The sequence below is a fragment of the Phascolarctobacterium sp. Marseille-Q4147 genome (assembly GCF_017968825.1).
Classification (GTDB): Bacteria; Bacillota; Negativicutes; order Acidaminococcales; family Acidaminococcaceae; genus Phascolarctobacterium_A.
In genome coordinates this window covers 1,905,838-1,963,508 of the sequence record NZ_CP072874.1, presented here as the reverse complement: position 1 = coordinate 1,963,508, position 57,671 = coordinate 1,905,838, and the positions used below count along the sequence as shown (strand labels likewise).

Below are 57,671 nucleotides of genomic sequence, written 5' to 3'. Positions count from 1 at the left end.
TTAACATATAAGTAGTCGGCAGAATAGTTAGCACCGGTAGCGCTGTAGTTTTGGATAGCAACACCGGGAACAGCACGCAGTGCGTCACTTACCGTCTGATAATGCTTTTCTTCAATATCCTTGCGTGTAACGACATTTACGTTAGCATTCGCTTCAAAATTGCTTTCTTCCAATCTGCTGGCAGTAACAACCATTTGGTCAAGGTTAAATTCGCCTATTTTTTCTTCGGCAAATACACCTTGTGCGCTTCCGGCACAAATACCGGTTATCAGCATGCACATCAATAATCCTTTAGAACCTTTCTTCACAAATAACACCTCATCTTCAAATTCAACAGAGCAGCTCTTGACAAAAACTACGACAAGCATTTTAATTATATATAGAATTCAAAGTCTAATTGCTCTGTTTATCATTAAGAATTCTAAGGTATATACCCATAGTATAGTCAAGCGGTTTTCCAAGAATAGGTGAAGTTATGAATAAATTAGCAGAAAAATATTTCTCCATAGGAGAGTTTGCCTCTCTTTTCAAGCTTTCTAAGCAAACGTTGTTCTATTACGAACGTAATAATATCCTTAAGCCGTCTTATATTGACGAAAACGGCTATCGTTATTACTCATTAGAGCAATATTTTATTTTTGATATTATAATCAACATGCGTAAACTGGGAATCCCCCTGAAAGAAATTGCCGATTATATCCAAAACAGGGATGTTAATGCCTTGCAGCTTTTTTACAAACGCAAACAAACAGAATACCAGGTACAGATTGATATTATGCAACGCAACATTGCTAATCTGCAGACAAAAATCAATCACCTTGAAAAAATTAAAAATGTTACTACTGATAAGATTACTTTGGAAGAGCAAGCCGAAGAATATTATATAGCAACACCTTTCTCTATCCCGAAAAGCTCCCTTAAAGAAAAAATAAAGTTGGTTGCCAAACATAACTACCCTTTCGCCAGCAGCGAATTGTTAAACGAATATCTGATGGGATATATCCTGCCTAAGGACGCTCTGCAGCAAGGCAATTTTTTAGCAATGTCACATCTTTATACCCGTATATCCCATCCTGATGAATACACCGACGTGCAAATAAAAAAAGCAGGCCTATACGCCTCCATTTATACTCCCAACGGTTTCCATACACAATACGAATACTCTTTCAAAAAGCTTTTGGCATTCATTGAACGCAACGCTTTAACAATAGTCGACGATGTGTATATTGAACAATTAAGGAATTATTGGTCTACTGCTGATTATACAAAATATATTGTAAAAATAATGATACCTGTAGATTATCTCTAAAAAACAAGCCCCTAAAGTAATCATCGTATTACTTTAGGGGCTTATTCGTCATTATTTTGCTTCGCTTAACACTTTTTGAAACAGCTCGTGCACTTCTTTATCGGATTTTCCTTCCGCCATAGCAGCTTTGGCCTGTTCGACGGCATTTTTATAATTTTTGTGCGCTGCATCATCAGGAAGATTATCGATATCATAATTCATGACACTATTGAAAATCTCATGAATTTCTTCTACTGATTTGCCTGCAGCTTTTGCAGCCTCAACATGCTTCATGGCCATTTTATAGCGATAGCCTGCGTGGGGTGTATTAGGTAAAACATATTCCGGGTGTGACATATCTTATCCTCTCCTCTGTATTTATTTTTTGGACAAGTATATTCTACGGTATATACTCATAGTAGAGTAAAGCACTTTTTTCATAAAACTATTTTGGATAATATTGAGCCAAAATCGCGAAAAGCAAAGCCTCTCTTTTCTCCCCCAACTTCACTATCTGACTAATAAATGTTATAATAAACATAACTATTACGCAATATATTGCGTTAAATACCTAAGGTGATACATTATGAGTAAAAATCCTAAGCTTTACTATACAGCAGGCGAGCTAGCAGATCTTTTTGAGCTGCCTAAGCAGACCTTGCTATACTACGATAAAATGGGCGTTCTGTCCCCGGAATTCATTTCCGAAAATAACTACCGCCATTACTCTCTCAAACAGTATTTATTGTTAGAAATTATCTTAAATATGCGCAAGCTGGGAATACCTATTTCCAAAATTCGGGAATATCTGGAAGAACGCAGTATTCACAGTCTGCAGACTATTTTGCAGGCCAAGGACCGGGAATGCGAAGAAATTATTGCACGTAACGAAAAAATACGCAAAAACATCCACGTTGTTTTTCAGCAGCTGGATAAAATTCGTGAAAGCCGGCTTGACCAGATAACCGTCACCTTCCGCCGCACCAAGCGATTCCTGCTCAGTCCTGTGCCGCCGGAATGCAGCGGCGACGAAAGCATTAAAATTCTTGCCAGACATAACCTGAAGGTTTTTTCCAAGGAACACTTCAAGGAAAAAGCTGTCGGCTGGGTAGCAGACAAGGATTGCTTTTTGGCAGGTGAATACAGCCGACCGCTGGCTTACTTTTCCAGCGTTAATCCGGATTACCACGGCAAAATGGAATGCTACACCCGCCCTACCGGACTTTATATGACGCAACGTTTTAAGGGAACATTCCGTGAGCATGTACAGGAGCTGGCAGAGCTTTTTAAAGCTTATATGCAGCGTAATAAACTGCACGCCGTAGACAATCTTTATATTATGCCACTGAAAAATCATTGGTTAACACCTGAGCCTGAAGAATATATCTACCAGATTTCTCTGCGGGTAGAACCTGATGAAAATTAAAAACTGCACCAACCAGCATCGTATTTAATGCTGATTGGTGCAGTTTTTTTATCTTACGCTTGCTACTTCACCCTTAAATGCTGCACGCCCTGCATAGCGAAGGCTTCGCCGTAGGCAGCATGGGCGATTTCCTGTACGCCGAAGACTACGTCCTGCGAGCAGTTGTAGATATAACCTTCGTTGGGATAAAACAACTGCTTATTTTTAATGGCGCGCATAGTCTGCAGTGACGGATCATCCAAAAATTCCCGATTATATTTCTTGATATCAAAATTGCCATGGTCATTGTATACCGGCATTATCAGTAAATCAGGATTTATTTTCACCAGCATTTCCTTTGTAACCTGCTGCCCGTTTTTAAGTCCTGCAGCAGAAACGCCATTGATAACGCCTGCTTCCTTACACATGTCGTCAAAAATACATCCCTTGCCGCCATAGGAGCTCATCAGCGAAACAAGTACGATTTTCTTCGGTTGCTGTAGTTTGAGCGCTGCAACCTGTTGCTTCACCTGCGCCAGCCTGCTGTCCATCAGCTTCACCAGTTCTTCTCCCTTACTATCGGCGTGCATAGCTTTGGCAATAGTGCGCACGTTCTGCCTGATATCTTCAATAGTCGCCGGTCCTTTAAGGACGACAACGTTCATGCCCAGGTTGCGCAAATTTTCGACACGGTTCATGTCGCTCCAATCGTAGGCAAAGACTACGTCCGGCTTCAGCGCCAGCACCTCTTCTGCCGAAGGGTTTTTGATTTTATGCTGAATTTTTTTAGCCTGCTCTACAATATTGGAGCTTACCGGATCATCGGCAAGATAATTGACGGCAACCAATTTATCTTCCATGCCCAGGCCCATAATTATGCCATCGCTGCTGAGCGCCAACGTCAGCACCTTTTGCGGTGCCTGCTTGAACGTAGTCACTGTTCCATGCTCGTCAGTTACAGTGTAGCTGCCGCCTGCGGCAGCGTCTTTACCGCCGCTGCCTTGTCCGCAGCCTGTGACCAAAAGCAGCAGCAACAGCAGTAAACAAAAAATTTTCTTCATGCTTCAATGCCTCTATTCTCATCATTTTATTTCAACAGTATTGACTTATATGCAGTAATGCCGATAATACAGTAATTTATATTATAAAGTATATAGCGCTATGATAGTCAAGAACAAAGAAAAGGAAACGCTTGTTTTTATTTTAACTGTATGTTATAATTATTTTAGTTGCATGGGTAGCCGTTTTCCAACGGAGGTCATGCCTGGTTGTGAGAACCAGTGGCGTTTGTCGAGCTTTCGGCAAACGCCTTTTTTTATATCTCTTCCTATTGCAAATTAAGCCAGTCCTACCATCTTATATATTTTTCATTACTTGTGTGTTATAATTAAAGGAGGAAAGTATGAGTTCCAAACAATACCCGGAAAGCCTCATCCGCAATCGCGAAAGGCTTATTGAAAAGGCCAAACAACTGAACCTATTCAGTGATGCAATGGCTAAAATGGTCTTTACTGATTCAGGTGCCTGCGAACATGTTTTACGTATCCTTTCCGGCATCGATTCACTGGTCATTAAGGAAAATCGTACTCAAATGGTCATTAACAAATTTGCATCCAAGGATATTATTATGGATGTTCTTGTAGAAGATGCAAACAATAAGCTCTACGAAATGGAAATTCAAAAAAGCGATGGTAAAATTGACCATGCTAGACGCATGCTGTACTATTCTTCGAGCATCATTGGTAGCTATTTGCCAAAGGGCAAGGACAAAAAATATAAAAGCGTTCCCGATTTATATATGTTTTACATAACCGAGCCTGATATTTGGCATTTAGGTTGTACCTGTTACTGTGTAAACAAACGCCTTAACAATTTACCGATGAAATACGATGATGGTCTGCATATGTATTACATTAACGCAGAAGTTAATGATGGCTCTTCGATTGCCAAACTAATGCAGTATTTTAAGACTGCGGAAGCAGATGACTTGAGTCAAGGGAAATTATCTAAACATGTCAATTACCTAAAGTCTACGAAGGAGGGGAAAGCCGCCATGTGTGAATTTACTGAAAAAATTTATAGTGAAGGTAAAGCTGAAGGCGAAGCTATTGCCAACTACGCTGCAGCAAAACGTATGCTTTTAAAAGGAAATAATTCGCTTCAAGATATTGCGGAATTTACTAACCTGCCTATGAGCAAGATTTTGGAACTGCAAGCAGAGCTTAATAATGCTTAAACATTAAATATGCTTTTGCCTTTATTGCCGTGCGCTACGCGCACGGCTTTTTGTTTGCACTCTATGCTCCCCCACACGTCAAAAAGGCGGCGCAGTGCGCCGCCTTAAGGGTTAAACTGTTATGCTATTAGAATGTGTATTCTGCGCCGATGATGAAGGAACGTCCTGCCATAGGGTATCTTGCTTCGCCGTTTTTGTACAAGCCACCGAATTCGGCATAGCGTGCATTCGTAAGATTATAGCCATTAATAAACAGCTTAGCATTATCGTTAATCTTATACTGTGCACCAATATCTAAGGTGAAATAGCTGCTGTCTATAAAATTCTTTTCAGATTGTCCGGTAACAGCATTTGCGTTCAAAGTAAACAGCCAATCCGCATTCTTATACTTCAAGCCTGCACGATAAATATTCGGCTTAGTAGTCAAATCTTTGGTAAATCCTTTACCTTTATCCTGCTTAACCTGAACATAGGTATAAGAAGCATACGCAGATAAGTTATCATCAAAATCATGATTCAGGCTCAATTCCAAACCACGACGTTTTTCTTTGTTAACGTTAACTGCTAAAGTATAATTTTGTACCGATGTATAATCCCAATCTATAGCATCTGTTATCTTACTATAAAATACGTTAGCAGATAAACTTGTTTTTTCATTCAACTTGGTATTACCACCAAACGTCCAAACATAACCTTTTTCAGGTTTAAGATTAGGATCACCGTAAGTATAAAAAGTTCCCCACTGATTAGAATCTACCTGATGCCAGAACAGGTCATCTGTAGTAGGTGCATTAAACACACGTCCCCAAGATAAGTAAACATTGCTGTTCTCATCAAACTTTTTGTTTAAAGCAACCTTAGGAGTAACCTCACTGCCATACTTACTGTGATGATCATAACGCAAGCCTGTATTTAATTGCCAGGTCGGAGCAAACTCCCATCTGTTTTCTGCAAAAATTGCTTTGTTATTAATATCACGTTCACCGGTATACAATGCTGTATTATCTACCGTAGTCTTGTAATATTCCATACCAACAGTTAATTCATCTGTTTCACTGAACTTAAAATTCTGCTGTGCTTCGATACCCATTGTGGAATCGGTAAAGTTGGATTGTTTGCTTGCATCAGGAGATCTGAAATTTGCATGCTGGTAGTTTTTATATACTTGAATATAGCCTTTTTCATCGCTGCTTTCATTCCAATCATAACGCAAAGCAACGTTATTGCTGATACGTTTATGACTGTCGGTTGTTCCAAAGCCGTAATAACCGAACGGAGAACCGCCTTCGGCATTGATATGCTCAAAGTTAACACCAATACGGTTGTCCTCGCCGACCTTCTGATCCAGCTTAACGATTACGCCGGTATCATCATAACCGGAGTTCTTCAGCAATTGAGATTTGCCGTTAGCATTTTTAAATTTATATTCGCCTCTGCGTTCTTTGGTCGCAGAAACAATAAGACCTAAGCCACTGTCGTTACTACCGCTGGCAGAAATTGCGTACTGCTCGGCATTCCAGCTGCCGCCTGCAGCTTTAACAGTAACATGATTGCCAATCTCACTGCCTTTTTTCATAATGACGTTAATTACGCCGCCAACTGCATCAGTACCATACAGAGCAGAACCGCCGCCCTTAAGTACTTCGATACGCTCGATTGCATTGACAGGAGGCAACCAATCTGCACTGCTGTTACCACTGCTGCCAAGGTTCATTCTGCGTCCGTCAACCAATACCAAGACTCTGTCATCACCATTGAGCAGAATTTTATCCTGTCCCATGGAGGAGCCTTTAGCACCACTGCCTAATACATTAACGCCGGGAATTGCTCTTAATGCATCAGAAGCACTGGCATAATTTTGGTCAGCAATTTCTTCTCTAGTAATAACATTGATATTCGCAGGTGTATCAACCTTCTGTGTCGGCACACGGCTAGCCGTTACCACCATATCCTCCAGCGCGAACTCCTGCAAATCCTCCTGTGCAAACGCTGTGCCCCCCCATACTACAGTTGTACCTGCAAGCAAGGACACCAATACAGCATTACGTAAGCTTTGAACCTTTTTCATACTCTAAACCCACCTTAAAAAAATTTATAGCAAACCATCCGCCTCTATACTTCCAAGACAGGCGCACGGCAAAGCTACCTTTCTCTCATCTATCAGTTTATCTGGTCATTATTCACTCGTCAACGGCAAATACGTGGTATTATGCCACTACAAGTATTTATTTACTTACTTTATATAATGAACATCATACGCCAGCGACTGCACACGCTTGGCATCTGCATCATAATCAAAAAGCAGGACCGCCGGCTCACCGCTGTAGGCCAGCTTCAGCTCGCCCTGGTCGATAACCACGCTTTGCCCCACACTCATATCCATCCACTCCGGCGAACCTGTCTGGTTGCAGACAATCACCGCCACATCAGTTACCTTAGATGCATGCAGCCAGGCGGGCAGCGGATTGCCGCACACCTGCGTCGGTGGCCAGGCAGCTACATCGACAATTATTTCTGCACCCTGCGCCTTAGTGCCCTCGTAATATTCCGGGAACCACAAATCAGCGCACACCAACACGCCTGTCTGCAGGCCACTGCAGGGAAGCACGGTAAAGCTGTCACCCTTGCGCGCCCAGGCCTCTGCTCCCAAGCACTCGCCAAACAGCTTGCGGTGGCGGCCAATCAGCTCGCCATCCGGTCCGAAGACCAAGCAGCTATTAAAGTTTTTATCACAGGCAGCATCATATTCGCCACAACCTAAAAAGAGGGTGATGCCATATTCGCAACACAATTTACGCAACGGCTCCAGCTCAGGTGACGGTTGGGGTGCTACCACAGCATTTTCATCTATACGATAAAAATAATATCCCTGTACTGCCACCTCCGGCGTTAATACCCAGTCCGCTCCCTGCTCCGCAGCAATACGCACTGCCTGCTCCAATATCTGCAGATTGTGTTCCTGCGGGCCGCAGCTGAGCTCTAAATGACATAAAGCAATTTTCATTCTAATGCCTCCGAAAATTCTAAACAATCACTATTTTTATTGTATGGTATATACTAAGAATATAGTCAAGCAAAAGATACTCCAAACCTGCTTCATTCTGTAAAAAAGCAAGTAGAAACACATTATTCTATGTTAAAACAAGCATTAAACATGTTATTTATCAAAGAAGAAACGTCAGCAAATCGGAATACCTAGTTAAGCACCCGACGCTGACGTTTCTTTACTTATGTATACGTTTTATCGCTTCACGCTTCATGCTGCATTCCGCGCCATAGGCAGACTTATCCTCGAAGCCATACCAACGCGCGAAGCAACCGCCGCCGCACAATTTAAAATCATCGCATTGGCGGCAAAAATCCATTGATTCGGCAATCACCTGCTTAGTTTTTTCTACTAAGGCAGGCTCTAAACCGTTATAGACATTGCCAAGGTAAAAATCCGCATTGCCTACCAGTGAAGAGCAGGCGTAAATATCACCCTTGGCATCCACAAAGGCTGCTTCACCGTTCATGGCGTAGCAATGACCGAAGGTCAGACTGCAATCCTTGCACAAAAGCTGTGCACGCTCCTGCTGCGCAATCGCTATGCGCATTCCTGTGAGCTTCGCCATCTCATCGCAACGCGCAAAAACGCGCTGCATAGCCTGCTGCATCGCTGCAAGCGTCGGCGGCTGCAGATTGCGTCCGCGTCCCTGCCCGCGCAGGATGTCAAAGCCGATTTTACGGATGTTGCCCAAAAAGTAGGCAAAATCCACGATGCCTTCCAGCGTATCTACGTTTTCCGACGTCACTACGCAGGTTACGCCGCAGGCAATATTATTGCGGCGCAAAACATCGATGCCTTTCAAAATCTCGCCGGTCGCGCCGTAGCCATTCTTTTTCAGCCTCAGCTTATCGTTAACCGCAGGCCTGCCGTCAAGACTTACGCCGATAGCAACCTTTCTTTTGTAAAGATATTTCGCAATCTTATCGGTAAGTAAAGAACCGTTCGTCTGCAGCTGCAGGACGGCAGGCAGCTTTTCCTGATGCACATAATCTGCAACTGCCTGCAGGCAGGCAAAGTTCAGCAGCGGCTCACCGCCGCTGAACTGAATAACAAAGCGTTCACCGCCGGCTGCCGCCAGCTTGACTGCTGCCAACGCCGTTTCCGGTGACATCATACTGCGGTCATGCTCGGCAGCATAGCAGTAACGGCAGGCAAAGTTGCACTGGCCGGTCAGGCTCAGCACCAACATTTTAATGCTCATCTGCTCTGTCCTCCAGCTCGCCTTCCATATCCAGATAGAGCTTTTGCAGCTCCTCCTTGGTTTCCGGCTTAGCCTGCCACAGTCCGCGCTGCTCTGCCTCCAACAGAATTTCCGTCATGCGCTGCAGCGCCCAGGGGTTCACATCTCGCAGCCATTCCTGTACTGCTGGGTCAAAGGTATACTTTTCAGCATATTTTTCGTACATCCAGTCTTCCATAACGGCGCTCGTTGCGTCCCATTGGAAACTGTGCGCAATCATGTTGGCCATATCGGCAGCGCCCTTGTAACCATGCTGCATCATGCCCTTGATAAACTTGGGATTGATGGCCTCACTGCGGAACAGGCGCTTAGCCTCCTCCTGCACGCTGTGCATCGTTACTCGCGTCCTGTCGGTACTGTCACCGCAATAGGAGCGCGGCGCACTGCCCTTAATTGAACGTACTGCGGCAATCATGCCGCCATGGTATGCATTGTAGTCATCACTGCTGAGCATATTGGTTTCGTGATTATCCTCGTTTTTAATCGTAATATCCAAACTGCCCATGCGCTTGCGGAACTGCTGCGGCAAAAATTTGCCTTTAGTTTTGCCGCCGTAGGCGTGACCGCCCCAACGCACATAAACATCAGCAATATCATCAATGGTTTCCCAGTTCTTGCTTTCCAGCAGCGCCGCAACACCTGCGCCATAGGTTCCCTGCGCATCACCAAAGACACGGAAGGCTGCCTGACGCCATGCAGCAGCGTGCTCCATGCCCTCCTGCTGCTCCAGCTCCTTGCTGTCCTCCTGAATATGCTTACGTACAAAGTTCAAATCCTCAGGCTCATCCTGCTCCGCTGCCAACAGCACAGCTTTGTCCATTACCTGCATTACCGAAGGCATGGTGTCGCGGAAAAGGCCGCTGATACGCGCCGTAACGTCAATACGCGGACGCTTAAGCTCCATCAGCGGGATAACCTCCAGACCGTTGATACGCAGGCTGCCGCTCTGATACTTGGGACGGATGCCCATGAGATAGAGGAATTCGGCAATGCACTGTCCATGGCTGCGCATATTCGCGCCGGACCAGAAGACCATGCCGATATTTTCCGGATAATGGCCTTCTTCCGCAATAAAGCGTTCTACAACCTGGTCACCCAGCGTTTTGCCAATCTCCCAAGCCGCCGGTGTCGGCAGACAGCGCGGGTCTACACCGTAGAAGTTGCGTCCTGTCGGCAGCAAATCAGCACCGCCGCTGGAGGGCGCACCGCTCGGACCAGGCTCAATATATTCGCCTTCAAAGCCACGCAGCATATTGGTAATTTCCTGCTTCGTCAAAAGCAGATTGGGGTAAAGTGTATCTACAATATAGTCGCACACCAGCTCCAGCTTTTCTCTGCTTTCCGCCGGTGCCTGCTGCACCCAAGGCAGCTGCAAAGCATCAGCAACTGCTTCCTTCACAAAGTCACGCTGCTGCAGGCAGCGAATCAGCTCACGGCACTGGTCAGCAATGCGGTCAATCAGCATACCGTAGGTAATATTCAGCGGTTCATATATCAGGCTGCTGTTTTCCAGCAAATAGTAATAATCAAAGCCATACAGCGCAGCAATCGCCTGCGTCAGACTGGGGATGTTGCCGTTATCCAGACGCAGCAGCAGCCACAGATAATCCTCCAGCTGCTGCTTTTCCGGCGGCTGGCCCATAATATGCAGGCCTGTGTGTACCTCCATATTCTTCAAATCCGTAATGTAATTATGCAGATTCATCACGTATTCGTCGAAAGGTTTCTCCTCGTCATAAGCAACCTCGTCCTGCAGATTGGCCTCAGCAACTTTTTCCAACACTAAATCTTTCAGACGCGGCAGATTATCCGGTTGTGTGCTGCTGAAGTGTACGTATTCGTCCATGAGTTTTTCCAGCTCCTCCAGCTCGTCATACACTCCCGCCTGTGTCTGCGGTGCCGGCAGATGCTCAATCAGGCAGGCAGCACCACGGCGTTTCGCCTGAATACCTTCGCCCGTAATGGTGATGTTATAGGGATAAATATTCGGCAAATCACCCAGCGACAAATCAGGATAGCAGCTGCAGTCCAGGCCGGCATTCTTGCCCGGCAGCCATTCCAGGCTGCCATGTGTGCCGATATGCGCAACAGCGTCTGCCTGCCACACATCGCGTACCCAACGGTAGAAGGCCAGATATTGATGCCTCGGCGCAACGTAAGGATCGTGGTAAATCTTTTCCGGGTCCTCGCCAAAGCCACGCGGCGGCTGCACCGTTACGAAAACGTTACCGTTCATCGTTCCCGGCACCAGGATATCGCCATCGTATTCCATAACAGAACCCGGTGCTTCGCCCCAGTCCTTCACCAGCTGCTCCTGCACCTTTTTATCCATCAGCGCAAAGAATTCTTTATATTCCGCTCCCGTAATTTTAAAAGCAGCGTCAATCTGTTTTTCCGTCAGCATGCTGCGGTCGTTGGTAGCATTTGCTGTCAGCTGTTTGATAAATTCCTTCGTATCCTCCGGAATCCAATCAACCTTATAGCCACGCTCGCGCATAGCAGCCAGCACGCGGCGGATGCTTTCGATTGTATCTAAGCCGATAGCACTGCCGATATTGGAATTACGCGGCGGATAATTATGGAAGATAATGGCGATTTTCTTCTCGCTGTTGGCCTTATGGCGCAGCATCGCCCACTTCTTTGCCTTGGAAGCCATGCGCTTTACACGCTCCGCATTCGGCAGATAGCGCACATCGCCGTTTTCCAGAATTTTTTTATGTGCTACAGGCACACCATGGATAATACCATCAAATTCCGGTAAGGAAACGCTGATAGAAACCTCCATGGCGTTCATGCCTTCAAAGCTGTCCTTCCATTCCTCAAAGGGCGCAATTGTCGTATAAGCAGCCAAAACCGGCACGTTAAACTTTTTCAGATAATCAAGGTTAATCGAACCGCCGGTAGTCATGGAAAACTTCATCACGTTCAGCAGCACATCGATTGCAGGCACACCGTCTGCCGTACAGAAGAAGCTGTTGAAAACCTGCGTCAGACTAGGCATGCCCATTTCTTCAAGCGGCATACCATTGCTGAAAACGCAGACAGCGTTTACGCCCTGTGCTTCCAATTCCTCTATCATCGCAGTCTGGTAGGTCAAATCGCCCCACACCCATTCGTCGCGGTAAAAAAGAATGCCGGCTGTCGGACGGCCGCTGACGCAAAAATCGCGCTGATATTCCGCTAAATCGGTATAAACCTTTTTCGCCCGCGGGTGATAAATACCGCACCAGTGAATCGGGTTAGGCTCATCTACCGTTATTGCTTCACCCTGCAGCAGCTGCTGCAGGTATTGCCACAGATTGCTATAGTTTATTTCGCCGCCGAACATACAATATTTTTTGATAACAGCAAGCTGCTCAGGTGTCAGTCCCTGCGCCAGCTCGCCTTCCTTGCTACCGGCAGCATCAATATAAAAGGGCAGGCGCAGCTGCTTCAGCAGGCTGACGCAGCGCTGCAGAAACGGTGTATCCAGGCCTGTACCCATCCATTTCATAATGACCAGCTTAGAGCCGGCAAGCTCCTTGTGCCATTTATCATCCCAAACCGTCGCATCGGTAATCCAGCGGCAGGCGCAGGCATTATCCAGCTTGCCTTCCTGCTGCAGCTTTTCCATAGTCTGCTGCATCATACCCATGCGGCGAATAACATTCGTCAAGAAAATAACCTTCATAATTTCTACCTCATCTTAAAAGAACTGCTTCTGCATTCTGCGCAGCAGATACAGGAAATACGGCGTACCTAAGAACGCTGTCATAATACCTACACGCACCTCTGCCGGTGGCATAATAATGCGTCCCAGCGAGTCACAGAATACCAAAAAGGCTGCGCCGCCAAGTGCGCTGGCAGGCAAAAGCACGCGATGGTCAGGACCGATAAGCATACGCATCATATGCGGAATAACCAGGCCGACAAAGCCGATGTTGCCGCTGACGCAAACGGAGGTAGCAGTAGTCATAGCAGCTACGAAAAGCAGACCCATGCGGAAAGCAGTAACAGGCATACCAACGGCTTTGGCTTCTGTTTCGCCCAGCACCAGAATGTTCAGGTGACGCGCCAGCATGCACATAATTACAATGCCGCACAACACCGGTCCCACTGCCAGATATACGTGCTCCCAGCGACGGTAATCAAGACCGCCGACCATCCAGAACAGATATTGCTGCAGCTTCTGCTCGTTCATAAAGGTGAGCAGACCGGAGGTAATGGCACCCAAAAGCATACCTACGGCAACGCCTGCCAAAAGCAGCGTCATAACCGGTATTTTGCCGTTACGCATCGCCAAGAATACTGTAAGGCACACAGCGCAGATACTTCCGCAAAAGGCGAAGGCCGGCATAGCAAACATGCTGCCGGAGGCTGCACCTAAAGCAATAGAGAGCACGGCGCCGGTCGCAGCACCGGAAGAAATACCGATAAGGCCGGGGTCTGCCAGCGGGTTGCTGAAGATGCCCTGCATTACAGCACCGGAAATACCCAGCGCCGCACCTACAAGCACGCCTACCAGCATACGCGGCAGACGGATATACCAGATAACGGCAAGCTGCTCTCTGGTGTAATCAGCCTCGGTAAAGCCTGGCAGATTCAGCTGAGTGCCGATAACCGCCAACGCTTTGCCTACCGGCACATCTATCTGACCGAAGGTTAGAGATACACAGGCAATAACAACTAAGAGAACTGCTAAAAGAATAATAGCCAATGGACTCCGTTCACGTTTAATAATCATCTATAAACACACTTCCTCAAAAAATTTCCGGATATACAGCATGCGCAATATTTTCAATAGCATCGACAATATGCTGGCTGGCAACATAGCGGTATTTGTCCGAAACAAATTTAATCTGCTTGTTGCGTACAGCCTTGACATCGCGATAAGCAGGGTCATTCATTACGGCATAAGCATAACCCTGCACATCCTGTTTATTGTTATAATTCCAGGTCGGCAGCATAAAAATATCCGGATTTATGCGTACCACCTGTTCCTTGCTGATAGCAGGCATACCATGCTCGCTCTTGTTTTCATCGGCAACAATGGCCGCGCCGTTGATAACATGTGCCATCGTCAGCATACTGTCTAGCAAATCACCCTTCCGCCCCATGGCAGAGGTAAAATTAAAGGCCACCGCTACGCGCCTTTCGCTTGACGGAATCTGGCGCAAGCGTTTTTGCAGCTGCTGCAGGTGCGTGTCCATCTTCTGCACCATCAGCTCCCCCTGCTGCTTTTCGCCCACCGCTGCAGCTATGCCGCGGATTTTGTCGCACATCTCCTTGTAATTATGCGGACTGCGCGCTATATATACAGGTACGCCCAACCCCTCCAGACTGCGGACCAAATCGCTGGAGGTAGCCGTTGAAGCAACGACAAGGTCAGGCTGCAAGGCGTAAACCGCTTCCGTATTTTCCGGCACCTTGCGTCCCACAGTATAGGCCTGCTCCTTGGTAATAAAGCTTATCTCGCTGTCGCCTGCCCAACGGCTATAGGCCATAATGCGTTTGATATCAACCAAATCGGTAAGGATTTCATCCGTACCATAGGTGAGCGAAACAATCCGCTGCGGCTTATGCTCAAAATGCAGCATCCGTCCGGCATCATCCGTAACGCTGTAGGCCACATCCGCCGCCGGCGGAGCATGAACATCTGCAGCCTGCTGCTTACTGCATCCGGCAGTAAAAATCAAAAACAGCAGGCTGATAATCATCAATAGCTTTTTCATAAACCACCTACTTTACCTTGCTCTTTTGCCCGCGGATAAAGCAATTCCACAGGCGCTCCAGCATGTAGGCACTGCCGCGCAGGCCTGCCATCGGCTGCTTAGTAATAAACACCTCATCATTCGTAGGATAGCAGATATTGCAGGCCTCAAAGCTGCACTGATTTCTGCGGTAAAGAACCGAGCTTTCGCTGCTGCTGCTCAGCAGCAGTACATTGTCACAGGTTTTAAAATATTCGCTGATGGCAGCATCGTCCACGCCAACGGTGTAAATCGCCTCAGCGGTGTCGCAGGCAGGCGCATCTTTAAGCTGCTGTTGGCAGATGACCGTCAGCCTGCCGATATCGGTCCATTCCGTGCGCAGCGTCTGTGCGAGGCACAGCGCCTGTGTAGCAGGTGCGCTGACGAGCACGTTATCAAACCACATGCTGCCCCAAAGTGCGATGGCTTCATTATTACGGCTCAGCAGATAATTATCCTGCGCCTGTGCTTCTGCCATCACCTTGTCCAACGCGGGAGCAGGCAGCTGCGCGTTTATCTGTTGCAGCCAGCGCAACGTTCCCTGCACCCCGTAAGGCAGACCGGCAAAAATATACGGTGTGCCGTATTTTTTCTGCAGATATTCAGCCAGCGGCAAACCCAGCTCCGCATTGGTAACAATGTTTAGTGAAGCCTCCGGCAGCTTCTGCAGCTCCTCCAACGTGCATTCGCAGCCGGGAGTACAAAGCACCTCATAGCCTGCCAGCTGCAGTAAGCGTTTTAATTCCCGCGTATCGGCAGCACCCTGCAGATAAAATTCCGATTGTCCTAAAATATTGACAGCCAAGGGCTTTGCTGTCACAGTCTGCGGCAACAGCTGCGCAAACAGCTTCTTGGCAGCCTTGGCATAGCCTGCGGCAAAGCCGCCGACCATACCGCCGCTGTCCAATGTAACCACTGGGAACGGCAGCTCCAGCTTGCGCGCCATGCCTGCCAAATCATCACCGATTAAGCTCAGCGAGCAGCTGCTTTCCAAAAGCAGTACCGAAGGCTTGTGACCATCCTCCAGCATGCGCTGCAGCTCCTGCGTTACATATTCCTCGGAGCCGTAAATAACAGCGTTATTATCAGGCTGCGAGCCGTAAAAGCGCGTATACATATCGGGGCGCGCCTTTTCCAGATGGCGTAAAGCATAAAAATAACACCACAACGGTCCGTTAATCAAAACCTCACTCTTATCAATAGCAGCAAAAAAGGCTCCTGCACCTGTCAGCGCACAGGTATCCACACGCTCGCAGATATTGCCCCAACCTTGCTTTTCAGACATAGCGCACGCCTCCCTTCAGCCTGCTGCACAGGCTCTGATAGATTCCCTGCATCATCTTGACCTCACCGGCAACGGCAACCTGCGGCAGCATCGGCAGGAAAATCTGACGTGCCTCCTTATTCTGCAGCTCATGCGTTGTCAGCACAATGTCTGCATCTGCTACCAGCTTTTCACCCTCCGCCGTAGTATATACAGGCACATCGCTGTTTTCCTGCACAACCTTCAGCATCGCTTCGCGCTCATCACCGTCATAGGAATCCAAAAGAATAATGCCTGTAAGATTCAAGCGCAAAAGCCTGATAGTCTGCAGGATATTCCCCGGATGAAAATATCTCAGAATACGGCCGATGCACAGCACTGTTTTCATGCCTTCTGTTACCGGCAGAAAATGCTGCAGCTGCTCACTTAAGCGCTGCTGCTCCAGCCTCAGCACCTGCTGCGCCAACTGCTCACGCCCCAGCATACGTCCGATGCTGATAATCCAGTCCTGTGTTTCCTGCCAGCCGACAGGATAAATATCGGCCAGATAATGTGTGCCGTATTTTTCCTGCAGCTGCTCTGCAACCTTACGCAAGCCGATATGCGTCTGCCCGCGGCCGCCAAGCACAACCGCATATTCGGCGGCTGCCACCTTTTCCAGCTCATCCATAGCCATATAGCCGGGGAACTGACCGATGACCTCTACGCCGAATTCCTGCAGAATACGCGTAACCTCTTTTGCGTAATGCCCCCACGGGCCACCGTTATCACCTAAAAGCAATACACTGTCCTTTTGCTTGGCGCAAGGCTTGACGAAGCGCTCCAACAGCTTCTGCGTAATTTCAAAATAGCCGTCATAATATTCCGCACCCAAAAAGCCGCAGCATTCCACAGTAAGGATAGGAACATTGTATTCCTCCTCCACCTCGCGTGCCACCGATTCCACATCGTCACCTATAACACCGGCCACGCAGGAATTAGCAATCATCAGGCATTTTGGCTTATAGGTTTCAATGGCAAAGCGCAGGCATTTTTCCAAACGCGCCACACCGCCGAAAATTGCGTCCTTTTCCTGCAGCTGGCTGCTGAGCAGCGGCACGGAGCCCCACTGCTCGCGCTCATTTTCGGACAAAGTACGGTATTGCGAGTTAATATCCATCGTGCGTGCTACATGAGCACAGGCACGCGGGCTGTGAAAAACTACCACAGCGCCGTCCATGTAGGCAACAGCGCGCCATACGCCCGGCATACTGCAGCTGCAGCTTTTGCGTGCACTGTAAAAGCGTCTTGTTTTAATTGCCATATTCGGCCACCAGCTTTTCAAGCTCCTCAAAGCTCATCGGCGTAGGAATAGCCATGTTTTCATTATGCCAGATATCATGCGCCAGCTTGCGGTAAACCTCAGCCTGAGCGCTTTCCGGTGCATACTGCAGCACTGTCTGGCGATTGTTTTCCGCCTTATTGACGATTACGTCACGCGGAATAAAAGCAATCAGCTGAGTGTGCAGACGTTTGGCGAATTCCTGCAGCAGCTGCTGCTCGTTAGGTGTATTACGACCGTTGCCGATGATACCGCCCAAACGCACACCGCCACGCATAGCAAAGCGTTTAACGCCCTTGGCGATATTGTTGGCAGCATACAGGCTCATCAGCTCGCCGGAAGAAACAATATATATATCGGTTGCATAGCCCTCGCGGATAGGCACGGCGAAACCGCCGCATACTACGTCACCTAAAACGTCATACATAATCAGGTCCTCGTCCGTCAGCACTTCCAGCGAACGCAGCTTTTCCAGCGCCACGATGATGCCGCGGCCAGCACAGCCTACGCCCGGCTCAGGACCGCCGGCCTCTACGCATTTGATGCCGTTATAGCCAATATGGACAATATCCTCTGCTACAACCTCATCATTATCGCGTACCATATCCAGCACAGTCTGACTGCAGATGCGTCCCAGCAAAAGTCTGGTAGAATCATTTTTCGGATCGCAGCCGATTTGGCAAACCTTAAGACCTTCCTCGCTGAATGCAGCCGACAGATTTGATGTTGTTGTGGACTTGCCGATACCGCCCTTACCATAAATCGCAATTTTTTTCATTAGACATTGACCTCCATCCTATACTCAAAAACTTCTATTCAACTAGCAAGAAAAATATGATATAATTTACTAGATAAAAAGAAGTGATATTACTCCTTTTAATATTAAACTATATACTAGTATTATAGTCAAGCTTATGAGGAACAATTATGATTAATAAAGACAAGCGAAAGTACTTTACTGCCGGCGAGCTGGCAGCAATTTTTAATATATCCAAGCAGTCATTGCTCTACTATGACAAGGTTAACCTGCTTTCACCGGACTTTGTCAGTGAAAACGGCTACCGCAATTATTCTATCCAGCAGTTTCTTGATTTGGAGATAATCGTCAACCTGCGTGCGCTGGATATCAGCATCGCCAATATCAAAAAATATCTGGAGAACCGCAGCAAGGAGCATTTTCTGCAGCTGCTGGAGGATAAAACAGCGGAATGTCAGGCAATCATCCGCAGCAATCAGGAAATCTGCGACACCATCGAACGCATTAAGGAGGATATGCACGTTAAGGAACTTAACCCCTGCCGTCATCTGACGCTCAGCTGGCAAAATGACCGTCTGCTGCGCCTCACGCCGCTTGCAGAAAGTGATGACGGCAAAAGCCGTATTACCAAATTTGCCCGCCATGGTCAAAGGCGCGCGCATCACAAGGGAGCTCTGCCTAATCATGCCGGTTGGGTTTTGGATCAGGAGAGCTTTTTTAAAACGCATGATTTTCTGCATTCGCAGGCATATTTTTCCTGCGTCACCAGCGCCACCAAGCATCGGCAGTCCATCAAAATGACGCTTCCGGCAGGTCTGTATCTGGAAATTATTTTTTCCGGTACCTTCTGCGAAAACGCTGCCAAGCTGTCCAAGCGCATCGAACACTTTCTACAGGCCAACGATTTGAAGCCTATCGGCAATATTTATATCCTGCCTCTGGAAAATCATTGGTTCTCCTGCGACTGCGAGCAGTACGTCAACAAAATCTTTTTGAAGGTTGAAGATAAGGATACAACTTCTCTGACGTAAAAAGCCCCTGCGTTATGCTTCAAACGAAGCATTTTCGTAAAATATCCAAAACAGCCTTTACTCCGTCCGCTCCATGAGAGCGGACTTTTTGCATGCAAAAAAACGCTAAAGACTTCGCAAGCCTTTAGCGTTTTTGTTTACGTTTTACGTTCTTCAATTAAGCGCCTTTGCCACAGCTTCACAGCTGCAGCTGACTCAAAAAGTTTAAGCTGTTCAACGGCTTATCCGTCTGAAAGAAGATAAACTTGAAGAGAATTTTTTCCAGCTCCATGAGCGCGCCGCCTCGCACCCTAAAGGGCGCTGGCTGCTCGTAATCAAGCTGCGCCAGCCACTGCCACAGCTCGCGTGTTTCCGCACTGCACGGCTCCAGGCCGTCGCCGTTATAACTGCTTCTGCAGCTGCTGCAGATAAGCCCGCCCTGCAGCGGACTGAACCATGCATCCTCCTGCTCCGCAACAGCCTCACCGCAATGCACGCAATGCGTAAGCTGCGGTGCAAAGCCCGTAGCCGCCAGCAATTTTATAGCATAGGACAAAACAACCAGACGCGGATTGCGCTGCATCAGCGCATCCAGGGCAGCGCCCAGCATTTCATAAAGCTCCGGCTGAGGCACTCTGTCCTCCGTCAGCACGGCAGTCAGCTCCGACGCCACCGCCGCATAAGCCATCTGCTGCATATCCATCGACTTGGGCATCTGCAAAAGCTCACAGCTGCGCAACTTGTCTATCTTCTGCCCCTGCTGAACCTCAATATGCAGATTGGCAAAGGGCTGCAGCAATCTGCCATGTATATTTTTTTCATAGCGGGCACCATAAGCGATAAAGCGCAGCTTGCCATGCTCCTTCGTAAAGCAGACCGCATATTTATCAGCCGTCTGCCAGTTTTTCACATGCAAAACAAGCGCATCATCTGCCAAAAGCTCCCTTTGCGACTCACTCATCCTGCTGTTCTTCCTTCTGCTTTTGCTCCTGCGGCAGCTTCGCAGCCAACACGCGCACTACACGGAAGCCCTCCGTGCGCAACACCTTAAAGCTGTAGCCGGAAATTTCCACAGCATCGCCAATCTCAGGCTTGCGCCCCAGCAGACCGAACACATAACCGCCGATGGTATCCTCCTCCGGATCATCAAATGCAATCGGCAGCTGCTCTGCCACATCATCCAGCAACACCATGCCGTCAAATTCAATACTGCCATTGGGAAGCTGCAATACATCCGGCGGCTCCTGCGCTTCATGCTCGTCTTGAATATCACCGACAATTTCCTCCACGAGGTCCTCCATCGTAATCAGGCCTGCAGTACCACCGTACTCATCTGCTACAAGCACCATCTGCACATGACGCTGCTGCATCAGGCGCAAGGCCTTCGGCACCGGCATAGCCTCAGGAATAACAACAATCGGACGCATCAGGCGGCGCAGGTCAAAGGTAGTCTGCCCCGGCTTAATCTTCAGCAGGTCGCGCACATGCAGCGTTCCCACAACCTGATCCTTGTCCTCCATGCAGAGCGGATAGCGTGTATGATGACTGCTGCGCACAACAGCCATATTTTCTGCCAGCGTATCGTCCAAAAACAGGCATACCATATCCTGTCTTGGTACCATGACCTCGCGCGCCACACGGTCGGCAAAGTCAAAAACATTGCCGATCATGCTGCCCTCGACATGGTCAATCTGGCCATGTCGCTCACTGGCGCTCACCAGCCGGCGCAGTTCGTCCTCACTGCTGGCGCTGCCCTCCTTGTGCCAGGTACCGGTTTTCAGGTAATACCAGGCAAGCGGCAACCTGTGCCAGAAATCAATCAGTTTCCGAAAAAAGTTGATAAGTCCTCACTCCTTGTAGCCAAGCTGCTTCAAGGCTTTATCCTTGTTACGCCAGTCAGCCTTAACCTTAACCCATAAATCCAAAAAGACCTTGCAGTACAGCAGGTTCTCGATATCAGCACGCGCCTGTTGGCCAATTTTCTTCAGCAGGCTGCCCTTAGCACCGATAACAATGCCCTTTTGCGATTCACGCTCTACAAAAATTGTTGCTCTGATATATACGTTCTCTTCGTCGCGCTCCTTGAATTCGTCCACCTCAACCGCTACGGAATGGGGAATTTCATCACGCGTCAGGCGCAATACCTTTTCACGAATCATTTCAGCGGCAATCACGCGCTCCGGCTGGTCGGTAATCATATCCTCCGGGAAGTACGCCGGTCCCTCCGGCAGATGCTTGGTTATTTCCTGCACCAGGCCGGGGAATTCGCTGTCATTCAATGCGGAAACAGGTACAATCGCCGCAAATTTATACAGCTTACTATAGCCTTCCATAATTTGGAACAGCTTTTGCTTATCCGTCAGTTTGTCAATTTTATTTACTACCAGAATTACCGGTGTTTTTACCTTCTGCAGCAGGTTCAGGATATAATCCTCGCCTGCGCCGCGTTTTTCGGTTGCATCCACTACAAAGAGGACAACGTCAACCTCCTGCAGGGTGCTTTCAGCCGTGCGCACCATGTATTCGCCCAGCTTGTGCTGCGGCTTGTGGATGCCCGGTGTATCAAGAAACATAATCTGCGCATTATCCGTATTCATAATGCACATAATCTTGTTGCGGGTTGTCTGCGGTCTGTCGGACATGATGGCGATTTTCTCACCGATCAGACTGTTTGTCAGAGTGGATTTGCCTACGTTCGGGCGGCCCACCATAGCCACAAAGCCGGCATAATGTTTAGCTTCTTCGTTGTTTACCTTCTTTATCTTAATCAGCTCCTGTTATTATAATTCAAAACCATACGGCAGCAGTTCTTCTACCGTGGTAATTTTAAAGTCACCCTTCATATTTGCCAAAATCACGGTCTGGATACCAAACTCGCGCATTACCTGTCTGCAGGCACCGCAGGGAGAAACGGGGCCGGAGGTATCTGCAACTACGCACAGTTCTACCATTTCACGCTCACCGGCACAGGCAGCGTGGAAAATAGCGTTACGCTCGCCGCAGACACAAAGTCCGTAGGAAGCGTTTTCCACATTACAGCCACCGTAGATTTTTCCGTTGCCACAGCGTACTGCTGCACCTACAGCAAAGTTGGAATAAGGAATGTAAGCATTCTTACGGGCAGCAACCGCTGCATCGTACAATTCGCGCCAAGCCGGGGATAATTCATTCAATTTTACGTCTTTCATGGAAAGCACCTCCTATGATTTTTACAGGTTAGTTATTAATTATTGAGCATTAAGCATCAATGAATGCCTGTGGGATGGTCAAAATATTCTTCGGAAAGGTTAATCGCACGCAGAGCTTCCTCCTCTTTCGCACGCATTTCAGCCTTATCCTCCTCCGTCATATGGTCATAGCCCAACAGATGGAACATGCCGTGTACTGCCAGATACGTCATTTCACGCTCCAAGCCGTGGCCGTATTCCTCTGCCTGACGCAGAGCGGTTTCCGCCGAAATGATGATATCACCGAAAAGATGCTCCTCCGGTCCGCCAATCAGCTCCGGCTCGTCTTCATCCTCGCAGTCCTCATCCAGCGCAAAGCTCAAAACGTCGGTAGGCTTATCCATACCGCGATACTCACGGTTCAGCGCATGGATTTCTTCATCGTCGACAATCGTGATATCCACCTCAGACTCCTCCGGCAGCTCATTCAAGCGTGCTACTGCCTGCAAGCCCTCCTGAAGGCGCTCCAGCACCTGCGCGGAAAGCTCTAGCTTCTGCTGGTCGTTTTCCAAATTAATTATCATGCTTTTTTTCTCCGTTATATTTTTCTTTCTGTTTTTCAAAGCGTTCATAAGCCTTGATAATCGAACCGACGATTTCGTGGCGCACAACGTCCTGCTCACTGAACTTAATCACGCCGATTCCCGGTACGTTGCCCAGAATACGCGCTGCATCCTTCAGGCCGCTGTTTTTGCCGCCCGGCAAATCTATCTGCGTGATATCGCCGGTAATAACCATCTTGCTGCCAAAGCCAAAACGCGTCAGGAACATTTTCATCTGCTCCGGCGTAGTGTTCTGCGCCTCGTCCAAAATGATGAAGGCGTCATTCAGCGTGCGTCCGCGCATGTAGGCCAGCGGAGCAACCTCAATCGTACCCTTGGTAAGATACTTCTGGAAGGTTTCCGTGCCCAGCATATCATACAGGCCGTCATACAACGGTCGCAGATACGGATCTACCTTATCCTGCATATCCCCCGGCAAAAAGCCCAGCTTTTCGCCTGCTTCTACCGCAGGACGCGTCAGGATAATGCGCTCCACCTCTTTTTTCTTCAGTGCCGCTACTGCCAACGCTACTGCCAGGTAAGTTTTGCCTGTGCCTGCAGGTCCGATGCCCAAGGTTATATAGTTATGACGGATAGTTTCCACATACTGCCACTGTCCCAAGGTCTTAGCCTTTACCTGACGGCCGCGGTTATTGACGATAATCGTATCAGCGTACATACGGTGCAGACTTTCCAAATTTCCCGCCTTTACCATATACATGCTGTAACGCACATCATGCGTTGTCAGCGGCAGTCCCTGACGGTACAAAAACAAAAGCTCCTGCAACAGCTGTTCCAGCTGCGCGACCTCTTCAGCGCGTCCGCTCATGGTAATCTGATTGCCGCGCGCTACAATTGTACAGTCAAAAGCACCACGGATTAAACGCAGGAACTCATCGTTACGTCCGCAAATGCCAACCATTTCCTGCTGGTCAACAGTTTCGAGTATACCTTGTATTTTTTCTTCTTCACTAGCCAAGCAATTTCCTCCTACCTGTTTTAAAAGGGGTGTTAACGTTTTTCTATCGTAACCTTCTTAATGATTACAGGCTCCAACGGTTTATCATTGGAATCTGTTGCTGTTTTGCCGATTTTATAAACAACATCCATACCCTTGCTTACCTTGCCGAAAACAGCGTGCTTACCGTCAAGCCATTTGCATTCACGCAGGGTAATAAAGAACTGGCTGCCGCCGGTATTCGGTCCGCGGTTTGCCATGGAAATTACACCGGGGCCGTCATGCAGCAGCTTACTGCTGAACTCATCCTTAATAGTGTAGCCGGGACCACCGGTACCGTTGCCGGCAGGGTCACCGCCCTGAATCATAAAGTTATCGATTACACGGTGAAAAACAAGACCGTTATAAAAGCCCTTTTCTGCCAGCGTAATAAAATTCTTTGACGTTTCCGGTGCATAATCTGTTGCCAGCTTCACCTCAAAATCGCCCATGCTCGTGTTGAAAACCGCCGTCGCAGGCTCTGCCTTCGGCGCCTGCTCCTGCTTTTCCTGACCGCAGGCTGTAAGTCCCAACGCACACACCAGCATCAGGCAGATTATTAACAATTTCTTCATGCTCTTTCCTCCCATAGAAAAGGATATAATTCCTCAAGTATATTATACAACTAACAAGCGCCGCATTTCAAGCGTTTGCCCAGCCAATCGCTCAGCAGCGCGCCTGCTTCGTCACTGTATTCCGTAAAGCTGTGGTCACCGCCTGCAAAGATATGCAGCTCTGCTGCCTCACCGATGGCTGCAGCGTTGCGCTGCGCCTGCTCCGCCAGCACCACCTCATCCGCACTGCAGTGCAGCAAAAGTACAGGTAAGGGCTGTGCTTTTTGCAGCAACGCCGGCAAATCGTATTGATCAAAGTCCGTCAGGAAATCCGGTGTCAAATCACATTCGCCGCGTTCATCATTAAAGTGCAACGTTTCGCCGCTGTCCAGACGACGATATTCGTCCTCCGTCATCACATAGCGAAAGGTAAAGCGCAGATTATTCGGCGTTGCCCACAGAATCAGACCGGCAAGAGCGCCGTCCTGCGCTGCAGTGATGATAGAGGCGGCACCGCCAAGGCTGCGTCCCAAAAGGAACAGCTTGCAGCCGGGCTGTCTGCGGCGTACCTCCGCCAGTACGGCGCGCAGCTCCTCCACCTGACGCGAAATTATCTGCGTACCCGTAAAGTTGAAGCGCACTACGGAAGCATGCGCAGCAACCTGCTGCGCCACGCCCGCAGCACGTCCGCCGCTGTCGCGGCTGCCGCGGAAGCCGTGCGCCATAACCAGAACGGCATTATTATCACTGCGGTTAGGCTCAACAAGGCATTCAATCTCGCCTAAAGGTCCCTGAAAAGTAAATGTATCTTTAAGCATCTTCACTCACTCTTTTCATATTTTTTAGCGTTACAAAAAGCATTTTCTTAGCATACTTTCTGATCTTTCTAAGTTAACGTTAACCGTAAGTTCTTTGCACGCTCAGTACTTACGCATTTTTATCGGCAGACATTCTATACAAGCACACACCCATGCGCCCTGTTTTGCCCTGCTCTGCACGGTAGGAGCAGAACATTTCATGGTTATGCTCCGTGCAGACACCGGCAGTAAGGATATTTTCCGCCTTTAATCCTGCGTCCAGCAGCACCTGACGGTTATACCCCCACAAATCCAGCAGATACTTGCCGGGCTTTTCTGCTCTGGGCGCAAAGAACTGCTCGTAGCCTGCAGCCTTACTGCGCACAAAATCGTCTACCTCATAACAGCATTGGCCGATTGACGGACCAATCGCCGCAATGATATCTTCGGGACGGGAGCCAAAGGATTGCTGCATAGCTTCCACAGTTTTGCGCCCAATCTGTGCCACCGTACCACGCCAGCCTGCGTGCGCCACAGCGCACACGCCTTGGCGCTCGTCAGCGAAAAGCAGCGGCACGCAATCTGCGAAGAACAATAGCAGCGGTACATTTGCCAAATTCGTAACCAAAGCATCCGTATCCTTAATCGTATCAGCAAGCGTAGTAGCACCGGCGCCAACCAAGGCTTCATCTACCACCGCAACATTGCTGCCATGCACCTGCTCGCAGGTAGTAAATTTTAATGCGTCCAAGCCTAAAGCCTGTGCAAACAGGCGGCGGTTCTGCAGCACCAGTTCCACCTCATCACCTACATGCAAAGCCAGGTTCAAAGTACCCGGCACAAGGTCGCTTTCACCATGCAGCCGGCAGCTGCAGGCATTACCGAAGCCGGCCTGCGTCAAACGAGGGAACATTCCCCACCAGATATTATTTTTTTGCGTAATGATAAAATCCTGCATCGAAACCGCTCCTTTTATCTCTAATACCAAAAGAGACGGCTAATGCCGTCTCCCTTTGCAAGTGCCTGCGGCACCTTTTTGCTATTTACTTTTGATATGCTGCCACACCCTCGGGTATATCCAGCACTACAGTGATAATCACCGTGCTGTCGGTAGCCTTAGCCGCTGTGTCCATAAACACAACCTTGGCACCATTATCCAGATAATAATTAACTTCTTTCACAGCTCCGTTATTGTTATTGGAAAACGTAAAGAGTCTTTCCTTAGCCAGCGCAGAGCCGCTGAAGCCTGCAACCAGCATAAGAGCCGTTAAAGTAAGCAGTAAATACTTTTTCATATTCCGCACCTCTATTTTGCGTCTTTAGATTTTTGCATAATACGTTCCAGCTCCTGCATAAAATTGCGCACATCAGCGAACTGACGATATACGGAAGCAAAGCGTACATAGGCAATCTGATCTGTCTGCTCCAGATACTTCATAACCAGCTCACCGATCTGGGCGCTGGGAATTTCCGCATCCGCACTCATCCGCAGCTCACGCTCTATGCTGTCGGCAATCTCTTTAATCTTTTCATAAGGAACCGGGCGTTTCTCACAAGCCTTCAAAAGACCTGCCAGCAGCTTTTTACCGTCAAAAAGCTCGCGACGGCCATCCTTCTTGCTAACAACAAGCGGAGTTTCCTCATATTTTTCATATGTAGTAAAGCGTTTGCCGCAATTAGGGCATTCACGTCTGCGACGAATAGAACAGCCTTCCTCTACAGCACGGCTGTCGATAACACGACTGTCTCGGTGGGAGCAAAACGGGCACTTCATATTACTGCCTTCCTTTCAATCAGTGACGCAGCCATGGCGGAATTTCATTCGGATCGGAGAAATTCTTGATAACACCGCTATTGTTGCGGTTGATAGATGCCGGACCGCCAACTGTATTTTTGGTAACAGGAGATTTTTTCTCAAAGCCTGTTGCGATAACCGTAACACGGATTTCGTCATTGAGGCTTTCATCAATAACAGCGCCGAAAATAACCACTGCATTGGGATCAGCTGCTTCATTGACAATATTGGCAGCTTCGTTAACGTCAAACAGGGACAGCTCCTTGCCGCCGATAACGTTAATCAGTACGCCGCGGGCACCGTCGATAGATGCTTCCAACAGCGGGCTCTTGATAGCAGCTTCGGCTGCAGCCTTGCCGCCGCCTTCGCCCTTAGCGGTACCAACGCCCATCAGAGCGCTGCCTGCATTGGACATAACAGTCTTGACATCGGCGAAGTCAACGTTAATCAGACCGGGAACAGCAATCAGGTTGGAAATGCCCTGAACGCCCTGACGCAATACGTCATCGGCCTTTTTGAATGCTTCCAGCATGGAAGTACGTTTTTCGATAATCTGCAGCAAACGGTCGTTAGGAATAGTTACCAGGGTATCAACCTTTTCCTTCAGGTTGACAATACCTGCCTCAGCCTGCTTCATGCGGCGAGGACCCTCAAAGCCAAAGGGTTTGGTTACAACGCCGACAGTCAGCGCACCGATTTCTTTGGCACATTCCGCAACAACGTGCGCAGCACCGGTACCGGTACCACCGCCCATACCTGCGGTAACAAATACCATATCTGCACCCTTCAGGGACTCCAGAATCTGGTCACGGGATTCTTCGGCAGCTTTTTCGCCGATTTCGGGATTTGCGCCTGCACCCAGACCTTTAGTCAGCTTTTCGCCGATTTGGATGCGTTTTTCTGCTTTGGAAAGCATCAGGCACTGCTTATCGCAGTTCACTGCAATGAATTCTACGCCGCTTACGCCGGCGTCAATCATACGGTTTACGGCGTTATTGCCGCCACCGCCGACACCAATTACTTTAATATTGGCCAACGGTTCAAAGGTTGTCTCTACGTCATCAAACATATTCTACGTCCCCCTTAGCTTTGGGTAGCTTATTTATAAAATAATCATTTTTATATTGTTCAACATGAAAGTGCTATTTTCCTGCTTATTGATGAATTTTTTTCTTCATCTTCCTGCAGGACACTTATTTGCCCATATAAAGGCGACGGATAATTCCCAGATTCTGGAAAATACGCATACCGAAAATCAGTACCGCTACCAGATACAAATCGATACCGATCAGATTACCTGCATAGCACAAAAAGGCTGCCAAAATGCCGTTGATAAAGAATCCGGAAATGAAAACCTGAGTATCATAATTGCCTTCGAGCGAAGCACGTACACCGCCCAGCACTGCATCCATACCTGCCATAACAGCTACGGCAAGCAGACGTGCGTATTCGGGCGGCACTCTGAAAGGACAGTAAACACCGAGTATAAGACCAAGCAAAAGTCCGGCAAATGCAAATCCGATCATTTCGCAGCCTCCTTGCTTTCCACTATCTTAGCGTATTCAAAGCTGCGCGGTGCCTTCAGCGCCGGAATATGCAGCTTTTCAACAGTCTTGATTTTTACCTGAATGCCCCAGAACTCAAAAGTTTCTACAACACCGCCACGCAGACGCAGGGCACTGCTCAGAGTTTTAGGAGCGCCTATAGCCTTGATAACATAAGGCGGAGCGCTGCGGACATTGTTTACCGAAACAGTAGGTCCGGCACAACGAATCTCGCTCATAGCCACAATACGCTGATCGTTGACAGAAATTGCTTCCGCACCGGCAGCGCGCAGCTCGTTGAGCACACGCAGCAAATCTTCATCATGAATGATGTACAAATTAGGATTTTCGCCGGACTTTTTGGCAATATTGCTGTCATCCAGCAATATCTCAATGCCTTCGCCCTCTACGTCAGTCGTGCCTGCCATCAGCTTCATACGGTCATCAGCAGGATCCTTGCCAGCACCTGCACGCAAGGTTTCCAGCTCTGTCAGCAGCTGCTTGTTCTCGGCTTCCATAATCTTCAGGCGTTCCGACAAATCCTCTACGCGGTCCATACGCACATTGCGCTGAAGCTCTGTAGTTTTATACTGTACCGAAAGCATAAATCCCAACACCATGAATACCACGGCAATCAACAGCTTGCCCTTTAAATCCATAGTAAAAATTTCTTTCATTATCTCACCCTCACTGTGACATCAGCTGCAACAGCATTGCAGCTATAACAAGTTAACAGCAATTTATTTTGGCAAAAGCTTGATATATGGCTTACCGAAGGTCAAATCAATATATTCAGCCTTAATATTTTTATCTTTAATCTTGTTGAAAACAGTCATAAACACAGAAGCCTTCTGTGATACCTCCTGCACCCTGCCCAAACGCACCGGAAAGCTGCCGCTCAGCTGCAGCTTGACATCCTGCTTATCATCAACGGCAATTTCACCGATACGCTGCAGTGCTTCCGGCGTCAGCTGCTGCAAAAATTGCAGAATCTGCAGCACACCCGTATTGGCAACCTTATCTCCCAGATAAAGATTACCGCACTTTATTCCGGCCAGCACAGGGGCCTTGGCATCCGGAATAGTAGTCGTCACACTGAGAACAACACCGTTATAATCCACCTTCAGATAGCTGTGATAGGAATTGGCAACATAAAGCGCCGGCTGCCGTTCTTCTACGCTCACCTGCAAGGTTGCCGGAAAGCGGTAAGCCACCTCTGCATTCTTAAAGCGGACATCATGCAGCAAAGCATCACGCAGACGGCCGGAGCTGGCATTGAAAAGATTCAACGGTCCCTGCCCGCAGCCTGCAAGCGAGATAACCTCTGCCTCCTTCAGCTGACTGCTTCCGTGAATGCTGACATTGCCAAAGGCAAACGCAGGATTATGCACATAGCGCCAGGCATATGTACATGTTACAGCAAGTACAGCCGTGGATACCAGTAGGCGCACCATGTGCCAGAATTTCCGGCGTCTGCGTCTGCGCAGTTGTTCGCGTATAGTCTGCGATGAATCCATGCTGCACCTCCTTTGGCTTCTTATAAAACGTTTTTATTTAGCGCTCAGTAAAATTTTCTCGCACAGCTCCGGGAAGCTGATGCCAACAGCAGCAGCAGCCTTCGGAACCAGGCTGGTTGCCGTCATGCCGGGAACCGTGTTTGCTTCCAGTACATAAGCAACGCCATCCTCATCACCCAGCATAGCATCTACACGCGCTACACCGGAAAGGCCCAGCAGCTTGTAGGTTTCTACGGCAATTTTTTGGATATAAGCAGTAGTTTTCTCATCAAACGGTGCCGGGCAGTGGTAATCCGTAGCACCTTTGGTGTATTTGGAATGGAAGTCATAGGCTCCGGAATGCGGTGCAATCCAGATAACCGGCAGCGGTTTTGGCTCGCCGTTCTCTTCCATAATAGAAATCGTCAGCTCTTTGCCCTTGATGCATTTTTCTGCCAGCACATTTTCGGAATACTTGAAGGCTTCCTCCAGTGCAGGCACAACATCTTCTGCAGTCTTAGGAATTACAACGCCGATGCTGGAGCCTTGGGTTGCTGCCTTGATAACTACGGGCAGACCGAACTCGGAAATAATTTTGTCTGCCAGCGCCTGCAAATCACCTGCATCACGCTTATTGATAATCATGCAGGGTGCTGTAGGAATGCCTGCAGACTGCAGATAACGCTTCGTAGCGGATTTATCCATAGAAACAGCGCTTGCAAGTACGCCGCAGCCGGTATAAGGAATACCTGCTGCCTCCAGAATGCTCTGCAAACGGCCATCCTCACCGTACATACCATGAACGGCGTTAAATACTACCTTAGCGTTCATATCACGCAGCTCGTTAATCAGATTCGACGGATTCAGCTCCACTTCCTTGGCATTATAGCCCTTTTCGCGCAAAGCATTGGCAATAGCGCCGCCGGTAACACGCGAAATCTCGGCCTCAGAGGAAGGCCCGCCTAAAACAACAGCAACAACATCCTGCTTATTAATCTGCATTTCTTTCCAACTCCCTAACTAATTCTTCACCAATTTTAAACACATCACCGGCACCGATGGTCATCACCAGATCGCCGGGACGTACAATGCGCTCCAGATATTCCTCAGCCTTGGTCAGCTTGCCGATATACAGCACCTCCTGACCGGTCGTTGCTTTGATACCCTCCGCCAGATGCATGCTGCTTACGCCGGGAATTGCATCCTCGCTGGCTGCATAAATGTCAGTCAGAATCAGCTCGTCGCAATCCTTGAAGCATTCGCAGAACTCAGAGAACAGCAGCTTGGTACGGGTGTAGCGATGCGGCTGGAACACGCACAACAGACGCTCAGGCTTCGTCTGTCTGGCAGCCTTCAGCGTTACGCCGATTTCTGTCGGATGATGCGCATAATCATCAACAACCCAGACACCGTTTACCTTACCCTTGGTTTCAAAACGACGTTTGGCACCGCCGAACTTTTTCAGGGATGCAAGAATTTTGTCGGTAGCAATGCCCATCTCATGTGCAGCAGCAAACGCGCCCATAGAATTCAGCACATTATGTCTGCCGGGAACAATCAGATGAACCTCCGTCACAAATTCTCCCTTGTAGTACAGCTTGTAGCTGGTGCCGTCAACACCATAGGAGATGTCACGGGCAATGTAGTCAGCACCCTCGCCTTCTACGCCGTAGGTAATTACCTCTTTATCAGTTTCGGCAGCCAGACGGCGCACCTTGGCATTATCAAAGCAAAGAATTGCCTTGCCGCCTTCCTTGATGTTGCCGACAAACTGTTTAAAAGCCTGATATATATTTTCTTCTGTACCGTAATGGTCCAGATGATCATCTTCAATATTAGTTACTACCGCAAGATACGGATACAGCTTGAGGAAGGAGCCGTCACTCTCGTCCGCCTCCGCTACCACAAAACGGCCTGCACCGTTGCGCGCATTACCGCCAAGGCTGCTTACCTCGCCACCGATGATAACAGTCGGGTCAATACCGCTTTCTGCCGCAATGCAGGAAATCATTGCACTGGTAGTAGTTTTGCCGTGAGCACCTGCGACAGCTACGCCGTCGGCAGCATTCATCACTGCAGCCAGCACATCGCTGCGGTGCAGCACGGGAATACCGCGCTTTCTGGCTTCTACCAGCTCCGGATTGTTGGGATGAATCGCTGTAGAAATAACTACAGCCTCAGCATCCTCCACCTGGCTGGCAGCATGGCCCATATAAACCATAGCGCCTTCTTCCGCCAGATGTGCCGACATATGACCGGCATTTAAATCGGAACCGCTTACATCATAGCCGCGCTTAATCAATACATAAGCAATCGCGCTCATGCCGGCGCCGCCGATACCGATAAAATGTATATTATGCAGGTTTGCTAATTTGTTTTCAGCCACTCGAGGCCCTCCCTTATTGTTTAGTCAAGGCCACAGCCTCTTTGGCTATAACCTCTGCAGCCTGCGGTCTGCCAAGCTTTTGGGCCGCCGCATGCATCTGCTGCAATTCCTCTTCATGTACTAATAAATGCTCGATAAACTCCAAAACGGTGTCACCCGTCAGGTCCTTATCAAGAATAACCTTGGCAGCACCCTGAGCCTCTACCGCTCTGGCATTAAACTCCTGGTGATTTGCCGTAGCATACGGATATGGTACCAAAAGTGACGGCACTCCCTTCGCCATCAGCTCTGCCAAACCGATTGCACCGGCACGGAATACTGCCAGATCTGCCGCAGCCAACGCTACCGGCATATTATGCAGATAAGGCTTGATGATAATGTTATCCGCCACCCCGCCGCGCTTTTTGATTTCCGCCATATAGGCGTCATAATTCACATCACCGGTCGCATGCAGCACCTGTACCTCGGCTCTGCCGGAAAGCGCCAGCTCTGCTTCGAGCATAGCGTTGTTGATGGTGCGCGCACCACGGCTGCCGCCGGAAACGAGAATCGTTTTCTTCGCCGGGTCCAGCCCCAGCTCCTTAACAGCTTCCTCACGCGTATGCTGCAGAATTTCACTGCGGATAGGATTGCCGGTATATTCCAGCTCTGCCTTGCCGTGAAAATATTTGCCGCCCTCTTTATAACCTAAAAACACCTTGCGCACATAACGTGACAAAATTTTATTGGTCACACCTGGCATCGCGTTCTGCTCCTGAATGCAGCAGGGAATTCCCTTTAACGCTGCCATGAAAACAATCGGGCCGCAGACATAACCGCCGGTACCGATTACCAGATCCGGTTTTTCGTTGCTGATAATCTTGTAGGCATCATACAAGCCGGCAAAAAGCTTTGCCGCACTGCGCAGGGTATCCAGGCTCAGGCTGCGCTTAAAGCCTGCTACCTCAATGAACTGCAGCTTGTAGCCGTAGCGGGGAATGATATCCTTTTCCAAGCCCTGCTGTGTGCCTACGAAGCTGATTTCCGCCTCAGGCTGCAGTTTTTTTATCTGATCCGCAATGGTCAGGGCCGGATAAATGTGTCCGCCCGTACCTCCGCCGGAAAGAATTACCTTCACTTAACGTTACCTCCCTCCAGCTCGTGTACCAGCTTTTTAAAATAATTTCCGCGTTCGGGATAATTCTTGAACATATCAAAGGATGAGCAGGCCGGCGAAAGCAGTACAACCTGTGGCTTATGTGCCAACGCATGCGCTTTGCTCACTGCGTCCTCAAAGCTGTCAGCCAGCACGATGTTCTGCACGCCGCAGGCAACAGCTGCCTTGTTAAAGCGCTCCTTGGCAGCGCCAAGCAGAATCAATGCGTCGGTTTTTTCCTTAACCAGCTCCATCATCGGCTCCAACGGTGTCAGCTTATCGTGACCGCCTGCGAGCAGGATGATATGACCGTCCTTAAAGGCCTCCAACGCTTTAATCGTAGAATCGGTATTGGTAGCCTTGGAATCATTATAATACGGCACGCCATCAATCGTTGCAACGTATTCAATGCGGTGCTCAATGCTGCGGAAGTTACGCAGCACATCAGCCATATCGCTGATGCTCACACTAGCGAAGAAACCGCAGGCAATAGCTGCCAACACATTTTCTTCGTTGTGACCGCCGAACAGATGCAGCTCGCTGATATTGCAGACAGTTTCCTGCTTGCCGTCCCAGCTGATGATAAAATTACCATCCTGCATATAGATGCCCTGCTGCAGCTTTTCCTTACGGCTGAAGTAGCACAAACGGCCTTTAGTTTCTGCACCCCAGGTACGCACGATGGGATCATCGTAATTAAGCACCGTAACCTGCGCCTCGCCCTGCTGACGGAAAATGTTCTTCTTCGCCTCGCCGTAGGCCTCCATCGTATGATGACGCTCCAGATGATCCGGAGTCAGATTCAGCACTACTGCGATATCAGGGCAGAAGCTGCTGACTTTTTCCAGCTGAAAGCTGGAAAGCTCGGCAGCGAGCCAACCATCCTGCGGCAGGCTCTCTACCTCCTTGGACAGTGCCAAGCCGATATTGCCGCCTACTGCAGAAGGCACCGGCAGACGTTTGAGCATCTCGCCCACAATAGTAGTGGTAGTGGTTTTGCCGTTAGTACCGGTGATAGCGGCAATGTGACCGCCATACAGCCTGTAGCCCAGCTCAACCTCGCTGATGACCTCCAGTCCGCGTTGCTCTGCGAGCAGCACATTTGCATTATCGCAGGCGATACCCGGAGAAAGCACCAGCACACCTGCAATATCAAGCAGGCCTTCAAATGCAGCCTGACCGATGGCCAGCCCGCCGCCAACGCTCTCTAAAAGCTGCAGCAGCTGCGGCTCTAAAGTACAGTCCATATCGTTATACAAATATACCTGCTGCTTTTTATCTGCCAGCACCTGCGCTGCGCCACGGCCGCTGATGCCTGCGCCGTAAACGATTACAGCATCCTTTTTAGTCATCAAGAAACACCCTCTATTCATAAACATACATAGGCTATAGCCCTTTCACCGCAAAAATTACGACAAAACGGTTATAGCCGAAGATTTTTTATACAAATGCATTAAGCCACAGGCATAAGCCAATGACAGACAATACGCAGCTTACTGCTGTAAACACACGCACAACCTTAACCTCAGGCCAGCCGCCCAGCTCAAAATGATGATGCAGCGGAGACATGCGGAAAATGCGTTTACCGCCGCTAAAGCGGAAGTAAGTAACCTGAATAATTACCGACAGTGCTTCCGCTACATAGATACCGCCGACAATAACCAGCAGCAGCTCTGTACGTGTCAAAAGCGCTAAAGCGGCAATAGCACCACCCAAAGCCAAGGAACCGGTATCACCCATAAATACCCTGGCAGGATGACGGTTAAACAGTAAAAATCCCAGGCAGGCACCGGTCAGGCCCAAAGAAAAACCGCTCAGATCCAGCATGCCTTGCATGTAAGCAATAAAAGCGAAAACCATGGTAACCGGCAGACTGACAAAGGAAACCAGTCCGTCCAGACCATCCGTCAGGTTTACGGCATTGGTTGTGCCAACCAAAAGCAAGAAGGCCAGCACATAATAACCCCAGCCTAAATCAATGACAGCATTGATGCCGGGAACCCACAGCTCCGTATTGCGGATATGAGTTTCGGCGAAATATACATAGGCACCAGCCAGAATGAACTGCAGTAAAAATTTCTGCTTGGCAGTCAGGCCCAGATTGCGCTTCATTACAACCTTAATGTAATCATCTATAAAGCCTATGACCGCATGGCCTACTGTCAGCACCAAAGCAATAATTACATGGGGAGTAAAGTTACCCCACAGCAAAGCAACCAGCAACGCTGCCAGCATCATAAGTCCGCCCATCGTCGGTGTGCCGCTTTTCGCCATATGGCTCGCCGGTCCGCATTCACGGATAGACTGGCCGAACTTCAACTTATGCAGATAAGGAATCAGCACCGGGCCGATTAAAGCACACACAATAAACGCAGTCACAGGAATTCCGATTAATTTTAACATCTACTAAAATCTCACTCTCTTAAGTTTACTTGAACAGCTCCAGCATCTTGTCAACCTGCATAGAATGGCTGCCCTTAAGCAGGATAATATCACCTGCGGAAGCCATCAGACGCAAAGCATCTGCTGCCTCCTGACGATCGGCACAATGCTTGCTCTTGCCACCAAGCTTTGCAGCCTCATCCGCAATATAAGCAGCCTGCGGACCGTAGGTCAGTACAAAATCCACACCGTTTTCTACAGCCCAGCGGCCTACACGGCGATGCGCATCCTCACTGATATCTCCCAGCTCCAGCATGTCTGCCAGCACAGCAATAGTGCGGGCCTTGCCATGAGCTGCCTTCTTGGCCTCCGCCAGGGTTTTCAGTGCCGCTTCCATAGAAGCCGGACTTGCATTATAAGCATCGTTGATAAAGGTGATATCGCCGATATAAACGATTTCCTGACGGCTGCCTGTCAGGCGGGCAGTTGCCAGCGCCTGCGCGCTTGCTGCCATCGGCACGCCGTAACAGAAGGCGCCGGCGATAGCGCTCAGCGCGTTATAAACGTTATGCTCGCCAATCAGCTGCAGGCTTACCTTAACAGCTTCGCCCGTAGCTTTGTGCGTGCAGGTAAAGGTAGTACCCGCACCGGAAGTCACAATATCACTGCCGCGGAAGTCGCAGTTTTCGCCCAGGCCGAAGTAAACAACTTTTGCCTTGGTTTTGTCTGCTGCCGACAGTACGTATTCGTTATCGCCGTTGAGCACAGCAAAGCCGTCCTCCGGCAGATTAAGTACGATTTCGCTTTTGGCCTTGCCGATGTTTTCCATGCTGCCCAAAAGCTCCATGTGGGTTTCGCCCACGTTGGTAATCAGACCGCTGTCAGGCTCGGCAATGCGGCACAGCTCGGCAATCTGGCCCAGTCCGCGCATGCCCATCTCCACAACGGCAATATCGGTATCCGGCTGAATGCTCAGCAAGGTTTTCGGCAGACCGATTTCATTATTGAAGTTGCCCTGAGTTTTGACAACATTGTATTTGCAGCTCAGGCAGGCAGCCAGCAAATCCTTCGTAGAGGTTTTGCCGTTGGAGCCTGTGATAGCAAAAACCTTCAAGCCCTGCTTACGCAGACGGTAGGCATGCGCAAGCTGCTGATAAGCAAGCAGCGTATCCTCTACCATGAACACAGCAACGCCCGCAGGCAGGCCGCTCACCTCATGGGATACAACAACGCCCGCAGCACCCAGCTCCACAGCCTTGGCGCAATAGTCATGGCCGTCAAAATTATCGCCCTTCAGCGCTACGAATAATTCTCCCGGCTTTACCGCACGGGAATCGGTGGTTACGCCGGTAAACTCAAAATCTGCACAAACAGCCTTAGTAGCTGCTAAAACTTCACTGGCCTTCAGCATTTTTTATCACTCCAGTATTCCATTACAACTTCTTTATCATCAAAGTGAATAGTTCTGTCCTTCAAAATCTGGTAATTTTCGTGGCCCTTGCCGGCAATCAGAATAACATCATCGTCAGCAGCCTCTGCCAAAGCATAGCAGATTGCCTCACGTCTGTCGCTCAGACGGGTAACGTGCTTGCCCTCGGGCACATTCTGCAGAGCCGTAAAGATTTCGTCGATAATCAGCTCCGGATCCTCGGTACGCGGATTATCGGAGGTAACAACGATGTTATCAGCCAGCTCCAGCGCCAGCGCACCCATTATCGGACGCTTTTTGTTGTCACGGTCACCGCCGCAGCCGAACACAACCCACAGCTTACCGCGGGTAATAGAGCGCGCGGTTTTCAGCACGTTCTCCAAGCCGTCGGGAGTATGTGCGTAGTCTACAATAACAGTATAAGGCTGTCCTGCCTCAACGAGTTGGAAACGTCCGGGGACGCCGTCAAAGCCGTCAAGTACGGAGCAGATGATATTCTTGTCAATCTTTTCAGCCAGCATTGCACCGATAACGCCCATAACGTTATAAACATTGAACTCACCGGTAATCTTCAGCTCCAAGTCCATTTCGCCCACCGGAGTATGCAGCAGCAGCTGCATATGTTTCGGCTCAACCGTAAAGCTCAAAGGATAGATATCATTATCATGGCCTTCGCCATAGGTCAGCACGTTAGCCTTGGTACGCTCACGGATAATTGCGGAGCTCGGATCATCCATATTGAAGACAGCGTTTTTATTCGGCTTGCTGCCGTCGGTCAGATGCTCAAAGAGCAGGCTCTTGGCATCGCGGTAATTCTCCATAGTTTTATGGAAGTCCAGGTGATCCTGGGTAATATTCGTCAGCACAGCGCAGTCATATTCAATGCCTGCTACACGCTTCAGCGCCAGCGCATGACTGGATACCTCCATAACGCAGTAATCACAGCCGGCGCAGCACATAGCGTACAATGTTTTCTGCAGGTCAACTACATCCGGAGTAGTGTTATGAGATTCGGTAATCTCATCGTTAATCATAATATTGATAGTGCCAATCAGGCCAACCTTGTAGCCTGCTTTGCGCAGAATCAGGCGAATAATATTCGTCGAGGTTGTTTTGCCGTTAGTACCGGTCACGCCGATCATTCTCAGCTTGCGTCCCGGATAATCATAAAAATACGGCGTTACCAGCTCCATAGCCTCACGCGTATCAGCAACCTTAATCAAAGTAACGCCCTGCGGTACTTCAGCGGGAACGTCCTCCACCAGCGCAGCAACAGCGCCCTTCTCGGCAGCCATCGCCAAAAATTTATGTCCGTCTACAGTCGCACCCTTCAGGCAGATAAAAAGACTGCCGGCTACCACCGCACGTGAATCGGCAGTTACATCAGTAATAACTTTATCAGCACTGCCAATTACCTCAGCCTGCGGCAATAAGGCAAGGAGTGAAGCTAATTGCTTTTCCATTTATTAACCCCCCTGTTTTACGTTCTGCCCCTCATGGAGCAAAGCCGTAAATTACTTCTAGTTTAATTATAGTATAGAATTTAAATTGAAACGGCAGCCAAAAGGCTGCCTCCCAAAAACCCATTCAAATTATATCACAATATAAACTGAATGGCTATGTTTATTTGTTATGCACAGCCAAAGAATTGCTGCTTCCGCCAGCCTTAACATAAATATTGCTGCGGGCAACACTCATACCCAAATACTGTTCGGCCAAACCGATAATACGGTCCGGTCCCTTCAGCTGCTCAACCTCGATTTTCAGCTCTTTGTTTTTGGTGATAAGCTGAGCCTCCTGCTGCTGCAGGCTCACCAGCTCATTGCCATATTGCACCATAGCATTGCTACGTAAAACCACAATGAAATAAGCTGCCATAATAAGTAAAAATGCTTTAAGAATTCTATTGCGCAGCACTCTTCTCGGATCAGGTCTATGTACTTTTCTGCGGGCAGGCTGCTGAACCTCATATTGCTCGGCAGACTGCTCCTGCCAAGCATAATTATCGTATTTTCTGGCAAGCATCAAAATCACCCTTCATCAAAACATCAAAATTTATCTCTCAGCTATTATCTGTCAAATTTTAATTGCATAACGCAGGCGCGCACTGCGGCTGCGCGGATTTTCCTCTACCTCTGCCTTAGAGGGAACGATATTTCCCGTTTTACGCAGCAAAGGCTTTTTACCGCATACGCACACCGGCAGCTGCGGCGGGCAAGTGCAGCCCTTGGCAAGCTTGGCAAAGGTCTGCTTAATAATTCTGTCCTCCAGCGAATGGAAGGTAATAACACCGATACGGCCGCCGCTCTTTAAGCGGTTCACGGCTCTTTCCATAGTATCTGCCAAAATTCCCAGCTCGTTGTTTACCTCGATGCGAATAGCCTGAAAGGTACGCTTCGCCGGATGCGGACCGTCAAGTCTTGCTCCCTTGGGAATAGCCTTCTTGATGACATCCACCAGTTCAAAGGTAGTAGTCAACGGCTTTTCCTTGCGTGCCGCCACAATAAACTGCGCGATACGCTTGGCCCAGCGTTCCTCACCGTAACGGTGAATAATATCCGCCAGCTCTTCTTCCTTGTAGTGGTTGACGATGTACTCTGCATCCAGACTCGCTTCTTTATTCATACGCATATCCAAAGGTCCGTCATGCATATACGAAAAACCACGCTCCGGGGTATCCAGCTGATAGCTCGAAACACCAAGGTCAAAAAAGATACCGTCAATTTCATCGATTCCCATGGAATCCAATACCTGGGAAAAGTTTTCAAAATTGGACTTGGCAACTGCGGTTTTGCAGGTAAATTTGTTCAGCAAGCGTTCGGAACCGGCAGCAATAGCATCATCATCCTGATCAATGCCAATCAGAAGACCGCCTGCCTCCAGCTGTGCGGCAAACGCACTGCTGTGCCCCGCACCGCCCATAGTGCAGTCCACGTAAATACCATTTTTATCTGTTATCAGAAAGTCCACACTCTCAGCGAGCAGAATACTTGTATGCTTAAATTCCATAGCCAACACCAATCTTATATTCCTAAGTCAGCAAGCTGCTCTGCGAGCTCACTCACATCCTCAGCATTTTCTTCGTTATATTCGTTCCAGCGGCCTGCGTCCCAAATTTCGGCTCTGCTGCCTACGCCCACAATCACAGCATCCTTTTCCAGACCGGCATGGCGACGCAGGTTTGCCGGCAGCAATACTCTGCCCTGCTTGTCACATTCGCCCTCGCAGGCACCGCCAAAGAGAAAACGGGTAAAATCACGCGCTGTTTTGCGGCTCATCGGCAAGGCTGCCAGCTTCTGTTCCAACTGATGCCATTGCTCCATATCATAAACAAAAAGACAGCCGTCCAGACCTTTGGTAATAATAAACTTACTGCCCAAACTTTCACGCAGCTTAGCAGGCATAGCAAGACGACCTTTTGCATCCAGAGTGTGTTCGTATTCACCTAAAAGCATTTTGTCGCCCCCTTTTACCCACATTGCACCACTTTTCTCCATTATATCGTTTATCAGCCGTAAACGCAAGTATTTCACAGCTTAATGTGAAAAAATAATCAAAAAAACGTGAACTCTGTCAAGCTTATTTCGCAAAAAATTTTCAGTAATAAATTTGGCTTTTAGAAGCACAGATGATATAATGAATGAGTACGGATTTCGTGTACAATTTTTATAAAAAGGAGACTTATACAATGGTTACTAAAGATACCGGCATTATTGAAGCCGTTCAAAACCATCCTGAAATCATGGAGGTTTTCGCTGAATATGGTCTGGGCTGCATCGGCTGCATGGCTGCTCATTTCGAAACCATCGGTCAGGGCGCAGGCGCTCACGGCATTGATGTTGATGCTCTTATCGAAGATATCAATAAGGTTATTGCCGAAGCAGAAGCAAACAAATAATATAGCGAAGCGTGAAAAATACTGTATCGGCATATTTTTCACCGCATAGAAAAAATGAGGGAACTATCTCCAGCACAAGTGGGGACGGTTCCCTGTTTTCATAAGGAGGTCTCTGTTATGTTCAAAACTCGTAAGGTTGTAATCGTCGGCGCAGGTCACGTCGGCTCCCATGTTGCTTTAGCGCTCATCCAATCCGGTGAAGCAGATGATATTGTACTTATTGATATTCTTAAGGAAAAAGCTGCAGCACAAGCACTGGATTTGGACGACTGTGTCAGCGGTGCTCTTTGCGGTCACGATGCAAAAATCCGCGCCGGTGAATATAGCGAGCTCAATGACGCAGATATTCTGGTAATGGCCTTCGGCCGCAGCCGTCGTCCCGGCGAAACTCGTCTGGATATGTTTGATGATTCCATCAAGATGGCTAACGAAGTTATCAGCCACCTGAAGCAGGTTGACTTCAAGGGAATTATGATCAGCATTTCCAATCCTGCAGATATTATCTGCGAGCATATCCGTCGTCAGATGCAGTGGGATCCGCATCGCTGCTTCTGCACCGGCACCAGCCTCGAAAGCTACCGCCTGCTGCGCGTACTCAGCGCCGCTACCGGCTACAGCCGTAAATCTATTCAAGCCTTCTGCATGGGCGAGCACGGTAATTCCAGCTTCGTTGTCTGGTCCCGCATCCGCATCGGCAGCAAGAGCTTTGCCCAGCTACGCAGCGAACGTCCGGAGCTGGCTGCCCTCAGTCTGGATGATTTGCAGCTGCATGTTAAAAGAGCCGGCGATATTGAGGTTGACGGCAAAGGCTGTACGGAATTCGGTATTGCCAATGCCGCCTGCATGCTGATTAAGGCTATCTTCCATGACCAGAAGCTCATCTGGCCCTGCTCCACCGCTCTCAACGGCGAATACGGTCAGAAGAACGTTGCAGCCGGCGTACCCTGTGTCATCGGCAAGAACGGTATCGAAGAGATTCTTGAGCTGAAACTGACGGAAGAGGAGCAGGCTAAATTCGCTGCCTCTTGCGACATTCTGCGTGGCTTTTTGGACAGAGCAGGCAGCTTGTAAGCTTCCGTACCTTCTCTAATGGGCACAACCCTCAGTCATCGCCTGCGGCGATGCCAGCTCCCTGACGCTAAGACCCAGTTTATCGCAAGCTTGCGCTGCGAGAAACTGTTGGTCGTGCTAATGTCGCTTTGCGACGGCAGGGAGCATATAGAAGTTAAACAGATTTACGAAGTTTAGCCTTCCGCAGGTCTGATATATCTTCCCTGAAAGGGAAGGTGGCTGCGAGCTTTGCGAGCAGACGGAAGGGTTGCAGCGCGATATTTAATTGCGACGCTCACATGTAAATAAGCAAAAAACACCGGCATCCGCCGTACCCCTGGTACGGCAGACGTCGGTGTTTTCACGTTTTAGCGTATATTAAACTCTTGCATGCTCTAAGCTCAATACTCCCAGCTCAGGCCCACAGCCACCAGCTTGCTGGTATCATTACCCAGCTTGCCATAGCCAACAGCAGTATTCAACAGCAAATTCTTCTGTAGGCTCTTGCTGTAGCTAAGCTCAACTTCCTTAAGGCTGCCATTGTGCTGCGCCGTCTGCTGCATATCAGCATAGGTATAGCTCAGCCCGAGCTTGCCGCCATCTGCCAGATAATGGTTAACCTCCGCATAAACGCGTTTCGCATCTGCGCCCAGCCAATCGCCCAAAATAGCGTCTTTATACGTCCAGCCATTCTTCAGCACCCAATGGCCATACCAGGCATCATTAGTTTTGGCAGCCTCCACGCGCAAATCCCAGCTGCCGTCCGGCACCAGCTGCGGAAAGTACATGCCAACATTATAAGCATTTTCACAGGGGAAGGCATGCGCCTGGTCCTCGCCATACAGCGAAGCATAAACCTGCACGCCCGGGAAGCGATACTTAAAATCAAGGCCCGCAATATCGTTCCAATTATCCTTTTCGGCAGCATCAGCATTATCGCCCAGCAGCCAATGCTTATTAAACTTCTTCAGCATCGACATGCGCTCCAGGCCAATCGTAAACGTATCCGTCGGCATAAAATCCACACGCATGCCGACAAGAGCAGCGTGGTCCTTTTCCAGCGTCGAACCGGAAGTTGCAACCCTGTTACCCTCCAGCCTGCTGGCAAAGACATTGACATTCGCCTTGCCCAAAAACTTCAACGCACCATGCTCAAAGGTGTGCGGCTCCAGCAAATTCAGCTTAATTGCTGTCTGCGGCGTTGCATTGCTGCCAAATGCCAGCTGTCCTGCGCGCCCTGCGCCCCAGGACATCGGCTGCCTGCCGGCAGTAATCCCCCACACGCCTAAATGCGTTTTGGCGTAGCCTTCAACAAGGCTGGCATCACCATGCTCGTCCTTATCCCAGCTAAAGCGCGGCGTAACGCCCACAGCCAGGTCCTTGTTCAGGCTGCCGCTGATGTGCAGCGTGCCCACAGCGTTAAAGCCATCGCCATAAAGATAGCCATTGTTATTGTGGTTCAGCAGCTGCCACTGCGCCTTGGCATTGTTATACTTATAGGCAGCACTGTCCTGCTGCAGGTACGACAGGTCAACACTGGCGCCGCGCAGCTTCACATTATTAATCTTACCTGCACCCTGCAGGTAGGCAATCTCCTCTGCCAGGCCCTCGCGCATTGCATCCAGCCTGGTCTGCAGGTATGGCGGCAATGGCTTACTCTTGGCAATTGCGTCAGCCTGCAGCACCCATTTGGCCATGTCCAGGCGACTGTAAGGCTTGGTGTTGGCAGGCATGTCCTGTATATAGCCCATGCCCTCCAGCTTATCAAGATAACCGTAATAGCTGCTATCAAGCGGCACGTCAGCCGTAACCAGCGGGCTGGCTGCGGCGCAGCTGCAGCCAAGGGCCGCGGCAATTGCTATAGCGCTAATTAATTTTTTCATCAGGCAACATCTCCCAGGTTGATAAATTTGTTCATTACAAGTGTGTGTTATATCGCTTGCTTATTGAAAACACTCTACAGTAATATATTGTAGCAAACTATATTCTATGTTTCAAGATTATTTTATATGCTGATGGCTAAACCTGTATATCGCAAGATCATCTCATTATGTGATTTTTCAGAATCTTCACTTGATTTCTGTTGTCCTTTTATTTATACTTAGCTTAGCTTCACATTCACAACAAAATAAGCAGGGCCTACCGGCTCATGTCGGTAGTATTTAGCAGTACCTACGGTATCCGGAACTTCCGGATGCTATGTGTACTGCTTTTTTTCTTAAGCACCTTATGTTGTATTTTGCTGGAGCAGATATTATAATTAAAGGAGGAAACTATGACCAAAAAACTATCCAAAAGCAGTCTTCTGCTGACACTGGAAGAGCTGCAAAAGCACATCTTGGGCATGAACTTGTTCAATGACCTGCTTGCCAGAGCTGTTTTAGAGGACAAAGAGGCCTGCGAGCATATCCTGCGTGTTCTCACCGGTATCAAAACACTGGTAATCAAAAAGAATAAAACGCAGTATGTCATCAGCAAGCTCTCCTCGCACAACATCATCATGGATGTACTCGCTGAGGATGCCAACAACAAGCTTTATGAAATTGAAATTCAGAAGGCAGATGGTGGCATTGCACACGAAAAGCGGATGCTTTATTACGCATCAACTATCATCAATGAATACTTTTTTAAGGGTGACCAGACTTATGCATCTGTACCAGAGCTGCACATTTTTTATATCAGCCAGACAGATATCTGGAAGCTTGGCAAAACCTGCTACCCAATCTTAAAATTTTTAGGCGATACCAATACTCCCTACAATGACGGCCTGCACATGTGCTATATCAACGCAGAGGTTGACGATAACAGCAGTATTGCGCAGCTTATGCAATATTTTGCTACCGCCGACGCAGGTGATTTTAGCCAAGGAAAGCTTTCACAATGTATCAATAATCTTAAAACCACAAAGGAGGGACTCGCAACTATGGATAATTTCAGCAAGCAAATTTATGAGGCTGGCATTAATGACGGAAGAGCTGAAGGCATTTCAGAAGCTACTATTCGTTTTATAAAGAATACTATGCTCAGCGACAGCTGTTCTGTTGACCAAGCTATGGTAAAGCTGCATATTCCACCCGAAGAGCACCAGTACTTCAAGGATCTGTTAGCTAAGGAGCAGTAAGCTCCGCCTGTTCAAAAAGCGCCTGCCATTTGGCAAGCGCTTTTTCTATTGCACGATATTTAAGTATAATTTTCAAATACTAAAGCGATTAAAAACACCGGCATCTGCCGTACCCTCGGTACGGCGGACGTCGGTGTTTCACTTTATTCCATATTAATCTCTTCTGAACAAATCTCTGGTATATACCTTTTCCTGCACATCATCAAGGCAGCTATCATAACGGTTTGCAATAATTGCCTGACTTTCAGCCTTGAACTTCTCGAGATCGTTTACCACAGCACTGCCAAAGAAGGTGCTGCCATCCTCCAGCGTAGGTTCATATACAATAACCTTCGCGCCTTTAGCCTTAATACGCTTCATTACGCCCTGAATACTGCTCTGACGGAAGTTGTCGGAGTTAGATTTCATGGTCAGGCGGTAAACGCCGATTACAGGCTCCTTGCCTTCCTTCTGGGCATCATATTCAGCATTTGCTTCATAACCACCGGCAATTTCCAGCACACGCTCAGCGATGAAGTCTTTACGTGTTCTGTTGCTTTCAACAATCGCTTCAATAATGTTTTCCGGTACGTCTGCATAGTTTGCCAGCAGCTGCTTGGTGTCCTTCGGCAGGCAGTAACCACCATAGCCAAAGCTGGGGTTATTATAATGGCTGCCAATACGCGGATCAAGGCAAACACCGTTGATGATCTGCTGGGTATCCAATCCCTTCATTTCTGCATATGTATCAAGCTCATTGAAGTAGGAAACGCGCAGTGCCAGATAGGTATTGCTGAACAGCTTAACTGCCTCTGCTTCGGTGAAGCCCATGAACAGAGTGTCAATGTTCTCTTTGATTGCGCCCTCCTGCAGCAGGCCGGCAAAGGTATGCGCAGCCTTCACCAGACGCTCATCCTCCAGGTCGGTGCCCACGATGATGCGGCTCGGGTACAGGTTATCGTACAGCGCTTTGCTTTCGCGCAAAAATTCCGGGCTGAAGATGATGTTCTTGCTACCGGTTTTTTCACGGATGCTTTTGGTGTAGCCAACGGGAATGGTGGATTTGATTACCATAATCGCATTGGGGTTGTACTGCATAACCAGCTTGATTACTGTTTCTACAGCGCTGGTGTCGAAAAAGTTCTTTTTGCTGTCGTAGTTGGTCGGTGCAGCGATGATAACAAATTCTGCATCCTTATAGGCCATTTCTGCATCCAGCGTAGCAAAAAGGTTAAGGTCCTTTTCAGCCAGATATTTTTCAATATAATCGTCCTGAATCGGGGATTTTTTGTTGTTGATCAGCTCAACCTTTTCCGGGATAATATCAACGGCCTTTACTTCATTGTGCTGCGCAAGCAGCGTAGCCAGGGAAAGACCAACGTAACCAGTACCGGCAACGGCAATTTTCATATTCATCATACTCCTTTTGTTTATATAATCAGCAGTTATAAAATTTCTTGTACCATTCAGCAAATTTGCGCAGACCTTCGCGCAGCGGCGTGCTCGGTTTAAAGCCAAAGTCACGTTCAAGCGGCGTAGTATCAGCGTATGTTACAGGCACATCACCAGGCTGCATGGGTACAAGCTTTTTGTGTGCTTCAAAGTCATAATCAGCAGGCAGCACTCCTGCACGCAGCAGCTCTTCCTGCAGAATGGTCACAAAGTCCAGCAGGTTTTCCGGGTGGCTGTTGCCAATGTTATATACCTTATACGGCGGCAGCGGCAGTCCGTCTTCGCCCAGCTTGCGTTCAGGCGGTGCCTGCATTACGCGCTTTACGCCTTCAACGATGTCGTCAACGTAGGTAAAGTCGCGTTTGCAATTGCCGTAGTTAAAGATTTCAATGGTTTTGCCTGCCAGCAGCTTGTTGGTGAAGCCAAAGTAGGCCATGTCCGGGCGGCCTGCAGGACCATATACGGTGAAGAAGCGTAGTCCAGTTGAGGGAATGTTGTACAGCTTGCTGTAGGCATGTGCCAGCAACTCGTTGGATTTTTTGGTTGCAGCGTACAGCGATACAGGGTTGTCTACCTTGTCATCAGTGGAATACGGCACCTTTTTATTAGAGCCATACACGCTGGAGCTGGAGGCATATACAAGATGCTCTACGCCCTTGGCGCCGTTGTCATAGGAGTGACGGCAGGCTTCCAGTATGTTGTAAAAGCCAATCAGGTTGCTTTCGATATAGGCATCAGGATTGGTGATGGAATAGCGCACGCCAGCCTGTGCAGCCAGGTTTACTACTATTTCAGGTTTGTAGTCGGCAAAGATTTTGTCGATGAGTGCTTTGTCAGCCAGGTTGCCTTTGATGAAGGTCCACTGGGAGTCGCTGTGCTCGGCAGCGCTGGCAGCAATCTGCTCCAGACGGTATTCCTTGATGGATACGTCGTAGTAGTCGTTCATGTTGTCCAGACCGATGATCTGCACCGGTGACAGGGAGCGCAGCAGCTCCAGGACGAGGTTGCTGCCGATGAAGCCGGCGGCACCGGTTACTAAAATTGTTTGCATGATATACATATCTCCTTACACGAGCATAATAGTATGCTATGCTATATTATACCACTATTGAATAAACGTTGCTTTAATGCTTTGTAAAAATTTCCTATAAACACCTTGCAAATCATGATATATTTAGCGCCTGCCGTCCGGCAAGCGCTTTTTCTATTGCACGATATTTAACTCTAAGTTGCTCCCCTTACCCTTTTCTCCAGACCATCTTATTAACCACACCTGTGTAGCTTTGGATAATCTTCACAACCTTAGTAGATACGTTCTCATCTACATAATCAGGCACCGGCAGTCCGTCATCGCCATCAAGGTTCATCTGAACCGCTGTGTCTACAGCCTGCAGCAGGCTTTTTTCGTCAATGCCTGCGAGCACAAAGCAGCCTTTGTCCAGTGCTTCCGGGCGCTCCGTAGAAGTACGGATGCACACCGCCGGGAAGGGATGCCCCACACTGGTGAAGAAGCTGCTTTCCTCCGGCAGTGTACCGGAATCAGATACTACAGCAAAGGCGTTCATCTGCAGGCAGTTGTAATCATGGAAGCCCAACGGCTCATGCTGAATTACGCGCTTGTCCAGTTCAAAGCCGCTGGCTGCCAGACGGTTGCGAGAACGCGGATGGCAGGAGTACAAAATCGGCATATCATATTTTTCCGCCATTTTGTTAATTGCGGTGAACAGCGAAGTGAAGTTCTTTTCTGTATCGATGTTTTCCTCACGGTGCGCAGAAAGCAGGATGTATTTACCCTTTTCCAGTCCCAGACGTGTATGGATATCAGATGCTTCAATCTTCGCCAGGTTCATATGCAGCACCTCGGCCATCGGGGAGCCGGTAACATAGGTACGCTCCTTCGGCAGTCCTGTATCTGCCAGATAACGACGCGCGTGCTCAGAATAGGCCATGTTAACATCGGAGATGATATCTACAATGCGGCGGTTTGTTTCCTCCGGCAAGCACTCGTCCTTGCAGCGGTTGCCTGCTTCCATATGGAAGATGGGGATATGCAGGCGCTTAGCACCGATAACGGAAAGGCAGCTGTTGGTGTCGCCCAAAACGAGCACAGCGTCCGGTTTAATTGCTGCCATCAGCTTGTAGGATTCAGCGATAATATTGCCCATGGTCTCGCCCAAATCGCTGCCTACGGCGTTCAGATACACTTCAGGATCTGCCAGCTCCAAATCATGGAAGAAGACGCCATTCAGTGTATAATCATAGTTTTGTCCTGTATGCGCCAGGATTACGTCAAAATATTTGCGTGTTTTTTTAATAACTGCAGCCAGACGGATGATTTCCGGTCTGGTGCCTACGATAATCAAAAGCTTCAGCTTGCCGTTGTTCTGGAAGCTTACCTTGCTATAATCACTCATGCTTTGCCTCTACTTTCTCGCCAAAGGTATCAGGATGCTGCGGATCAAACTGTTCGTTGGCCCACATTACTGTTACCAGATTTTCTGTCTGCGACAGGTTAATGATGTTGTGCGTAAAGCCAGGCAGCATTTGTACTGCCTGAATCTTGTCACCGCTGACTTCGTATTCGCGGATTTCGTCCGAACCGATGTGGCGTTCCTGAATCAGGCCATGGCCTGCTACTACTATGAAGAATTCCCACTTGGAGTTGTGCCAATGCTCGCCCTTGGTAATCCCCGGTTTGGAAATGTTGACGGAAAACTGGCCACAGTTCAGCGTTTTCAGCAGCTCGGTAAAGCTGCCGCGCTCGTCCTTGTTCATCTTCAGGTCGAAGATGGTCTTTTCTACCGGCAAATAGGAAAGATAGGTGGAATACAGCTTTTTGGCGAAGCTGTTGTAGGGAATTTCCGGCATAACAAGGCTTTGCGGCTGTGCTTTGAACAAATCCAGCAGTTCAACTATCTCGCCTAGCGTTACCTTGTGCGTTGTCGGCGCATAGCAATAGCGTCCATCTGCTGCTGCCTGCGCTGCGAGACCATCATATTTACAGCGATGTGCTTTACCTTCCAGTGCGTCCAGCATTTCTTCTACCAAATCGTCGATATATAAAAGCTCCAGCTCTACACTGGCATCGTTGACCTGAATCGGCAGGTCGTTGGCGATGTTGTTGCAGAAGGTGGCAATTACGGAATTATAGTTTGGTCGACACCATTTGCCAAAAAGATTGGGGAAGCGATATACAAGCACCTGCGCCCCTGTTTCCTTGGCATAGGCAAAGAACAGCTCCTCGCCTGCCAGCTTGGATTTACCGTAGTCGGATTCTCCGTAGCGGCCGATGAGTGTTGCCTGAATAGAGCTTGCCAGCATTACCGGGCAGATATTGCCATGCTTTTTCAGGGTATCCAACAGGATGGAAGCAAAGCCAAAGTTTCCCTGCATGAATTCGCTCTGGTCCTTGGGACGATTTACGCCAGCCAGGTTAAAGACGAAGTCTGCCTGTGCGCAGTATGTTTCCAGCTCCTGCGGTGTGGAGTTGATATCGTATTCATAAATTTCATCTATCTGCAGTGCAGGACGGGTACGGTTTTTGCCCTGCTGAATGTTTTTGAGGTTGGCTACAAGGTTTTGCCCAACAAAGCCCTTGGCACCTGTTACGAGTATTTTCATTTGTCTCTCCCACGCTTAATAATGACGAATGCCTTTAAGCTCTTCCTGAACATAGTCGGTGGTAAGAATCTTTTTCACAGTACCTGCAACATCCAGACGGGTGGTGTTGTGGCTTGTGTAGGATTCATCTGCCATGGTGTGTACCTGTCCCTTAACTACGAATTTGTCATAGTTCAGGTCGCGGCTGTCTGCTGCTACACGGAAGTAGTTGCCCATGTCTTCGCTGCGCAGGCGTTCTTCGCGAGTCATCAGTGTTTCGTACAGCTTTTCGCCATGGCGTGTGCCGATGATGTTGGTGCCGGTGTCGCCAAACAATTCCTGTACTGCCTTGGCCAAGTCACCAATGGTAGATGCATCTGCCTTTTGGATAAAGAGGTCGCCGGGGTTAGCGTGCTCAAAGGCAAATTTTACCAGGTCTACTGCTTCGTCAAGGTTCATCAGGAAGCGTGTCATATCAGGATCGGTTATGGTAATGGGGTTCCCTGCATGAATCTGGTCAATAAACAGCGGGATTACGCTGCCGCGGCTGCACATTACGTTGCCATAGCGGGTGCAGCAGATTACGGTGCCGCCACGCTCAGCAGCTACGCGGGCGTTGGCATAGATTACGTGCTCCATCATTGCCTTGGAGATGCCCATGGCGTTGATGGGATAAGCAGCCTTGTCGGTGGAAAGGCAGACTACGCGCTTTACGCCAGCTTCGATAGCTGCGTGCAGCATATTGTCGGTGCCTTCGACGTTAGTTTTTACGGCCTGCATGGGGAAGAATTCGCAGCTTGGTACCTGCTTGAGTGCTGCTGCATGGAAGATGTAGTCAACACCGGGCATAGCATCGCGGATGCTGCGATAGTCGCGCACGTCACCTACGTAAAATTTTACTTTTTTTGCTGTATCGGGATGCGTTGCCTGCAGGCTGTGACGCATATCGTCCTGTTTCTTTTCATCACGGGAGAAAATGCGGATTTCGCCAATATCGGTCTCCAGAAAATGCTTCAGCACTGTGTTGCCAAAGGAACCGGTGCCACCGGTAATCATCAAAGTTGCTCCAGAAAATGCGGTCATGTGTGAACCCTCCTAGTTTTTATCTTGTCTCTTTTATGCTCACAGCGTTGTCCCATTATGAATGTCGCTGTCATCTGCTACGTTTACGTTGTTGCTGATACTTACAGTGCTGCCTATACGCACTCGCTTGCCTACATGTGCCAACGCGCGTACTACGGAGTTGGTGTAAATCAGCGCATAATCATCTACAAAGGCGTCGTTGTGTACCTCCACACCGGGGTTCAGCAGTACGCCGTCACCAACGTGCCCGCCATTTTGTACTACGACGTTGTTTAAAAGCACGCAGCCACAGCCTATTTGGGCATGCGGACTGATGTAAGCACTGCTGCAGATGATGTTGGGAAAGCTGTAGCCAAGCGCTTGGGCCTTGCGGTAAAGCTCCTCGCGCAGCTTGTTGTTGCCAATGGTCACTATAAGCTGGTCAAAGCCCGCCTCGTCATGCAGGCGCTGCAAATCGCTGCTGCCGCCTACTACCTCCACGCCATCGACTACTGTACCAGCTGCCTGGCCATCGTCGACAAAGGCGCAGTCAAACTGCCTGCTGGCGTGCTCCAGCGTCACGCGACCAAAGCCACCGGCGCCTACTATAAGAAGTTTGGATGCCAATAAATCTCACCTCATCAAATGCAAAATTTGCACTCTGTTTTGCAAAGTTAATTCTGTCTCTCGCTTTTAATATCGTTTAGTAAACCAGACACCTTGATGCAAGAAAATTTTAATCAAATTATAATTAAAGTATCCACTTGTATGTATCTCTCAGTGATTGGTTTAACGCTTGCTATATACAAAAGTATATAAGTATCTCATCTCTTATACAATAGCCATGCCGTGCTATTGGCTATTTTTTCTAAACTTGTATATCCATTACATCCTATAATCGTAAGTAACGAAATTTTTACAAAAATTTTCTTTAAACTAACGGCTACTTGTATCGGTGAGTAATTTGTAATTATATTTCCTCTGCTATTAAATATTAAGTTAATGCGAACCTTTTGTTTATCAAATACATTCCAAAATTGATTTATGTCGAATCCTGGATTTTGATCTAATACCAATTTACTCAAATTAAGTAAATTGTTTTTATCTTCCTCACTCATGCCCGCTGGCATAGATTTAGCAAGTGATGACAGCAAACTATTTAGATCAATCTTTCCATAATTACTGTTAATTCCATTTTTTATAAACTCAAACTCTAAATTATTTATAGCCTGTTGTACTAATAAAAGACTTTTTTCTGTAATTCTTTGGCAAACATTTGTTGTTCTTGTATTTCTAAAGCATAACTATAAAATTGGTTAATAGCTGTAAAGCTATTGCCATCCATGCTATTAACAAAATAATGCTTATATTTATTCCAATAATTGGTTTCCAAAATAGGTACCGATTCATAAAAAGACACTGAATCAATCCCACCTTCAGTTATATATCCTGAAATCTCTCTTATTCTTTCTGTTAATTCATTTATTTGTAATACTATTAAAGAAGCAGCTTCTTTTCTCTTTTGACCTTCTTGTAAATAATAGACTAAAAGAGCAACCAACCCAACTAATGTAGGCAATATTTGAGGCAATATTTGAGGCCATTTTTCAATAAATTCTTCTAACATTGTATTCCACCTCACTATACAAGTGCTCAAAGCGCACTACAAACTATAAAATATTAAACATGCTTGTGAATAATTGCTATCTAAACTGTTCCCTTTTTTAAGGAAATTTTGAATTAGTGTAGTGCCTATTTTTTAGACAGGCGCTTTTTAATCTTACTCTACAATCCCCTTCAGATACTCCAAAAACTTATTCTTCAGGTCCGGTCTGCGCAGCGCATATTCTACCGTTGCTTCCAGATAGCCTTGCTTGTCGCCCACGTCATAGCGACGGCCAACAAAGTCATAGGCATACATGGCTTGTTCCTTCGCTAGCACCTTCAATGCATCAGTAAGCTGAATTTCACCGCCACGTCCAGGTTCGGTATGCTCCAGGATGGAGAATATCTCCGGTGTGATTACATAGCGTCCCAGCACTGCCAAACGACTAGGTGCTTCCTCTACTGCAGGCTTTTCAACCATGTCATTTACCTTGAAGATACGCTCTGCATCCGTTGCTTCGCTTGCAACAATGCCATAAGAGGATACCTTCTCCCGCGGTACTGTCTGACAGCCTAATACGCTTGCTCCAGTGTCGTTGTACACGTCCATGAGTTGCTTTAAGCAGGGGTATTCATCGTTATACACTACGTCATCACCTAAGAGTACTGCAAATGGCTCATTGCCTACGAAGGATTTGGCACACAGGATAGCGTGTCCCAGCCCTTTGTGTTCCTTTTGGCGGATGTAGTGCAGGTTGATGTTGCCAATGGCTTTGACCATCGCCAGTAGCTCGTCCTTGCCATGCTCACGCAGGTTTTGTTCCAGCTCAGGGTTATAGTCAAAGTGGTCTTCGATGGAGCGTTTGTTGTGACCGGTGATGATCAAAATGTCTTCAATGCCGGAAGCAAGTGCTTCTTCAATGATGTATTGGATTGTGGGTTTGTCTACGATTGGCAGCATTTCCTTGGGGCAGGCTTTTGTTGCGGGCAAAAAGCGGGTGCCTAAGCCTGCAGCAGGGATTACAGCTTTGGTTATTTTTTGCATCTTAAACAGCTCCATTTCTGTTGTGATTGACAAAATAGAAATAATCGTTTTCTATTTTGTCAACTTTTATCATTTTAGCTTATTTATTTCCATATTTCTTCTAATAAAGTCTTGAATATCGGATCGTTTAATATGCTTTGCATGAACTTCAGGTTCAAATTTCAATGAATCAATCGATATCTCATAGATATCGTTTAATCTTGTTCCAACACTAAAAAATCTAATCTGTTTATTAGATTTTAAAGCATTTACAATTTCAAATAAAACACCGTCAGAAATAGGACCATAAACCCATAATTCATCACATTTTACAACCATCTGATTATTAGCTTGTCGCACAATATCCCTATCAATTCTATCATCTAGAAAGTAGCCGAAACATCTATACGGATTTATTGGTATCATCCCATTCTTAAACACGTGTTCGCAAATGACATTTTTAGCATAATAATTAGTTTTTGAGTGCGCAGTAAATACAGTTTTCATTTTCTCTGTAGGACTAGTTTTAATTGCTAAATTCGCAATTACATTATCAAACTCACGATCTTTTTTTAGTTTTAAACCCACAAATGCTCCACTCACAAAAGCTGCTATTAATCCGCGAAACAATGCTGTCCCATCCCCAATAACATATATCCCAGGGGCTATTTGTAAATTAATATCTACATTAGGATATTTACCGTATTTTTCTATTTCTGGTCCATACACCATTCCAATAGCGTTGTCTTCAAGCAATACATTTAACACTTCATAAATTTCATCGTCTAAATATTTCCCTAAAAAATCTTCTCCATTTCTATATTTATTTAGTTCTACTTTCTTAGGTTTTAAATTTTTGACTACATTTAATGCATTTAAGTATAGCGTTGATTTTACATTTGAGCTTTTTATCACAATTCCCATATTTGATAATGTAGAACCATTGATACTCTCACCATTATATGTAATATGCTCATCATCATATAAAGATTCAACAACCTTACCATGCCAGCAAGTACAAAATGTACGGATATCTGATTTATTTTCTATACAATGTATTATCTTTAAATCAGATTTTTTATTTTCATTTTTAAAATATTCAGCATTACATTCTATTCGTACACCAACTTCACAGATTTTTTTATATTTAATATTTTCTATATCTCTCAATAATTCGCTAGATGAACGTTTACCTGTAGCAATAATAACATTCTTAGATATAAAACAAGCACCACCATCACATTCAACAACGTACTGCCCTTTTAATCTTCTTATACAATTAACTCTAGTATTCAAAAAAAGATTTTCATTTTCAGTAAATTTTGCTCTTAATTCACGTAAAATACGCTCACGGTCTTTTTTTTCAACTTGTATATGTTTATAACATTTTTCTCCATTTTTTTTATCATATTCATTAGTTGATGCTATCCATTTACTATCCCATTTAGCTAATTCTATACCTAAACCTGACAACAATTTCTTGAATTCATAATAAGCTTTTTCTAAAATTTCTGGTTCTAATGTAGACCATAATTTTGATGCTGCTGGAGGATAAGAAAATTTACCATCGGAAAACAGACCAGCCCCGCCAAAGCCAAAACTAACATCATAAGGATTGCCAGATTCCCTTTTATAATATTCTTCTCCTTGCTCAACAATCGCAGAACTAATTCCATATTTCAATAGAATGTATCCAGCCATTAGTCCAGATGGGCCAGCGCCTATTATTACTACATCATACATAATATTATCCCCCAATTGATTTAAGTGCCAATACCGCAATCATAATCGCTAATGAAGCAATATATAATTGCTGCATTTTAGTATTTTCTGAACGAAGCTTCTCGACATCCTTTTTTAATTCATTAATTGCGCCATTCATTATATTTCGCGGTAAATAGGAAATCATTGAATCTTCATAAGCATGACTACCATTGTAAGCCTCTGTTGGCTCAATTAACTTATTAAATTCAATAGTAGAAAACTTCATTCCACGTTTAAGATACACAGTTTTATTTGATGTATTAAACAAAAGACAAAACAACTTACCATTAAAACCTGGATCAACTTGCGTACTATTTGAAAGAATAATTCCTTCAAAAAATAAACCTACAACCAAATCAAATCTACCAACTACATCTCTAGGAAATGCTATCATTTCTTTAGTTGACGCAATTATATAATCATATGGTTCTATAGGTAGAAATGGCTGATTATTATCTAGAGTTCGGACCTTCCCATTATAATAATATTCATCTCCAAGTGATAAATCATAAGATGCATAACTAATATTTTCAAATTTAGCATTTTGAATAAGCATATTACATCTTAACATTTTGGTAATCATATCTTTGGAAAGAGCACCACCAGAATTTCTATATTGCCATAATTTTTCTATTAAATCACAAATTTGATCATAATGTGTAGAATCTATTCTATATGTACACTTGTTGTATTTTTTTAACGTAGGATTTTTATACGAATTATTGTCATCAATTCTAAATATCATTATTTTTTCAGCAAAAGGATGATTTGTGAATTCTTCTAGAAACTCATCAGGTATAATAATTATTGGTACATATCCATCTCTATATTTTTGCTTTATATCATCTGTTTTTACAATAAGTTTTTTATCTAAATAATCAAACTTTATGTCGTTAGTAAAAGATTGGTAGACTAATCTTTTACTAACAGTTAAGTATTTCTTTATATTATGTAAGCTTACAAAATCGGATTCACTCATAACAGCAGAAAATATATCTACTTGAGACTTTTTGTCTACTAATTTATCAGCAACAACTTTACAAATATCAATATCGTATGAAGTTAAAGCTATTCCAATATAATTCATCATCAACACCTCAATCTATAATCAACTTTATAGTTTGTTCTATAGAAACTAGATTTTTAGATATTGATTTGATTAGTAAATCTAAAAGAGATGATATTAATAATATATACGCTAATATATAAATGACGCCTTTGTTATCTATATATTTTAGTATCTTTTTGAATTTCATTTTTATTTTAAAACCAATCATTTTCTAGTCTCCTGACAGTAGGGGTTCATATTTCGTCGTCACATATATAAATAACAAAGCTTTCTTTCTTTACTTGAATTCTACGTTTGTTTTTGTTCTGTATAATAACAAACTCTCCCAAATACATTATATCACTATTTTAATCCTTCATAAAGAAAAATCACTGCTTTTCACCCATCAGCAACCTAAGCACTCTAAACTTGTAAAGTAGCTTCGTAATAATAGCGGAACCAACTATCGCAAACCCCACGTTGAT

At 47.4% G+C, this 57,671-nt stretch carries 56 protein-coding genes (2 of these 56 only partly in view); 7 read left to right on the top strand and 49 right to left on the bottom strand.

The window, feature by feature from the left end; genetic code table 11:
• On the bottom strand, positions 1-308 hold the beginning of the coding sequence (locus tag KAH19_RS09110; RefSeq protein WP_210684333.1) for a TonB-dependent siderophore receptor. Its footprint begins 1,627 nt before the window's first position; only the first 308 of its 1,935 coding nucleotides appear in the window; it begins with the start codon at positions 306-308; the stop codon falls past the left edge of the window.
• Positions 309-475: 167 nt separating this feature from the next.
• On the opposite strand from KAH19_RS09110, the gene KAH19_RS09105 reads away from it, so the two are divergent.
• A complete protein-coding gene (locus tag KAH19_RS09105) occupies positions 476-1,309 on the top strand; it encodes a MerR family transcriptional regulator (protein ID WP_210684332.1) in 834 nt (277 codons plus the stop codon).
• Positions 1,310-1,360: 51 nt separating this feature from the next.
• Here KAH19_RS09105 and KAH19_RS09100 read toward each other — a convergent pair whose 3' ends face one another.
• Positions 1,361-1,645 (bottom strand): hypothetical protein, encoded by a 285-nt coding sequence (locus KAH19_RS09100; RefSeq protein WP_210684331.1) that lies wholly within the window; start codon positions 1,643-1,645, stop codon positions 1,361-1,363.
• Between the two features lie 229 nt (positions 1,646-1,874).
• Between KAH19_RS09100 and KAH19_RS09095 the strand changes: the two genes are divergently transcribed.
• Entirely contained in the window at positions 1,875-2,714 is an 840-nt protein-coding gene (locus KAH19_RS09095) for a MerR family transcriptional regulator (protein ID WP_210684330.1), read from the top strand.
• A 62-nt stretch (positions 2,715-2,776) separates the two neighbouring features.
• On the opposite strand, the gene KAH19_RS09090 is transcribed toward KAH19_RS09095, so the two are convergent.
• Complete coding sequence (locus tag KAH19_RS09090; RefSeq protein ID WP_210684329.1) at positions 2,777-3,754, bottom strand: ABC transporter substrate-binding protein; 978 nt, start codon at positions 3,752-3,754, stop codon at positions 2,777-2,779.
• A 341-nt stretch (positions 3,755-4,095) separates the two neighbouring features.
• Between KAH19_RS09090 and KAH19_RS09085 the strand changes: the two genes are divergently transcribed.
• Positions 4,096-4,929: a PD-(D/E)XK nuclease family transposase gene (locus KAH19_RS09085; RefSeq protein ID WP_210684328.1), complete on the top strand. Its 834-nt coding sequence runs from the start codon at positions 4,096-4,098 to the stop codon at positions 4,927-4,929.
• A gap of 127 nt (positions 4,930-5,056) precedes the next feature.
• Here the strand turns inward: KAH19_RS09085 and KAH19_RS09080 are convergent, their stop codons facing one another.
• The 9 genes from KAH19_RS09080 to KAH19_RS09040 all read right to left on the bottom strand — a co-directional run bounded on the left by KAH19_RS09080 (position 5,057) and on the right by KAH19_RS09040 (position 18,310).
• Positions 5,057-6,997: a TonB-dependent siderophore receptor gene (locus tag KAH19_RS09080; protein WP_210684327.1), complete on the bottom strand. Its 1,941-nt coding sequence runs from the start codon at positions 6,995-6,997 to the stop codon at positions 5,057-5,059.
• A 165-nt stretch (positions 6,998-7,162) separates the two neighbouring features.
• Positions 7,163-7,933, bottom strand: a complete 771-nt coding sequence (locus KAH19_RS09075) for a carbon-nitrogen hydrolase family protein (protein WP_210684326.1) — start codon at positions 7,931-7,933, stop codon at positions 7,163-7,165.
• Between the two features lie 220 nt (positions 7,934-8,153).
• Complete coding sequence (locus KAH19_RS09070) at positions 8,154-9,179, bottom strand: radical SAM/SPASM domain-containing protein (RefSeq protein WP_210684325.1); 1,026 nt, start codon at positions 9,177-9,179, stop codon at positions 8,154-8,156.
• Positions 9,169-12,888, bottom strand: coding sequence for a cobaltochelatase subunit CobN (gene cobN, locus KAH19_RS09065; protein WP_210684324.1), 3,720 nt, complete (start codon positions 12,886-12,888; stop codon positions 9,169-9,171). Before cobN ends, KAH19_RS09070 begins: the two co-directional genes overlap by 11 nt.
• A 15-nt stretch (positions 12,889-12,903) precedes the next feature.
• Positions 12,904-13,941: an iron ABC transporter permease gene (locus KAH19_RS09060; RefSeq protein ID WP_210684323.1), complete on the bottom strand. Its 1,038-nt coding sequence runs from the start codon at positions 13,939-13,941 to the stop codon at positions 12,904-12,906.
• A gap of 16 nt (positions 13,942-13,957) precedes the next feature.
• Entirely contained in the window at positions 13,958-14,929 is a 972-nt protein-coding gene (locus tag KAH19_RS09055) for an ABC transporter substrate-binding protein (protein WP_210684322.1), read from the bottom strand.
• Positions 14,930-14,936: 7 nt separating this feature from the next.
• Entirely contained in the window at positions 14,937-16,232 is a 1,296-nt protein-coding gene (locus tag KAH19_RS09050) for a nitrogenase component 1 (RefSeq protein WP_210684321.1), read from the bottom strand.
• Positions 16,225-17,514 (bottom strand): nitrogenase component 1, encoded by a 1,290-nt coding sequence (locus tag KAH19_RS09045; RefSeq protein ID WP_210684320.1) that lies wholly within the window; start codon positions 17,512-17,514, stop codon positions 16,225-16,227. The genes KAH19_RS09050 and KAH19_RS09045 overlap by 8 nt, the downstream gene beginning before the upstream one ends.
• Entirely contained in the window at positions 17,504-18,310 is an 807-nt protein-coding gene (locus tag KAH19_RS09040) for an AAA family ATPase (protein ID WP_210684319.1), read from the bottom strand. The genes KAH19_RS09045 and KAH19_RS09040 overlap by 11 nt, the downstream gene beginning before the upstream one ends.
• 149 nt (positions 18,311-18,459) lie before the next feature.
• Here KAH19_RS09040 and KAH19_RS09035 point away from each other — a divergent pair, with 149 nt between their 5' ends.
• Positions 18,460-19,320, top strand: a complete 861-nt coding sequence (locus tag KAH19_RS09035) for a MerR family transcriptional regulator (protein ID WP_210684318.1) — start codon at positions 18,460-18,462, stop codon at positions 19,318-19,320.
• Positions 19,321-19,498: 178 nt separating this feature from the next.
• Here the strand turns inward: KAH19_RS09035 and recO are convergent, their stop codons facing one another.
• The 25 genes from recO to mraZ form a co-directional block, all read right to left on the bottom strand.
• Entirely contained in the window at positions 19,499-20,260 is a 762-nt protein-coding gene (gene recO, locus KAH19_RS09030; protein WP_210684317.1) for a DNA repair protein RecO, read from the bottom strand.
• Positions 20,253-21,101: a hemolysin family protein gene (locus KAH19_RS09025; RefSeq protein WP_246869350.1), complete on the bottom strand. Its 849-nt coding sequence runs from the start codon at positions 21,099-21,101 to the stop codon at positions 20,253-20,255. Before KAH19_RS09025 ends, recO begins: the two co-directional genes overlap by 8 nt.
• Before the next feature lie 45 nt (positions 21,102-21,146).
• Positions 21,147-22,016, bottom strand: coding sequence for a GTPase Era (gene era / locus KAH19_RS09020; RefSeq protein WP_256437801.1), 870 nt, complete (start codon positions 22,014-22,016; stop codon positions 21,147-21,149).
• A gap of 63 nt (positions 22,017-22,079) precedes the next feature.
• Entirely contained in the window at positions 22,080-22,487 is a 408-nt protein-coding gene (locus KAH19_RS09015) for a cytidine deaminase (protein WP_210684316.1), read from the bottom strand.
• 56 nt (positions 22,488-22,543) lie between these two features.
• Positions 22,544-23,050, bottom strand: coding sequence for an rRNA maturation RNase YbeY (ybeY, locus tag KAH19_RS09010; protein WP_210684315.1), 507 nt, complete (start codon positions 23,048-23,050; stop codon positions 22,544-22,546).
• Positions 23,040-24,047 (bottom strand): PhoH family protein, encoded by a 1,008-nt coding sequence (locus KAH19_RS09005; RefSeq protein ID WP_210684314.1) that lies wholly within the window; start codon positions 24,045-24,047, stop codon positions 23,040-23,042. The genes ybeY and KAH19_RS09005 overlap by 11 nt, the downstream gene beginning before the upstream one ends.
• Positions 24,048-24,079: 32 nt before the next feature.
• Complete coding sequence (locus KAH19_RS09000; protein ID WP_210684313.1) at positions 24,080-24,640, bottom strand: peptidylprolyl isomerase; 561 nt, start codon at positions 24,638-24,640, stop codon at positions 24,080-24,082.
• A gap of 50 nt (positions 24,641-24,690) precedes the next feature.
• The gene (locus tag KAH19_RS08995; protein ID WP_210684312.1) at positions 24,691-25,437 is read right to left on the bottom strand and encodes an alpha/beta hydrolase; all 747 of its coding nucleotides are present in this window, start codon (positions 25,435-25,437) and stop codon (positions 24,691-24,693) included.
• Positions 25,438-25,546: 109 nt separating this feature from the next.
• Positions 25,547-26,374, bottom strand: a complete 828-nt coding sequence (gene pgeF / locus KAH19_RS08990; RefSeq protein ID WP_210684311.1) for a peptidoglycan editing factor PgeF — start codon at positions 26,372-26,374, stop codon at positions 25,547-25,549.
• A gap of 85 nt (positions 26,375-26,459) precedes the next feature.
• Complete coding sequence (locus KAH19_RS08985) at positions 26,460-26,711, bottom strand: hypothetical protein (RefSeq protein WP_210684310.1); 252 nt, start codon at positions 26,709-26,711, stop codon at positions 26,460-26,462.
• 11 nt (positions 26,712-26,722) lie between these two features.
• On the bottom strand, positions 26,723-27,190 hold the full coding sequence (gene nrdR, locus KAH19_RS08980; protein WP_210684309.1) for a transcriptional regulator NrdR: 468 nt from the start codon (positions 27,188-27,190) through the stop codon (positions 26,723-26,725).
• 19 nt (positions 27,191-27,209) lie between these two features.
• Complete coding sequence (ftsZ, locus tag KAH19_RS08975; RefSeq protein ID WP_210684308.1) at positions 27,210-28,280, bottom strand: cell division protein FtsZ; 1,071 nt, start codon at positions 28,278-28,280, stop codon at positions 27,210-27,212.
• A gap of 124 nt (positions 28,281-28,404) precedes the next feature.
• A complete protein-coding gene (locus KAH19_RS08970; RefSeq protein WP_210684307.1) occupies positions 28,405-28,737 on the bottom strand; it encodes a small basic family protein in 333 nt (110 codons plus the stop codon).
• Entirely contained in the window at positions 28,734-29,432 is a 699-nt protein-coding gene (locus KAH19_RS08965; protein ID WP_210684306.1) for a DUF881 domain-containing protein, read from the bottom strand. The genes KAH19_RS08970 and KAH19_RS08965 overlap by 4 nt, the downstream gene beginning before the upstream one ends.
• Before the next feature lie 63 nt (positions 29,433-29,495).
• On the bottom strand, positions 29,496-30,272 hold the full coding sequence (locus tag KAH19_RS08960) for a cell division protein FtsQ/DivIB (RefSeq protein WP_210684305.1): 777 nt from the start codon (positions 30,270-30,272) through the stop codon (positions 29,496-29,498).
• Positions 30,273-30,305: 33 nt separating this feature from the next.
• The gene (locus KAH19_RS08955; RefSeq protein ID WP_210684304.1) at positions 30,306-31,253 is read right to left on the bottom strand and encodes a D-alanine--D-alanine ligase; all 948 of its coding nucleotides are present in this window, start codon (positions 31,251-31,253) and stop codon (positions 30,306-30,308) included.
• Entirely contained in the window at positions 31,243-32,637 is a 1,395-nt protein-coding gene (murC, locus tag KAH19_RS08950) for a UDP-N-acetylmuramate--L-alanine ligase (RefSeq protein WP_210684303.1), read from the bottom strand. The genes KAH19_RS08955 and murC overlap by 11 nt, the downstream gene beginning before the upstream one ends.
• 13 nt (positions 32,638-32,650) lie before the next feature.
• Positions 32,651-33,754: an undecaprenyldiphospho-muramoylpentapeptide beta-N-acetylglucosaminyltransferase gene (gene murG, locus KAH19_RS08945; protein ID WP_210684302.1), complete on the bottom strand. Its 1,104-nt coding sequence runs from the start codon at positions 33,752-33,754 to the stop codon at positions 32,651-32,653.
• The gene (gene murD, locus KAH19_RS08940; RefSeq protein ID WP_246869349.1) at positions 33,751-35,124 is read right to left on the bottom strand and encodes a UDP-N-acetylmuramoyl-L-alanine--D-glutamate ligase; all 1,374 of its coding nucleotides are present in this window, start codon (positions 35,122-35,124) and stop codon (positions 33,751-33,753) included. The genes murG and murD overlap by 4 nt, the downstream gene beginning before the upstream one ends.
• Before the next feature lie 88 nt (positions 35,125-35,212).
• Positions 35,213-36,175, bottom strand: a complete 963-nt coding sequence (mraY, locus tag KAH19_RS08935; RefSeq protein ID WP_009145991.1) for a phospho-N-acetylmuramoyl-pentapeptide-transferase — start codon at positions 36,173-36,175, stop codon at positions 35,213-35,215.
• Between the two features lie 25 nt (positions 36,176-36,200).
• Complete coding sequence (gene murF / locus KAH19_RS08930) at positions 36,201-37,565, bottom strand: UDP-N-acetylmuramoyl-tripeptide--D-alanyl-D-alanine ligase (protein WP_210684300.1); 1,365 nt, start codon at positions 37,563-37,565, stop codon at positions 36,201-36,203.
• Positions 37,559-39,046, bottom strand: a complete 1,488-nt coding sequence (locus KAH19_RS08925) for a UDP-N-acetylmuramoyl-L-alanyl-D-glutamate--2,6-diaminopimelate ligase (protein ID WP_210684299.1) — start codon at positions 39,044-39,046, stop codon at positions 37,559-37,561. Before KAH19_RS08925 ends, murF begins: the two co-directional genes overlap by 7 nt.
• Positions 39,047-39,206: 160 nt before the next feature.
• A complete protein-coding gene (locus tag KAH19_RS08920; protein WP_210684298.1) occupies positions 39,207-39,611 on the bottom strand; it encodes a septum formation initiator family protein in 405 nt (134 codons plus the stop codon).
• A 48-nt stretch (positions 39,612-39,659) separates the two neighbouring features.
• Positions 39,660-40,592 (bottom strand): 16S rRNA (cytosine(1402)-N(4))-methyltransferase RsmH, encoded by a 933-nt coding sequence (rsmH, locus tag KAH19_RS08915; RefSeq protein ID WP_210684297.1) that lies wholly within the window; start codon positions 40,590-40,592, stop codon positions 39,660-39,662.
• Positions 40,593-40,606: 14 nt separating this feature from the next.
• Positions 40,607-41,038: a division/cell wall cluster transcriptional repressor MraZ gene (gene mraZ / locus KAH19_RS08910; RefSeq protein WP_009145996.1), complete on the bottom strand. Its 432-nt coding sequence runs from the start codon at positions 41,036-41,038 to the stop codon at positions 40,607-40,609.
• A 233-nt stretch (positions 41,039-41,271) separates the two neighbouring features.
• On the opposite strand from mraZ, the gene KAH19_RS08905 reads away from it, so the two are divergent.
• Both KAH19_RS08905 and KAH19_RS08900 read left to right on the top strand, forming a co-directional pair.
• A complete protein-coding gene (locus KAH19_RS08905) occupies positions 41,272-41,481 on the top strand; it encodes a DUF1858 domain-containing protein (protein WP_040564637.1) in 210 nt (69 codons plus the stop codon).
• A gap of 117 nt (positions 41,482-41,598) precedes the next feature.
• Positions 41,599-42,552, top strand: coding sequence for an L-lactate dehydrogenase (locus tag KAH19_RS08900; protein ID WP_246869348.1), 954 nt, complete (start codon positions 41,599-41,601; stop codon positions 42,550-42,552).
• A 380-nt stretch (positions 42,553-42,932) separates the two neighbouring features.
• Here KAH19_RS08900 and KAH19_RS08895 read toward each other — a convergent pair whose 3' ends face one another.
• On the bottom strand, positions 42,933-44,414 hold the full coding sequence (locus tag KAH19_RS08895; protein ID WP_210684295.1) for a capsule assembly Wzi family protein: 1,482 nt from the start codon (positions 44,412-44,414) through the stop codon (positions 42,933-42,935).
• A 392-nt stretch (positions 44,415-44,806) separates the two neighbouring features.
• Here KAH19_RS08895 and KAH19_RS08890 point away from each other — a divergent pair, with 392 nt between their 5' ends.
• Positions 44,807-45,652: a PD-(D/E)XK nuclease family transposase gene (locus KAH19_RS08890; RefSeq protein WP_210684294.1), complete on the top strand. Its 846-nt coding sequence runs from the start codon at positions 44,807-44,809 to the stop codon at positions 45,650-45,652.
• A 153-nt stretch (positions 45,653-45,805) separates the two neighbouring features.
• Here the strand turns inward: KAH19_RS08890 and KAH19_RS08885 are convergent, their stop codons facing one another.
• From KAH19_RS08885 to KAH19_RS08835, 11 genes are all read right to left on the bottom strand, one after another.
• Positions 45,806-47,041, bottom strand: coding sequence for a nucleotide sugar dehydrogenase (locus KAH19_RS08885; RefSeq protein WP_210684293.1), 1,236 nt, complete (start codon positions 47,039-47,041; stop codon positions 45,806-45,808).
• A 28-nt stretch (positions 47,042-47,069) separates the two neighbouring features.
• Entirely contained in the window at positions 47,070-48,134 is a 1,065-nt protein-coding gene (locus KAH19_RS08880) for an NAD-dependent epimerase/dehydratase family protein (RefSeq protein ID WP_210684292.1), read from the bottom strand.
• Positions 48,135-48,321: 187 nt separating this feature from the next.
• Complete coding sequence (wecB, locus tag KAH19_RS08875) at positions 48,322-49,497, bottom strand: non-hydrolyzing UDP-N-acetylglucosamine 2-epimerase (RefSeq protein ID WP_210684291.1); 1,176 nt, start codon at positions 49,495-49,497, stop codon at positions 48,322-48,324.
• Positions 49,490-50,704, bottom strand: a complete 1,215-nt coding sequence (locus tag KAH19_RS08870) for a capsular polysaccharide biosynthesis protein CapF (protein WP_210684290.1) — start codon at positions 50,702-50,704, stop codon at positions 49,490-49,492. The genes wecB and KAH19_RS08870 overlap by 8 nt, the downstream gene beginning before the upstream one ends.
• 15 nt (positions 50,705-50,719) lie before the next feature.
• Entirely contained in the window at positions 50,720-51,766 is a 1,047-nt protein-coding gene (locus KAH19_RS08865) for a polysaccharide biosynthesis protein (RefSeq protein ID WP_210684289.1), read from the bottom strand.
• A gap of 39 nt (positions 51,767-51,805) precedes the next feature.
• On the bottom strand, positions 51,806-52,372 hold the full coding sequence (locus KAH19_RS08860; protein ID WP_210684288.1) for a hypothetical protein: 567 nt from the start codon (positions 52,370-52,372) through the stop codon (positions 51,806-51,808).
• A 610-nt stretch (positions 52,373-52,982) separates the two neighbouring features.
• Positions 52,983-53,372, bottom strand: a complete 390-nt coding sequence (locus tag KAH19_RS08855) for a hypothetical protein (RefSeq protein ID WP_210684287.1) — start codon at positions 53,370-53,372, stop codon at positions 52,983-52,985.
• 153 nt (positions 53,373-53,525) lie between these two features.
• Positions 53,526-54,395 (bottom strand): UTP--glucose-1-phosphate uridylyltransferase GalU, encoded by an 870-nt coding sequence (gene galU / locus KAH19_RS08850; protein WP_210684286.1) that lies wholly within the window; start codon positions 54,393-54,395, stop codon positions 53,526-53,528.
• A 69-nt stretch (positions 54,396-54,464) separates the two neighbouring features.
• Positions 54,465-56,117: an FAD-dependent monooxygenase gene (locus KAH19_RS08845; RefSeq protein WP_210684285.1), complete on the bottom strand. Its 1,653-nt coding sequence runs from the start codon at positions 56,115-56,117 to the stop codon at positions 54,465-54,467.
• Between the two features lie 4 nt (positions 56,118-56,121).
• Positions 56,122-57,228 (bottom strand): hypothetical protein, encoded by a 1,107-nt coding sequence (locus KAH19_RS08840; protein WP_210684284.1) that lies wholly within the window; start codon positions 57,226-57,228, stop codon positions 56,122-56,124.
• Positions 57,229-57,575: 347 nt separating this feature from the next.
• A protein-coding gene (locus KAH19_RS08835) for an acyltransferase (protein ID WP_210684283.1) crosses the window boundary here: on the bottom strand, positions 57,576-57,671 show its final stretch. It continues 999 nt past the right edge of the window; 96 of the gene's 1,095 nt are visible here — the last part of the coding sequence; its start codon lies beyond the right edge, outside the window; it ends in the stop codon at positions 57,576-57,578.

Excerpts from the sequence above, each read along its gene's own strand:
- KAH19_RS09105 (WP_210684332.1), top strand. The coding sequence starts at position 476 with ATGAATAAATTAGCAGAAAAATATTTCTCCATAGGAGAGTTTGCCTCT.
- KAH19_RS09100 (WP_210684331.1), bottom strand. The coding sequence starts at position 1,645 with ATGTCACACCCGGAATATGTTTTACCTAATACACCCCACGCAGGCTAT.
- KAH19_RS09095 (WP_210684330.1), top strand. The coding sequence starts at position 1,875 with ATGAGTAAAAATCCTAAGCTTTACTATACAGCAGGCGAGCTAGCAGAT.
- KAH19_RS09090 (WP_210684329.1), bottom strand. The coding sequence starts at position 3,754 with ATGAAGAAAATTTTTTGTTTACTGCTGTTGCTGCTGCTTTTGGTCACA.
- KAH19_RS09085 (WP_210684328.1), top strand. The coding sequence starts at position 4,096 with ATGAGTTCCAAACAATACCCGGAAAGCCTCATCCGCAATCGCGAAAGG.
- KAH19_RS09080 (WP_210684327.1), bottom strand. The coding sequence starts at position 6,997 with ATGAAAAAGGTTCAAAGCTTACGTAATGCTGTATTGGTGTCCTTGCTT.
- KAH19_RS09075 (WP_210684326.1), bottom strand. The coding sequence starts at position 7,933 with ATGAAAATTGCTTTATGTCATTTAGAGCTCAGCTGCGGCCCGCAGGAA.
- KAH19_RS09070 (WP_210684325.1), bottom strand. The coding sequence starts at position 9,179 with ATGAGCATTAAAATGTTGGTGCTGAGCCTGACCGGCCAGTGCAACTTT.
- cobN (WP_210684324.1), bottom strand. The coding sequence starts at position 12,888 with ATGAAGGTTATTTTCTTGACGAATGTTATTCGCCGCATGGGTATGATG.
- KAH19_RS09060 (WP_210684323.1), bottom strand. The coding sequence starts at position 13,941 with ATGATTATTAAACGTGAACGGAGTCCATTGGCTATTATTCTTTTAGCA.
- KAH19_RS09055 (WP_210684322.1), bottom strand. The coding sequence starts at position 14,929 with ATGAAAAAGCTATTGATGATTATCAGCCTGCTGTTTTTGATTTTTACT.
- KAH19_RS09050 (WP_210684321.1), bottom strand. The coding sequence starts at position 16,232 with ATGTCTGAAAAGCAAGGTTGGGGCAATATCTGCGAGCGTGTGGATACC.
- KAH19_RS09045 (WP_210684320.1), bottom strand. The coding sequence starts at position 17,514 with ATGGCAATTAAAACAAGACGCTTTTACAGTGCACGCAAAAGCTGCAGC.
- KAH19_RS09040 (WP_210684319.1), bottom strand. The coding sequence starts at position 18,310 with ATGAAAAAAATTGCGATTTATGGTAAGGGCGGTATCGGCAAGTCCACA.
- KAH19_RS09035 (WP_210684318.1), top strand. The coding sequence starts at position 18,460 with ATGATTAATAAAGACAAGCGAAAGTACTTTACTGCCGGCGAGCTGGCA.
- recO (WP_210684317.1), bottom strand. The coding sequence starts at position 20,260 with ATGAGTGAGTCGCAAAGGGAGCTTTTGGCAGATGATGCGCTTGTTTTG.
- KAH19_RS09015 (WP_210684316.1), bottom strand. The coding sequence starts at position 22,487 with ATGAAAGACGTAAAATTGAATGAATTATCCCCGGCTTGGCGCGAATTG.
- ybeY (WP_210684315.1), bottom strand. The coding sequence starts at position 23,050 with ATGATAATTAATTTGGAAAACGACCAGCAGAAGCTAGAGCTTTCCGCG.
- KAH19_RS09000 (WP_210684313.1), bottom strand. The coding sequence starts at position 24,640 with ATGAAGAAATTGTTAATAATCTGCCTGATGCTGGTGTGTGCGTTGGGA.
- KAH19_RS08995 (WP_210684312.1), bottom strand. The coding sequence starts at position 25,437 with ATGCTTAAAGATACATTTACTTTTCAGGGACCTTTAGGCGAGATTGAA.
- pgeF (WP_210684311.1), bottom strand. The coding sequence starts at position 26,374 with ATGCAGGATTTTATCATTACGCAAAAAAATAATATCTGGTGGGGAATG.
- KAH19_RS08985 (WP_210684310.1), bottom strand. The coding sequence starts at position 26,711 with ATGAAAAAGTATTTACTGCTTACTTTAACGGCTCTTATGCTGGTTGCA.
- nrdR (WP_210684309.1), bottom strand. The coding sequence starts at position 27,190 with ATGAAGTGCCCGTTTTGCTCCCACCGAGACAGTCGTGTTATCGACAGC.
- ftsZ (WP_210684308.1), bottom strand. The coding sequence starts at position 28,280 with ATGTTTGATGACGTAGAGACAACCTTTGAACCGTTGGCCAATATTAAA.
- KAH19_RS08970 (WP_210684307.1), bottom strand. The coding sequence starts at position 28,737 with ATGATCGGATTTGCATTTGCCGGACTTTTGCTTGGTCTTATACTCGGT.
- KAH19_RS08965 (WP_210684306.1), bottom strand. The coding sequence starts at position 29,432 with ATGAAAGAAATTTTTACTATGGATTTAAAGGGCAAGCTGTTGATTGCC.
- KAH19_RS08960 (WP_210684305.1), bottom strand. The coding sequence starts at position 30,272 with ATGGATTCATCGCAGACTATACGCGAACAACTGCGCAGACGCAGACGC.
- KAH19_RS08955 (WP_210684304.1), bottom strand. The coding sequence starts at position 31,253 with ATGCAGATTAATAAGCAGGATGTTGTTGCTGTTGTTTTAGGCGGGCCT.
- murD (WP_246869349.1), bottom strand. The coding sequence starts at position 35,124 with ATGACTAAAAAGGATGCTGTAATCGTTTACGGCGCAGGCATCAGCGGC.
- mraY (WP_009145991.1), bottom strand. The coding sequence starts at position 36,175 with ATGTTAAAATTAATCGGAATTCCTGTGACTGCGTTTATTGTGTGTGCT.
- murF (WP_210684300.1), bottom strand. The coding sequence starts at position 37,565 with ATGCTGAAGGCCAGTGAAGTTTTAGCAGCTACTAAGGCTGTTTGTGCA.
- KAH19_RS08925 (WP_210684299.1), bottom strand. The coding sequence starts at position 39,046 with ATGGAAAAGCAATTAGCTTCACTCCTTGCCTTATTGCCGCAGGCTGAG.
- rsmH (WP_210684297.1), bottom strand. The coding sequence starts at position 40,592 with ATGGAATTTAAGCATACAAGTATTCTGCTCGCTGAGAGTGTGGACTTT.
- mraZ (WP_009145996.1), bottom strand. The coding sequence starts at position 41,038 with ATGCTTTTAGGTGAATACGAACACACTCTGGATGCAAAAGGTCGTCTT.
- KAH19_RS08905 (WP_040564637.1), top strand. The coding sequence starts at position 41,272 with ATGGTTACTAAAGATACCGGCATTATTGAAGCCGTTCAAAACCATCCT.
- KAH19_RS08900 (WP_246869348.1), top strand. The coding sequence starts at position 41,599 with ATGTTCAAAACTCGTAAGGTTGTAATCGTCGGCGCAGGTCACGTCGGC.
- KAH19_RS08895 (WP_210684295.1), bottom strand. The coding sequence starts at position 44,414 with ATGAAAAAATTAATTAGCGCTATAGCAATTGCCGCGGCCCTTGGCTGC.
- KAH19_RS08890 (WP_210684294.1), top strand. The coding sequence starts at position 44,807 with ATGACCAAAAAACTATCCAAAAGCAGTCTTCTGCTGACACTGGAAGAG.
- KAH19_RS08885 (WP_210684293.1), bottom strand. The coding sequence starts at position 47,041 with ATGAAAATTGCCGTTGCCGGTACTGGTTACGTTGGTCTTTCCCTGGCT.
- KAH19_RS08880 (WP_210684292.1), bottom strand. The coding sequence starts at position 48,134 with ATGCAAACAATTTTAGTAACCGGTGCCGCCGGCTTCATCGGCAGCAAC.
- wecB (WP_210684291.1), bottom strand. The coding sequence starts at position 49,497 with ATGAGTGATTATAGCAAGGTAAGCTTCCAGAACAACGGCAAGCTGAAG.
- KAH19_RS08870 (WP_210684290.1), bottom strand. The coding sequence starts at position 50,704 with ATGAAAATACTCGTAACAGGTGCCAAGGGCTTTGTTGGGCAAAACCTT.
- KAH19_RS08865 (WP_210684289.1), bottom strand. The coding sequence starts at position 51,766 with ATGACCGCATTTTCTGGAGCAACTTTGATGATTACCGGTGGCACCGGT.
- KAH19_RS08855 (WP_210684287.1), bottom strand. The coding sequence starts at position 53,372 with ATGTTAGAAGAATTTATTGAAAAATGGCCTCAAATATTGCCTCAAATA.
- galU (WP_210684286.1), bottom strand. The coding sequence starts at position 54,395 with ATGCAAAAAATAACCAAAGCTGTAATCCCTGCTGCAGGCTTAGGCACC.
- KAH19_RS08845 (WP_210684285.1), bottom strand. The coding sequence starts at position 56,117 with ATGTATGATGTAGTAATAATAGGCGCTGGCCCATCTGGACTAATGGCT.
- KAH19_RS08840 (WP_210684284.1), bottom strand. The coding sequence starts at position 57,228 with ATGATGAATTATATTGGAATAGCTTTAACTTCATACGATATTGATATT.